General features: G+C 64.8%; 54 protein-coding genes (2 of these 54 only partly in view). 23 read left to right on the top strand and 31 right to left on the bottom strand.

Annotated elements, in window-relative coordinates; translation table 11 throughout:
* From CIK75_RS11860 to CIK75_RS11845, 4 genes are all read right to left on the bottom strand, one after another.
* Window positions 1–284 carry the start of an ABC transporter ATP-binding protein gene (locus tag CIK75_RS11860; protein WP_086999454.1) on the bottom strand. It extends 1,285 nt beyond the left edge of the window, so the window shows 284 of its 1,569 coding nt (coding positions 1–284); its start codon is at window positions 282–284; its stop codon lies off the left edge, out of view.
* Window positions 285–492: 208 nt separating this feature from the next.
* Window positions 493–1,611 carry a BMP family ABC transporter substrate-binding protein gene (locus tag CIK75_RS11855; RefSeq protein WP_241895421.1) on the bottom strand — a complete coding sequence of 373 codons (1,119 nt, stop codon included), beginning with the start codon at window positions 1,609–1,611 and terminating at the stop codon, window positions 493–495.
* A 212-nt stretch (window positions 1,612–1,823) separates the two neighbouring features.
* Window positions 1,824–3,032, bottom strand: a complete 1,209-nt coding sequence (locus CIK75_RS11850; RefSeq protein WP_241895420.1) for an amidohydrolase — start codon at window positions 3,030–3,032, stop codon at window positions 1,824–1,826.
* A gap of 85 nt (window positions 3,033–3,117) precedes the next feature.
* Complete coding sequence (locus CIK75_RS11845; RefSeq protein ID WP_086999451.1) at window positions 3,118–4,230, bottom strand: mannose-1-phosphate guanylyltransferase; 1,113 nt, start codon at window positions 4,228–4,230, stop codon at window positions 3,118–3,120.
* Between the two features lie 263 nt (window positions 4,231–4,493).
* Here CIK75_RS11845 and sdhC point away from each other — a divergent pair, with 263 nt between their 5' ends.
* The 4 genes from sdhC to CIK75_RS11825 are packed head-to-tail and all read left to right on the top strand — an operon-like array spanning window position 4,494 to window position 7,948.
* The gene (sdhC, locus tag CIK75_RS11840) at window positions 4,494–4,874 is read left to right on the top strand and encodes a succinate dehydrogenase, cytochrome b556 subunit (RefSeq protein ID WP_086999449.1); all 381 of its coding nucleotides are present in this window, start codon (window positions 4,494–4,496) and stop codon (window positions 4,872–4,874) included.
* A gap of 3 nt (window positions 4,875–4,877) precedes the next feature.
* Window positions 4,878–5,327, top strand: a complete 450-nt coding sequence (locus CIK75_RS11835; protein WP_086999448.1) for a succinate dehydrogenase hydrophobic membrane anchor subunit — start codon at window positions 4,878–4,880, stop codon at window positions 5,325–5,327.
* A 51-nt stretch (window positions 5,328–5,378) separates the two neighbouring features.
* The gene (gene sdhA, locus CIK75_RS11830; protein ID WP_086999446.1) at window positions 5,379–7,166 is read left to right on the top strand and encodes a succinate dehydrogenase flavoprotein subunit; all 1,788 of its coding nucleotides are present in this window, start codon (window positions 5,379–5,381) and stop codon (window positions 7,164–7,166) included.
* Window positions 7,166–7,948: a succinate dehydrogenase iron-sulfur subunit gene (locus CIK75_RS11825; protein WP_086999444.1), complete on the top strand. Its 783-nt coding sequence runs from the start codon at window positions 7,166–7,168 to the stop codon at window positions 7,946–7,948. Before sdhA ends, CIK75_RS11825 begins: the two co-directional genes overlap by 1 nt.
* Window positions 7,949–8,007: 59 nt before the next feature.
* On the opposite strand, the gene CIK75_RS11820 is transcribed toward CIK75_RS11825, so the two are convergent.
* The 15 genes from CIK75_RS11820 to CIK75_RS11750 form a co-directional block, all read right to left on the bottom strand.
* The gene (locus tag CIK75_RS11820) at window positions 8,008–9,189 is read right to left on the bottom strand and encodes a YihY/virulence factor BrkB family protein (protein WP_086999442.1); all 1,182 of its coding nucleotides are present in this window, start codon (window positions 9,187–9,189) and stop codon (window positions 8,008–8,010) included.
* Window positions 9,155–9,742: a 2'-5' RNA ligase family protein gene (locus CIK75_RS11815; RefSeq protein ID WP_086999441.1), complete on the bottom strand. Its 588-nt coding sequence runs from the start codon at window positions 9,740–9,742 to the stop codon at window positions 9,155–9,157. Before CIK75_RS11815 ends, CIK75_RS11820 begins: the two co-directional genes overlap by 35 nt.
* Before the next feature lie 3 nt (window positions 9,743–9,745).
* Window positions 9,746–10,825, bottom strand: a complete 1,080-nt coding sequence (gene trpS / locus CIK75_RS11810; protein WP_086999439.1) for a tryptophan--tRNA ligase — start codon at window positions 10,823–10,825, stop codon at window positions 9,746–9,748.
* A gap of 12 nt (window positions 10,826–10,837) precedes the next feature.
* Entirely contained in the window at window positions 10,838–11,683 is an 846-nt protein-coding gene (locus CIK75_RS11805; RefSeq protein ID WP_086999437.1) for an exodeoxyribonuclease III, read from the bottom strand.
* A gap of 15 nt (window positions 11,684–11,698) precedes the next feature.
* Window positions 11,699–12,220, bottom strand: coding sequence for a hypothetical protein (locus tag CIK75_RS11800; RefSeq protein WP_086999435.1), 522 nt, complete (start codon window positions 12,218–12,220; stop codon window positions 11,699–11,701).
* Window positions 12,221–12,300: 80 nt separating this feature from the next.
* Window positions 12,301–13,365: an NAD-dependent epimerase/dehydratase family protein gene (locus tag CIK75_RS11795; protein ID WP_143269272.1), complete on the bottom strand. Its 1,065-nt coding sequence runs from the start codon at window positions 13,363–13,365 to the stop codon at window positions 12,301–12,303.
* Window positions 13,362–13,721 carry a VOC family protein gene (locus tag CIK75_RS11790; RefSeq protein WP_086999433.1) on the bottom strand — a complete coding sequence of 120 codons (360 nt, stop codon included), beginning with the start codon at window positions 13,719–13,721 and terminating at the stop codon, window positions 13,362–13,364. Before CIK75_RS11790 ends, CIK75_RS11795 begins: the two co-directional genes overlap by 4 nt.
* Before the next feature lie 60 nt (window positions 13,722–13,781).
* Window positions 13,782–14,612 carry an ABC transporter permease gene (locus CIK75_RS11785; protein WP_086999431.1) on the bottom strand — a complete coding sequence of 277 codons (831 nt, stop codon included), beginning with the start codon at window positions 14,610–14,612 and terminating at the stop codon, window positions 13,782–13,784.
* A gap of 1 nt (window position 14,613) precedes the next feature.
* Window positions 14,614–15,450 (bottom strand): ABC transporter permease, encoded by an 837-nt coding sequence (locus tag CIK75_RS11780; RefSeq protein WP_241895439.1) that lies wholly within the window; start codon window positions 15,448–15,450, stop codon window positions 14,614–14,616.
* Between the two features lie 40 nt (window positions 15,451–15,490).
* Window positions 15,491–16,432 (bottom strand): ATP-binding cassette domain-containing protein, encoded by a 942-nt coding sequence (locus CIK75_RS11775; protein WP_086999429.1) that lies wholly within the window; start codon window positions 16,430–16,432, stop codon window positions 15,491–15,493.
* A 59-nt stretch (window positions 16,433–16,491) separates the two neighbouring features.
* A complete protein-coding gene (locus CIK75_RS11770; protein WP_241895438.1) occupies window positions 16,492–17,487 on the bottom strand; it encodes an acyl-CoA desaturase in 996 nt (331 codons plus the stop codon).
* A gap of 317 nt (window positions 17,488–17,804) precedes the next feature.
* Complete coding sequence (locus CIK75_RS11765) at window positions 17,805–18,632, bottom strand: hypothetical protein (protein ID WP_096224349.1); 828 nt, start codon at window positions 18,630–18,632, stop codon at window positions 17,805–17,807.
* A gap of 187 nt (window positions 18,633–18,819) precedes the next feature.
* Complete coding sequence (locus tag CIK75_RS11760) at window positions 18,820–19,704, bottom strand: bifunctional methylenetetrahydrofolate dehydrogenase/methenyltetrahydrofolate cyclohydrolase (protein WP_086999999.1); 885 nt, start codon at window positions 19,702–19,704, stop codon at window positions 18,820–18,822.
* Window positions 19,705–19,706: 2 nt separating this feature from the next.
* Complete coding sequence (gene glyA / locus CIK75_RS11755; protein ID WP_096224439.1) at window positions 19,707–20,996, bottom strand: serine hydroxymethyltransferase; 1,290 nt, start codon at window positions 20,994–20,996, stop codon at window positions 19,707–19,709.
* A 158-nt stretch (window positions 20,997–21,154) separates the two neighbouring features.
* Window positions 21,155–23,038, bottom strand: a complete 1,884-nt coding sequence (locus CIK75_RS11750) for a heavy metal translocating P-type ATPase (protein ID WP_096224348.1) — start codon at window positions 23,036–23,038, stop codon at window positions 21,155–21,157.
* Between the two features lie 91 nt (window positions 23,039–23,129).
* On the opposite strand from CIK75_RS11750, the gene purU reads away from it, so the two are divergent.
* The 8 genes from purU to CIK75_RS11710 all read left to right on the top strand — a co-directional run bounded on the left by purU (window position 23,130) and on the right by CIK75_RS11710 (window position 32,610).
* Window positions 23,130–23,978, top strand: a complete 849-nt coding sequence (gene purU, locus CIK75_RS11745) for a formyltetrahydrofolate deformylase (protein WP_086999422.1) — start codon at window positions 23,130–23,132, stop codon at window positions 23,976–23,978.
* A 34-nt stretch (window positions 23,979–24,012) separates the two neighbouring features.
* Window positions 24,013–24,534 carry a gamma carbonic anhydrase family protein gene (locus CIK75_RS11740; RefSeq protein WP_086999420.1) on the top strand — a complete coding sequence of 174 codons (522 nt, stop codon included), beginning with the start codon at window positions 24,013–24,015 and terminating at the stop codon, window positions 24,532–24,534.
* 54 nt (window positions 24,535–24,588) lie between these two features.
* Window positions 24,589–25,662 carry a Gfo/Idh/MocA family oxidoreductase gene (locus CIK75_RS11735; RefSeq protein ID WP_096224347.1) on the top strand — a complete coding sequence of 358 codons (1,074 nt, stop codon included), beginning with the start codon at window positions 24,589–24,591 and terminating at the stop codon, window positions 25,660–25,662.
* A 54-nt stretch (window positions 25,663–25,716) separates the two neighbouring features.
* Complete coding sequence (locus tag CIK75_RS11730) at window positions 25,717–27,207, top strand: glutamate--cysteine ligase (RefSeq protein ID WP_342744383.1); 1,491 nt, start codon at window positions 25,717–25,719, stop codon at window positions 27,205–27,207.
* A 112-nt stretch (window positions 27,208–27,319) separates the two neighbouring features.
* On the top strand, window positions 27,320–28,510 hold the full coding sequence (locus tag CIK75_RS11725) for an ROK family transcriptional regulator (protein ID WP_096224346.1): 1,191 nt from the start codon (window positions 27,320–27,322) through the stop codon (window positions 28,508–28,510).
* Between the two features lie 73 nt (window positions 28,511–28,583).
* Window positions 28,584–30,143 carry a multiple monosaccharide ABC transporter ATP-binding protein gene (mmsA, locus tag CIK75_RS11720; RefSeq protein WP_086999416.1) on the top strand — a complete coding sequence of 520 codons (1,560 nt, stop codon included), beginning with the start codon at window positions 28,584–28,586 and terminating at the stop codon, window positions 30,141–30,143.
* A gap of 53 nt (window positions 30,144–30,196) precedes the next feature.
* Window positions 30,197–31,465, top strand: coding sequence for a multiple monosaccharide ABC transporter permease (mmsB, locus tag CIK75_RS11715; RefSeq protein WP_086999414.1), 1,269 nt, complete (start codon window positions 30,197–30,199; stop codon window positions 31,463–31,465).
* Between the two features lie 44 nt (window positions 31,466–31,509).
* Entirely contained in the window at window positions 31,510–32,610 is a 1,101-nt protein-coding gene (locus CIK75_RS11710; protein ID WP_086999412.1) for a sugar-binding protein, read from the top strand.
* A gap of 86 nt (window positions 32,611–32,696) precedes the next feature.
* Here CIK75_RS11710 and CIK75_RS11705 read toward each other — a convergent pair whose 3' ends face one another.
* Entirely contained in the window at window positions 32,697–33,707 is a 1,011-nt protein-coding gene (locus CIK75_RS11705) for a bile acid:sodium symporter family protein (protein WP_086999994.1), read from the bottom strand.
* Between the two features lie 192 nt (window positions 33,708–33,899).
* Here CIK75_RS11705 and CIK75_RS11700 point away from each other — a divergent pair, with 192 nt between their 5' ends.
* From CIK75_RS11700 to CIK75_RS11685, 4 genes are read left to right on the top strand one after another with little or no spacing between them, the layout of a single operon-like run.
* Complete coding sequence (locus CIK75_RS11700) at window positions 33,900–35,561, top strand: ABC transporter substrate-binding protein (protein ID WP_086999410.1); 1,662 nt, start codon at window positions 33,900–33,902, stop codon at window positions 35,559–35,561.
* Between the two features lie 27 nt (window positions 35,562–35,588).
* Complete coding sequence (locus CIK75_RS11695) at window positions 35,589–36,578, top strand: ABC transporter permease (protein ID WP_086999993.1); 990 nt, start codon at window positions 35,589–35,591, stop codon at window positions 36,576–36,578.
* 5 nt (window positions 36,579–36,583) lie between these two features.
* Window positions 36,584–37,435 (top strand): ABC transporter permease, encoded by an 852-nt coding sequence (locus CIK75_RS11690; protein WP_096224345.1) that lies wholly within the window; start codon window positions 36,584–36,586, stop codon window positions 37,433–37,435.
* Window positions 37,432–39,066, top strand: a complete 1,635-nt coding sequence (locus CIK75_RS11685) for an ABC transporter ATP-binding protein (RefSeq protein WP_096224344.1) — start codon at window positions 37,432–37,434, stop codon at window positions 39,064–39,066. Before CIK75_RS11690 ends, CIK75_RS11685 begins: the two co-directional genes overlap by 4 nt.
* A gap of 139 nt (window positions 39,067–39,205) precedes the next feature.
* Here CIK75_RS11685 and CIK75_RS11680 read toward each other — a convergent pair whose 3' ends face one another.
* Both CIK75_RS11680 and CIK75_RS11675 read right to left on the bottom strand, forming a co-directional pair.
* Entirely contained in the window at window positions 39,206–41,437 is a 2,232-nt protein-coding gene (locus tag CIK75_RS11680; RefSeq protein ID WP_096224343.1) for an NADP-dependent isocitrate dehydrogenase, read from the bottom strand.
* A 185-nt stretch (window positions 41,438–41,622) separates the two neighbouring features.
* Window positions 41,623–42,204 (bottom strand): DUF6318 family protein, encoded by a 582-nt coding sequence (locus tag CIK75_RS11675; protein ID WP_086999402.1) that lies wholly within the window; start codon window positions 42,202–42,204, stop codon window positions 41,623–41,625.
* A 213-nt stretch (window positions 42,205–42,417) separates the two neighbouring features.
* Between CIK75_RS11675 and CIK75_RS11670 the strand changes: the two genes are divergently transcribed.
* Window positions 42,418–43,353, top strand: a complete 936-nt coding sequence (locus tag CIK75_RS11670) for a BadF/BadG/BcrA/BcrD ATPase family protein (RefSeq protein ID WP_158225962.1) — start codon at window positions 42,418–42,420, stop codon at window positions 43,351–43,353.
* Here CIK75_RS11670 and CIK75_RS11665 read toward each other — a convergent pair.
* Complete coding sequence (locus CIK75_RS11665; RefSeq protein WP_086999398.1) at window positions 43,350–43,616, bottom strand: hypothetical protein; 267 nt, start codon at window positions 43,614–43,616, stop codon at window positions 43,350–43,352. The two genes, CIK75_RS11670 and CIK75_RS11665, sit on opposite strands and share 4 nt — an antisense overlap.
* 40 nt (window positions 43,617–43,656) lie before the next feature.
* Window positions 43,657–43,920 (bottom strand): hypothetical protein, encoded by a 264-nt coding sequence (locus CIK75_RS11660; RefSeq protein WP_096224341.1) that lies wholly within the window; start codon window positions 43,918–43,920, stop codon window positions 43,657–43,659.
* A gap of 276 nt (window positions 43,921–44,196) precedes the next feature.
* Between CIK75_RS11660 and CIK75_RS11655 the strand changes: the two genes are divergently transcribed.
* Window positions 44,197–45,396 (top strand): IS110 family transposase, encoded by a 1,200-nt coding sequence (locus tag CIK75_RS11655; protein ID WP_096224340.1) that lies wholly within the window; start codon window positions 44,197–44,199, stop codon window positions 45,394–45,396.
* 295 nt (window positions 45,397–45,691) lie between these two features.
* Here the strand turns inward: CIK75_RS11655 and purH are convergent, their stop codons facing one another.
* The 3 genes from purH to CIK75_RS11640 form a co-directional block, all read right to left on the bottom strand.
* Window positions 45,692–47,359, bottom strand: a complete 1,668-nt coding sequence (gene purH, locus CIK75_RS11650; RefSeq protein WP_096224339.1) for a bifunctional phosphoribosylaminoimidazolecarboxamide formyltransferase/IMP cyclohydrolase — start codon at window positions 47,357–47,359, stop codon at window positions 45,692–45,694.
* 61 nt (window positions 47,360–47,420) lie between these two features.
* Window positions 47,421–48,089 carry a DUF4303 domain-containing protein gene (locus CIK75_RS11645; protein WP_158225961.1) on the bottom strand — a complete coding sequence of 223 codons (669 nt, stop codon included), beginning with the start codon at window positions 48,087–48,089 and terminating at the stop codon, window positions 47,421–47,423.
* A 152-nt stretch (window positions 48,090–48,241) separates the two neighbouring features.
* Window positions 48,242–49,513 (bottom strand): Nramp family divalent metal transporter, encoded by a 1,272-nt coding sequence (locus CIK75_RS11640; protein ID WP_096224338.1) that lies wholly within the window; start codon window positions 49,511–49,513, stop codon window positions 48,242–48,244.
* A gap of 211 nt (window positions 49,514–49,724) precedes the next feature.
* On the opposite strand from CIK75_RS11640, the gene CIK75_RS11635 reads away from it, so the two are divergent.
* From CIK75_RS11635 to CIK75_RS11625, 3 genes are all read left to right on the top strand, one after another.
* On the top strand, window positions 49,725–51,074 hold the full coding sequence (locus CIK75_RS11635; RefSeq protein WP_096224337.1) for an MFS transporter: 1,350 nt from the start codon (window positions 49,725–49,727) through the stop codon (window positions 51,072–51,074).
* A 114-nt stretch (window positions 51,075–51,188) separates the two neighbouring features.
* Complete coding sequence (locus CIK75_RS11630) at window positions 51,189–52,523, top strand: S8 family serine peptidase (RefSeq protein ID WP_096224336.1); 1,335 nt, start codon at window positions 51,189–51,191, stop codon at window positions 52,521–52,523.
* The gene (locus CIK75_RS11625; protein ID WP_087000215.1) at window positions 52,520–52,756 is read left to right on the top strand and encodes a hypothetical protein; all 237 of its coding nucleotides are present in this window, start codon (window positions 52,520–52,522) and stop codon (window positions 52,754–52,756) included. Before CIK75_RS11630 ends, CIK75_RS11625 begins: the two co-directional genes overlap by 4 nt.
* A 77-nt stretch (window positions 52,757–52,833) precedes the next feature.
* Here CIK75_RS11625 and purN read toward each other — a convergent pair whose 3' ends face one another.
* Window positions 52,834–53,406, bottom strand: coding sequence for a phosphoribosylglycinamide formyltransferase (purN, locus tag CIK75_RS11620; RefSeq protein WP_096224335.1), 573 nt, complete (start codon window positions 53,404–53,406; stop codon window positions 52,834–52,836).
* Between the two features lie 44 nt (window positions 53,407–53,450).
* Here purN and CIK75_RS11615 point away from each other — a divergent pair, with 44 nt between their 5' ends.
* Both CIK75_RS11615 and CIK75_RS11610 read left to right on the top strand, forming a co-directional pair.
* Entirely contained in the window at window positions 53,451–53,855 is a 405-nt protein-coding gene (locus CIK75_RS11615; RefSeq protein ID WP_096224334.1) for a hypothetical protein, read from the top strand.
* Window positions 53,852–54,406, top strand: a complete 555-nt coding sequence (locus CIK75_RS11610; RefSeq protein WP_096224333.1) for a DinB family protein — start codon at window positions 53,852–53,854, stop codon at window positions 54,404–54,406. Before CIK75_RS11615 ends, CIK75_RS11610 begins: the two co-directional genes overlap by 4 nt.
* Before the next feature lie 14 nt (window positions 54,407–54,420).
* On the opposite strand, the gene CIK75_RS11605 is transcribed toward CIK75_RS11610, so the two are convergent.
* The 3 genes from CIK75_RS11605 to hpaH all read right to left on the bottom strand — a co-directional run.
* A complete protein-coding gene (locus tag CIK75_RS11605; protein WP_096224438.1) occupies window positions 54,421–55,707 on the bottom strand; it encodes a DUF6350 family protein in 1,287 nt (428 codons plus the stop codon).
* 167 nt (window positions 55,708–55,874) lie between these two features.
* Entirely contained in the window at window positions 55,875–56,684 is an 810-nt protein-coding gene (locus CIK75_RS11600) for an aldolase/citrate lyase family protein (RefSeq protein ID WP_096224332.1), read from the bottom strand.
* Window positions 56,669–56,985: the final stretch of a 2-oxo-hept-4-ene-1,7-dioate hydratase gene (gene hpaH / locus CIK75_RS11595; RefSeq protein ID WP_087000223.1), read on the bottom strand. Its footprint extends 469 nt past the window's final position; the window shows 317 of its 786 coding nt (coding positions 470–786); its start codon lies beyond the right edge, outside the window; the stop codon is at window positions 56,669–56,671. Before hpaH ends, CIK75_RS11600 begins: the two co-directional genes overlap by 16 nt.

Below are 56,985 nucleotides of genomic sequence, written 5' to 3'. Positions count from 1 at the left end.
GCCACGGTGAAGACGGGGACGAGCATGAAGTGTTGGTGGACCATCCCGATGCCTGCCTTCATGGCATCGCCCGGGCCGCTGAAGCTGACGGGCTGGTCATCGATGAGCACCTGGCCGGACGTTGCCTCGTACAGGCCGAAGAGGACATTCATCAGGGTGGACTTGCCCGCGCCGTTCTCCCCGAGCAGCGAGTGGACCTGCCCGTCCTCGACGACGACATCGATGTTGTCGTTGGCCGTGAATGAACCGAATTTCTTCGTGATTCCGCGAAGTTCCAATTTCACGTGCTGTACCGTGTTCCCTTCTCATCCGGCGCCGGGGCCATGGTGTGGCCATGGGACCCGTGCGCCGTCGACCCTAGCGTAGCCGCGAACGTGTGGTGGTGAGCGAGCACGCGCCGCCCGAGAACGGGGTGACCCCGAACTACGGACGGCGCGTGCCGTTCTTGGCGGTCCCTGCCGATCCTCTGGATGGCTCGGGACAGCCCGTGGGTTATTCCTTCGGGCTGGAAGGCGACTTGACCTTGATGTCACCCGAAACGATATCTGCCTTGATCTCGTCCAACTGCGACTTCATGTCATCGGAGACGTCGGCGTCGAAGTCGTGGAACGGCGCCAGACCGACACCCTTGTTTTCCAGCGTCCCGACATACGGGGCGTTGTCGAACTTCTCGTCGAGATCCTCGGTCACCACGTTCTCCACTGCCTCGCCCATCAGCTTCATGACCGAGGTGAGTACGAATTCCTTGCCCGAGGGAAGGGTCTTGTAGCCGTCGGAGTCGACCCAGACGACCTTGACATCCTTACCGTTGGAGTTGGCTTCCTTGACGGCGTCGATGGTGCCCAGTCCCACCGGGCCGGCGACGGGCATGACGATATCAGCGCCTTCGTTGATGAAGTTCGTCGTGGTGGTCTTGCCCTTGCCCTGGTTCTCGAAGTCTCCGGTGAACGTGCCGTTCTGCTTATCGGAGTTCCAGCCCAGAACCTTGACCTTCTTGTCGTTCTTCTCGTTGAAGTACTTCACGCCTTCATCGAAGCCGTCCATGAAGATCGAGACGGTGGGCAGGTTGATGCCGCCGTAGGTGGCGACCTTGCCCGTCTCCGTTGTCCCGGCGGCGAGGTAACCGGCCAGGAAGGCAGCCTGAGCCGTGTCATAGATGATCGGCTTGACGTTATCGGCCTTGATCGAATCATCATCGATGATCGCGAAGTGGGAGTCCGGGTTGGCTTCGGCCATCTTCTTCGTGGCGTCCGCCAGCAGGAAGCCGACGGTGACGGTGAGATTGCAGCCGCCCTTGACCATCGAGCTGAGGTTGGGCTCGAAGTCGGTGGCCGCCTGCGACTCGGCCTTCTTGGTCTTGATGCCCAAATCCTTCTTGGCCTTCATGAGCCCCTCGTAGGAGGACTGGTTGAACGACCGGTCATCGAAGCCACCGGAGTCGGAAACAATGCAGCCGGTGTAGTCGGCGGCGCCGGGGTGGCTCGAAGCGTTCGAGTCATCGCCACCGGAATCCGGTGCCGCCCCGCAGGCGGTCAGAACGAGGGCGGAAACGCCCAGGACGGCGGCAAGCTGGCCGGTAGAGCGCTTCAGGGTGCGCGGTGACTTCTTCAAGGTTCCTCCAGTGACGAGTGATGCTTCGGGGCCACCCCATAACAGAACAGGCCAGGTGACCTACCTGTCCCGTGTGGGTGCCGACCGCCTCCGACCTCCCATGGCAGGAAGACGTGACGGAGAATACAGTATGCCCCACGAAGACCGACCTGCCACCACAAATAGTTGACAAGACAATATCGTTGACCTTTTGTTACCTACTGGTAGAACGATCAGACACTTTGTCCAGGATTAATGGCTCGCAGGGCGGCAGCGGCCATGACCCGAATCCCGGTTTCGATCGCCGTCTCGTCAGGAATGTAGTCGCCACGGTGCAGATCGTAGGTTTCCCCTCCCGGGGTGCGCGTCCCCAGACGCATCATGGCTCCGGGAATGGTGTGGGTCATCCACGCAAAATCTTCCCCACCCATGGATTGCGGGATGAGCACGATGGACTTCGAACCGATCTCGGCGCGCGCCGCCCGCTCGATCAAATCCGTTTCCGCTTCGGCGTTAACCACCGGGGGGACGCCCCGGGTGTGTTCGAGCTTCACGTCGACACCGTAGGGAACGGCGACCTGACGGACCACCTCATCCAATAAGACACCCGCCGATTCCCAGGCCTCGCCGTCCAGGCAGCGCATGGTTCCGGCCAGATAGCCAGACGCCGGAATGGCATTCGGGGCCGAGCCCGCATGGATTTGACCCCAGACCACCGACACTGCGCTACGCACGTCGATCCGCCGGTTGAGTACCGCCGGGACGCCGACGGCGATCTCGGCGAGGGCGAAGACCAGATCCTCGGTCAGATGCGGCCGTGAGGTGTGCCCGCCGCGGCCCGATAATTCGATCTTGATGGTGTCGCTGGCACTGGTGATCGCGCCGATGCGGGTCCCGATCGTTCCGGCGTCGACGCGAGGTTCACAATGCAGGGCCAGGATGCGCGGAACCCCTTCGAGGACTCCCTGGGCAATGACCGATAGCGCCCCGCCGGGCATGGTCTCCTCGGCCGGCTGGAAGATGACCCGGATCCTTCCCCCCAGCTCGCCGGCTTCGTGCAGGCGCGCCAGCGTCAGGGCCACTCCGAGCATGACCGTGGTGTGAATGTCATGCCCGCAGGCATGGCAGACGCCTTCGCGGTTCGAGGCGTAGTCCAACCCGGTTTCTTCCAGGATCGGCAGGGCATCGATATCTGCACGTAGCCCCAGGGCAATTTCGCCCTCGCCGATGTCCACATAGAGCCCGGTCCCCTCGAGGGCCTTCGGCTCCAGTCCGGCATCCGTGAGTTCCTGCAGGATGCGTGCCGTCGTCCGCGTCTCCTCGAAGGACAGTTCGGGGTTCGCATGCAGGTCCCGGCGGAAGCCCACCAGTTGGGGCAGCAACGGCTCGGCCCAGGGACCGATCGCGGGGTAGGTCGTCTGCCTTGAGGAATCGTAAGTCACAGAAGCGACCTTACGACGAAGTCGGGGCAACCACCGAGTTTGCAACGCATCATTTCGCCCGCATTACCGGCGGCCACCGACCTGGCTAGAGCACGTCGAGGTCGCCCGAGGCCTTGAGGGCTTCAACGGCCTTCTTCACGGACTGGGCGTGGTCGCTGGTAGTGACCAGGAGGGCATCCCCGGTGTCGACGACGACCACGTCCTTGATTCCGATCAGGGCGATCATCCGTTTGGTGTCGGAGACGACGACACCGGAGGCATCGTCGGCGTAGACCCGGGCCCCATCCCCCAGCACGGTGAGGTTGGTGGCCTCGCTGGCGGGGTTCAAGCGGCCGATGGCCGCGAAGTCGCCCACGTCATCCCAGGTGAATTCGCCGGGGATCATCGCGACGTCGCCGTGCTCAGCTGCCGGTTCGGCCACCGCATAATCGATCGCGATCTTCGGCAAGGTCGGCCAAATACGCTTTTTCACGGCATCACGCTCATCGGTGTCCCAGGCATCGGCGATCTCCATCAACCCTGCGTGCAGTTCAGGTTCGTTGCGTTCAAGGTGCTCGAGCATCAGGGCCACGGGGGCAACGAACATCCCGGCATTCCACAGGTAGTCACCGCTAGCGACATAACGCTGGGCCACCTCCTCATCCGGTTTCTCCACGAATTCGAGCACCGACGTCGCACTGGGCGCCCCTTCAACAGCGAGGGCTTCGCCGGCACGGATGTAGCCAAAAGCCGTCGACGGCGAAGCAGGCTTGATGCCGATGGTGACGATTTTTCCCGTGGCCGCGGTCAGGATGGCTTCGCGGACCGCCTCCTGGAAGACCTCGACGGGCCCGATGACCTGGTCCGCGGCAAAGGAACCCATGATGATGTCCGGATTCCTGCGGTGCAGGATGGCTGCCGCCAGGCCGATCGCCGCCGCGGAATCCTTCGGCTCGGATTCGAGCACGAGGTTCGTTTCGCTCAATTCGGGCAACTGCGATTGGACGGCCTCGCGGTGGGCCTGCCCGGTGACCACCATGATGCGGTGGTCGGCCAGGGGAACGAGCCGCTCATAGGTCGCGCGGATCAACGTGGTTCCCGATCCGGTGAGGTCGTGCAGGAACTTGGGGGCGGCCGCTCGGGAGAGCGGCCACAACCGCGTTCCCACGCCGCCGGCGGGGATGACGCCGTGGAAGCGCGCGAGGAGGTCTTCATTCATGGATCCCACAGTAGGCGATCACCGAAGCGTTTCGCTGGAGGACGGGCTCGATTTAGGACACGAAAATGTCACGTATTTTCCGCGTGAATCCGCGTATTCCCCCTCGTCACGGCGGTCGCCGTGAGGCTCGCCACACAGGTAGGGTGGAGACGAAGCCTGACGGGCCCCGTGGTCTAGGATCAGGCTAGGAACGCTTACGCACCGGCGCCAATCTTTTGTGTGCACGCCACACGAACGCCCTTGCATGCATGGAGGTAAATTCAGTGTCGAAGACATCGTCAGGCACCCTCTACCGCGGCCACGAAGGCATGTGGTCCTGGGTAGGGCATCGGGTCACCGGTGTCGTCATTTTCTTGTTTCTTTTGGTGCACGTGCTTGATACGGCCCTGGTCCGGGTTGACCCCGGCGCCTACGACGCCGTGATCGGCACGTATAAGAACCCGCTGATGGCCGTCGGAGAGCTCGGTCTCGTCGCCGCGATCGTCTTCCACGCCTTCAACGGTCTGCGTCTGGTCCTGGTTGACTTCTGGAAGTCCGGACCCAAGTACCACCGTCAGCTGCTCTGGGGCGTGCTGATCGTCTGGGTCGTTGTCATGATCGGTTTCGCCATCCGTCACCTGTCGCTCGCCTTCGGAGGTTACTAAGCCATGGCTCCCACGGAATTCGTTGCACCGCGCTCGACTCGGATTGATCCGAAGTACATGCGTGGCAAGTCCAAAAACGGCAACTTCGAGATGCTCGCGTGGCTCTTCATGCGTATCTCCGGCGTCCTGCTGGTCATCCTGATCTTCGGCCACCTCTTCGTTAACCTGCTGGTCGGTGACGGCGTGCATGCCATCGACTTCGGCTTTGTCGCCGGCAAGTGGGCCAACCCGCTGTGGCAGTTCTGGGACCTGACCATGCTGTGGTTGGCCATGCTGCACGGCACCAACGGCGTTCGCACCATCATCAACGACTACGTCGAAAAGAACCGTCCGCGGTTCTGGCTCCAGCTGGTCCTGGTGTTGTGCTCGGCGGCCATCGTCATTCTCGGCACGCTGGTGATCTTCACCTTCGATCCGTGCATCCCGGGCTCCACGCTCGCGGTCTGCCAGTAGTTCCGGCACACGTCGCCGAAACCAAGATTCAAAGAAGAGGGAACATCCGGTATGCAGGTACATAAGTACGACGTCGTCATTGTCGGCGCCGGTGGCGCTGGCATGCGCGCTGCCATTGAATCCGGCCAGCAGGCCCATACGGCTGTGTTGACCAAGCTCTACCCCACCCGTTCACATACGGGAGCCGCGCAGGGCGGCATGTGTGCCGCCCTGGCCAACGTCGAGGAAGACAACTGGGAGTGGCACACCTTCGACACCGTCAAGGGTGGCGACTATCTGGTTGATCAGGATGCCGCCGAGGTCATGGCCAAGGAAGCCATCGAGGCGGTGCTGGACCTGGAAAAGATGGGTCTGCCGTTCAACCGCACCCCCGAAGGCAAGATCGACCAGCGTCGCTTCGGGGGCCACACCCGCGATCACGGCAAGGCCCCGGTTCGCCGGTCCTGCTACGCGGCGGACCGCACCGGCCACATGATCCTGCAGACGCTCTACCAGAACTGCGTGAAGCACAACGTCGAGTTCTACAACGAGTACTACGTCCTGGACCTGCTCACCGTCCAGGAGGAAGCCACCCGCGAGGATGGCACCACCTACCTGCAGACCCGTGTTGCCGGAGTCGTCTCCTACGACCTGGCCACCGGCGAGATCCATGTTTTCCAGGCCAAGTCGGTCATCTTCGCCACCGGCGGTGCCGGCAAGGTCTTCAAGACCACCTCCAACGCGCACACCCTGACCGGTGACGGCATGGGCATCGCCTTCCGCAAGGGCATCCCGCTGGAGGACATGGAGTTCGTGCAGTTCCACCCAACCGGCCTGGCCGGGTTGGGGATCCTCCTTTCCGAAGCCGCCCGCGGTGAAGGTGCCATCCTGCGCAACTCCGAGGGCGAGCGGTTCATGGAGCGCTACGCACCCACCATCAAGGATCTGGCCCCGCGCGATATTGTCGCCCGGTCGATGGCCAACGAGGTTCGTGAAGGCCGCGGTTGTGGGCCGAATAAGGACTACGTCCTGCTGGACCTGACGCACTTGGAGCCGGCACATATCGATGCCAAGCTGCCGGACATCACCGAGTTCGCCCGTACCTATCTCGGTGTGGAGCCCTACACGGAGCCGGTGCCGGTCTTCCCGACCGCGCACTACGTCATGGGTGGGGTCCCCACCAACATCAAGGGCGAAGTCTTCCAGGACAACGAGTTCACCATCCCCGGCCTCTACGCCGCCGGTGAGGTCGCCTGTGTCTCCGTCCACGGCTCAAACCGCCTGGGCACCAACTCGCTGCTGGACATCAACGTGTTCGGCAAGCGTGCGGGTATCGCAGCCGCCGAATACTCCAAGACGGCCGATTGGGTCGACTTGCCGGAGAACCCGGGCGCCGACACCGAGGCACTGCTCGACGTGGTCCGACAGGCATCCGGTACCGAACGGATCGCCGCCATCCGCAAGGACCTCCAAGACACGATGGACGCCAACATGCAGGTGTTCCGCACCAAGGACACCATCATGAAGGCCCTGGCCGACGTCAAGGGCTTCCGTGAGCGTTATGCAAACATCAGCATCCAGGACAAGGGCAAGCGCTTCAATCTGGATCTGCTCGAAGCCGTGGAACTGGGCTTCCTGCTGGACTTGGCCGAGGTCATGTCCGTTTCCGCACTCCACCGTCACGAATCCCGTGGCGGCCACTTCCGCGAGGACTTCCCGGACCGCGACGACGAGAACTTCATGAAGCACTCGATGGTCTACAAGGACGACACCGCGCAGATGGAGGGCATCGAGGGCATCCGGTTCGACACCAAGCCCGTCATCTTCACCCGTTACCAGCCGATGGAGCGTAAGTACTAATGAGCAGCGAGATTCCCGAACCAGCATCCAAGGTCGACCTGGCCCCCGGTGTCGGCGGCGGCGGGGAGATCCCGAAGTTCGACATCACCCTGCGGGTGCGCCGATACCAACCGGAATTCTCCGAAGACGTGACCTGGGAGGATTTCCAGTTGACGATGTTCGGCACCGACCGTGTGCTGGACGCCCTGCATAAGGTCAAATGGGAGATCGACGGCTCGCTGTCGTTCCGCCGTTCCTGCGCCCATGGCGTCTGCGGCTCCGATGCCATGCGCATCAACGGCCGTAACCGGCTGGCATGCAAGACCCTGTTGAAGGACTTGGACACCGAGAAGCCCATCACCGTGGAGGCCATCAAGGGGCTGCCGGTCGAGAAGGACCTCATCGTGGACATGGAACCCTTCTTCCAGTCCTACCGTGAAATCATGCCCTTCATGATCACCAAGGGACATTCCCCGACGGCTGAGCACTACCAGTCCCCCGAAGAGCGCGAACGCTACGACGACACCACCAAGTGCATCCTGTGCGCTGCGTGCACCTCCTCGTGCCCGGTCTTCTGGACCGATGGGCAGTATTTCGGCCCGGCGGCGATCGTGAACGCACACCGTTTCATCTTCGACTCACGTGACGAAGGTGGCGATATGCGCCTCGAGATCCTCAACGACAAGGAAGGCGTGTGGCGTTGCCGTACGACCTTCAACTGCACCGAAGCCTGCCCCCGTGGCATCCAGGTCACCAAGGCTATTTCCGAGGTCAAGCAGGCCATTCTGGCCCGCTCGGTCTAGAGTCGACCGCTCTCGAAGCACGAAGAAGGCGTCTCCCNNGGGAGACGCCTTCTTCGTGCCTAGGACCTGTCCTGCAGCCAGCTCACCGGTGCACTCTCGGTCGACGCCGGGGCACGCATCTGGGCGGATCGGGACCGCAAGCCCTTCGGGTTGCCCCGTCGTGCGGCGGCGACGATATCGGCGGTGGTCACCGCGCCCCAGGAGGTTGCCAGAAGGTAGATCTGGCTCAACAGGTAGAACCAGACAAACAGCCCCAGGATCACGGCGAAGGGCGCCAGGATCGGGTTACTGCTGGCGCTGCCGAGCAGTAGTGAAGAAAAGTAGCGCAGGGTCGTGGATCCTGCCCCGGCGATGAACGCGGATTCCAGCAAGGCCACACGGGGCATGGTGATCCCCGATGCGAGCCGAAAGAGGATCACCGCGACCACCGAATCCAGCAGGAGCATCACCACCAGACTCGCCACCCTGGTGAGCATCACCGAGAAGGTGGACTCCAGGTCAAGGAATTCAATAATGCTGTGGAGAGCCGTGCTGGCGATGACCCCCAGCCCCGTCGTGAGGATCAAGCTGATTCCCAGCAGAAGCAGCACGCCCAGGTCTTTGATCTTGGCCATCACGATATTGGATTGCATTTTGAGCAGGCCGAAGACCCCCCGCATGCCCTCTCGCAAGCCGGCGATCCAGCGGAGCGAGGTCAGGAGGGAGACGGCGGTGGAAATCACGAGTGCCCAGCCGAAGCTCCGGCTGTGGAAGAGCTGTTGAGGAGTTGCCAGTCCCCCGTCCCCGGTATTGATCAGCCCGGGGGTCGTTTTGGCGACGCCCTCAACCACAAGGTCTTGAAGTTGCTGATTTCCGCTGGCGAGGATGCCCAGGATAGAGAATCCGACGACCAGGATTGCTGCGATGGAGAAGAACATCTTATAGGCGGCCCCTGCCGCCATGACTGATCCATGTCGCTGCCCGTAGAGGCTGAAGACGCGCAGGGGTTTCCATGAATTCAGACGTGCCATGAGCGAACCGAAACCGGCGATGGCGATCTTGGGCAGTCCGGCCTTTTCCCGGCGGGCACGACCCAGGGCAGCACGCTGGTGCATGGCGTTGGTATGTAAGGCTGCCCGGTCTAGCGGGGAGGTGCGCGTGCCGAGATCCGTCTCGGAGCGGGCGGGGTCGCTATAGACGATGGCGCTGGCCGGAAGGCGGCCTTTCTTACGCTGGATCGGGATGCGCGCCGTCTTGGCCAAGTGTCAGTTCCTCCTGCAGAGCCCAGAGGCCTCCGGCATCGTATTCGAATAACCCGATTCTATCCACGGCGAAAGTGACATCGTAGTCTGCCAAGCCGGTCAACGCGCGCCCCATCTGTTCTTCCGTCAGGTCGTGGGCCAAGGTCAGATGTGGGTGGAAGGGGAATTCGGTGCGCGTTTCCAGCGGTCCGGACTGCAGTTCATGGTTCAGCGACACGCATTCCTCGAAGCCGGCGGCGACCTTTAGGAAGACCACCTGGGAGATGGGACGGAAGGTGGCGGTCCCGCGGAGTCTGAGGCGGAAGGGCTGCGTGTTCGCGGCGACACGCCGCACATGGGCAAGTGCTGCCATCCAGTCGGTGGCCCAGGCGCCGGTGATCAGCGTGATATGAGGCGGGATGCTGCGGGCTACGGGGTCCCCGAAGGACAACCGTTGCTGCCTCAACTCCGAGCGGTAGGGTTCGGGCAGTGGGATGACGATACCCACACTGACCCCCTCCTCCCCGGGGCCGGTGGCCCCGGGGATCTCGGTACCCGACTCAGGGAGGGTCATCGTTTATCGCAGGCTCTGACCATCGTCGGCTCCCGCGGCGTCGAACGGCGTCTCCGCGCGCGCCGGTAGGAACCCGATGTTCGAGTAGACAGCGTCCAGGGTGTTGGAAGCGACTTCGCGGGCCCGGGCCGCTCCGATGGCCAGCTGGCGATCCAGTTCGGCCGAATCATCCAACAGCTCCAGGGTCTTGCGGCGGATCGGCTCGACCCGGGAGACGACTGCCTCGGCCACGTCGACCTTCAAGTGTCCATACATTTTGCCGTCGTACTCTTCGACCAGTCCGTCCACCGATTTGCCGGTGATCGTCGAAAGGATTTCCAGCAGGTTGGATACCCCCGGCTTTTCCGCCCGGTCGAAGGCAATCACGGTGTCATTATCGGTGACCGCTGATTTGATCCGCTTGGTGATGAGCTTCGGGTCATCAAGGATATTGATCAGACCGTTGGGGCTCGACGCGGACTTGGACATCTTCGACGTCGGATCTTGCAGGTCGTAGATCCGGGCACCTTCCTTCTGGATCATGGCTTCGGGAACCCTGAACGTCTCCCCGAAGCGGTGGTTGAATCGCTGGGCCAGATCCCTGGCGAGTTCCACGTGCTGGCGCTGGTCGTCACCCACCGGGATGGCGTGCGGCTGGTAGAGCAGAATATCCGCTGCCATGAGCACCGGGTAGGTGAACAGGCCAACACTGACGGCATCCTGACCACCCTTGGCCGATTTGTCCTTGAATTGGGTCATCCGCGAGGCCTCGCCGAACCCGGTGATGCAGTTGAGCACCCAGGCCAGTTGGGCGTGTTCGGGAACGTGGGACTGGACGAACAAGGTGGCCGCGTCCTGATCGATGCCCCCGGCAATGTACTGGGCTGCGGTGGTCCGGGTTCGTTCACGCAGTGATGCCGGGTCGTGTCCGACGGTGATCGCATGCATGTCGGGGACGAAGAAAAAGGCGTCGTAGTCATCCAGTGCCTTGACCCAGTTGACGAGTGCCCCGAGGTAGTTGCCGAGGTGAAGTGAGTCGGCGGAGGGTTGCATCCCCGAAAGGACGCGCGGTCGGCGGTCGGCCGGTACAGCGTTGTCAGTCATGGTGAGGTCTTCCTAGAACTGGTAGTCGATGACCAGTGGTGCATGGTCGGAGAAGCGCGTGTCGTAGGTTGGCGCGCGGTCGACGACGGCGTTGGATGCCAGTGCGGCAAGGTCCGGGGTCGCCATCTGGTAGTCGATACGCCAACCGGTGTCGTTGTCGAAGGCCTTCCCGCGGTAGGACCACCAGGTGTACGGGCCGTCAACGTCGCCTGCCAGTTCACGGGCCACATCCTTAAACCCGATTTCTTCACCGAAGAAGCGGTCGAAGTAGGCGCGCTCCTCCGGCAGGAAACCAGAGTTCTTGACGTTGCCCTTCCAGTTCTTGATATCTCGTTCGGTGTGTCCGACGTTCAGGTCGCCGGTCACCAGCACATGCTTCGACGTCGCTTTCAGTTCCGGCAGCTTGGTGGTCATCACCTCAAGGAAACGGTATTTATCGTCCTGTTTGGGGCTGTTGACCTCCCCGGAGTGAACGTAAGCGCTCACGACGGTGACTTGCTCCCCGTTGATGTCGAAGTCGGCTTCGACCCAGCGGCCGGAGGTCTTGAAGTAGTCTTCGCCGATATGCTCGCGGGTGGCCTGGGGGGCCTGCCGTGAGGCGATGGCCACCCCGGCGCGGCCCTTGGCTTCTGCCTCGGCGTGCAGGATATGCCAGTCATCCCCCAGCAGTTCGCGCACGATCTCGTCCGGTGCACGCACTTCCTGCATGGTCAGGATGTCGATGTCCCGGTCCTTCAGCCAATCAGCCATCCCGCGCCGGTATGAGGCGCGGATGCCGTTGAGATTGACGGAGGCGACGCGAACGGCGCCCGGGTTCTTGGCCTGGTTTTGTTCCTCTGCTGTACTCACCTGATCCAGCTTACCGAAGAATTCCTAGTCGATGACCTCTCCGGAGAGTGGATCGCTTCCGCCTGCGGGCTTCATCATCTCGCGTGCATTATGCGCGGTGATTTCGATGGTTTCCACGGCCCGGTCCACCATGCCGCGGGCTTCGGCACCGCTGGCATCCAGGTGCTCCTTGATGACTCCCGCTTGGACCTGGACGATTTTGAACGAGTGCTCCAGTTTCAGGTCACGGGTTCGCGACCCCTCATCCACCACGACGGTTTCGGAGGCCTCCGGCTGGCGGGCGCGGGCTGCCATGGAGGCGGAGGCGTTTTGCAACTGGCTGCTGACCTTGCGGGCGCCACGGCGCAGGCCGAAAACGAGGAAGGCTGCCAAGAGCAACCAGCCCAGCGAGATCACCGCGACGATCCAACCGATCACATCGTTTTGGTTGGCGGCGAAGACGACCGCCACTAAAAAGACGGTGACCATGACGGCCAGCGACAGGGTGCTGGCCTTAAGGGTGATCTTCTTTTCCGAGCGGGGGCGGTCCGTGCCGATGGGTTCCATACCCCCAGTATCCCAAACCGGGGGCACTGTCCGGGACAGGTTTCCCGTGGGCGAACAGCACCGAAGGCGCCGACGACGGTTCAGCTGCGTCTCAGGAGCCCGGGGAACCGGTCCAGATACAGGTCTTCGGCGGCGTAGTCCTGCGCAAAGTTGCCGAAGTGAGGGTTGTCATCGAAACTCTCCCGCGGCAGTCCTGCCAGCCAGTCCAGTTCGGCGGCGACGGTTTGTGCATAGGTTCCCACCGGGGTGTAGCCCAGGTCCCGGGACGCGGTGGTGTCCAGCATGATGGCGGGCCGGCCGTCCCATGGGTGGGCACCCAGGCCCGGCGGGGCGTCCTCGTCCAGCAGGATCTCTTGCCAGTCATGACCGAAGTGCGCGGCGACGGTACGGGCGATCTCCAAGCCGTTCGGCGCGTCGGGGTCGGCACTGTTGAGCACCCGGGCGCCCGCGGGGGTATCGGCGACACATTCGATCAGGGCAGCCGTGTTTGCTGCGGCCGTCGTATGGTCACCCCCGGCCCCCCGTCCGGCCAGGAGCAGCACTCGGCGGTGGTCAAGGATCCGGCGAACGAACGCCCATTCACGGGGCGGTGCGGCACCGACACCGTGGACTTTTGAGGCACGGATGACCGTGGCGTCGGCACCGGAGTCCAGCAGGGTCTGCTCGGCGGCCACCTTATTGGGGCCGTACCCCTCGGCGGAGGCGAACGGCATGTTCCCGGGGGCCAAGGTCGGCTGGTGCTCGGTGATCGGGCCGGCGAAGTGCGGTGGCTCGACGGAATTCATATGGCGACCCTCAGCGTCGACATAGACGGCCTTGCTGGAGAGCATCACCATGCGTCCGACGTCCTGCCGCAGCGCGAGCAAGCTGCGCGCGTGGTCGGCGGTGTAGCTGAGCGTGTCCACGATCAGGTCGGCGCCCTGGCCGATGACCGCTGCCAGGGCCGACGCATCGTAGCGATCAGCGGCGAGGAACCGCACTCCCAGGTCGGTGAGTTCGGCCGGCAGGTGGTGCCGGTTGCGTCCGGTGACGTCCACCTGCCATCCGCCGGCAGCCAGGCGGGCGGCCGTGGCCCGTCCCAGCAGGCCGGTACCTCCGAGGACGACAGCACGGCGTCGTTGGCCCTGTTGTGGTGCCGGGGTCACCAGGACACGAGGCAGAAGGGGTGGCGCTGGGGGTCCAGGTAGACGCGGTAGTTCTGCCCGCCGGTGTTCATCGACGTGGCACCGAGTTTGAGCACGGCCTCCTCGGCCACGTCCAAATCGTCGACGCGGATATCGAGGTGGGCTTGCTGCGGGTGGGTCTGGCCCGGCCATTCGGGGGGCTGGTAGTTTTCCACCCGCTGAAAGGCGATAGCGGGCCGGTCGGGGGCATCCCCGATGGTGATCCATCCGTCGTCGTCGTGCTGCACTCGCACCATGCCGAGAGCTTTCTCGTAGAAATCTGCCATGATTTCCGTGTCTTCGCAGTCGATGACGACCGCATGCCAACTGCCGATCACGGCGCCTCCTTGGGTTCTGGTCCGCACTAGACTACCTGCACGACGCCCCTGAAACCCATCTCACTTCAGGAACAAGGCCTTCAGGCGGTTGGTGGTCAGTGCCATTCCGCCGGCAATCATGAGGACATAGTAAAGGACATGGACCACGGTCATGATCCCGAAGGCTCCCACCGAGAGCTGGCGCAGCAGCTCCACGCCGTGCCAGAGCGGCAAGATTTGAATCATCCACTGAATGGCTTGCGGGTAGACGTCCAAGGGGTAGAACGTTGCCGAGAACAAGAACATCGGCAACATGATGAACGTGACCCAGTCCAACTGTTGGAACGTGCGGATGTAGGAGGTGATCCCCATGCCGATCGAGGCGAAGCCGAAGGCGATCAGCACCGAAGCCGGAACCATCAGCAGGGCCCACCACGTGGTGATCAGGCCCATGGCAGCCATGACGATCGTGAAGCCGGTGGCATAGAGGAATCCACGGAGCAGGGCCAGGAAGATTTCACCCAGGGCAACGTCCAGCGGCCCGAGCGAAGTGTAGAGCATGTTCTGGTAGAGCTTGCCGTAGTTCATCTTGAAGAACACATTGATGGTTGAGTCGTAAAGCGCCCCGTTCATCGCCGACACCGTCAGCAGGGCCGGAGCAATGTAGGCGGCGTAACTAATCGGGGTGCCTGCGGGACCCTGAACGGTACCAATGAGGGCGCCGAGTCCGATCCCCATCGAGAGCAGGTACAGCACGGGTTCAACGAATCCGGAAATCATGATTGCTGCGTTGGAGGTCCTGGTGGCCATGAGACCGCGTTCGATCACGGCACGGATATTGCGCGAATAGAGTGCGGCGAACGGGCGACGGTCGGGCATCAAGACAAGGTCGGCATCACGGATCAGGCTCATATCAGCCGTCCAATCGTCGGGCGTAGACGCGACGGGCGAGCAGCAGTCCCCCGCAGACCAGAGCCAGCAGGTAAAGCACGTGCACGATGGAGAGCCAAAGTGGTTCGCTATACCCGTAGGAGAGGACCCTTCCGATTTCGGTGGCATGCCAGACCGGGGAGATCCACCCGATCCACTGCAGGAACCAGGGCAGCGTCGATAGCGGGAACAAGGTGCCGGAGAACAAAAAGAGCGGCATGACGATAAATCGCTCGACGAGCGCGAATTGGCCCTTATCGTCTTTGACCGAGGCCGAATACGCCATCAGCGGCAGCCCGAAGGCCAAACCGGCCAGCGAGGCCGTGAGGATCGACAGGACTGCCCATCCGCTGGTGGCAGCACCAAAGAAGAGCACGATCACCAGATAAACGATGCTTTGGCCCAGAATGCGGATGGCCACGGCCAACGCATGCCCCTGGCAGATCTGTTGCGGGGTGAGTGGGGTCGCCAGTGGCCCGTAATAGGTCTTCCACCATTTGAACCCGGACATCACCCCATAGGTGAACTCCCCCGATGCGGTCATCATCGCCGCGGAAGCCAGCAGTGCCGGGGCGATGAACTGCAGGTAGCTGGCACCATCGAAGGCCGCTCCCCCGGAGTTCGCATCAACCAGTGAGGCCAATCCGACCCCCATGGCGAACAGATAAACCAGCGGGTTGCCCACGGAGTAGGCGATGACGATATCGAGGTAGCCCTTCATCGCCCGCAGATACTGCTCAGCGACATACCAGGTGCCGAAGCTGCGCGCCTTGCGGGCGCTGGTGGCCGGCGGATGCGGAACCAGCGGCGACAACGACACCGCCCGGCGGCCGACGCGGGTCGCAGGTGGCGTTTCGTGGTTATTCAATGAGGCTCCGACCGGTCAGCCGGAGGAACACGTCCTCCAATGATGAACGGCGCACCAGCGAGGTCAGCGGGGTCAGGCCCCGGGCTGACACGGCGTCGAGCGCTGCTTCGCCGTCGTGGGCATAAATCAGCAACCGATCGGGCAGGACCTCGATCCGCTCCCCGATCCCCGCGACGGCATCGGCTGCCCCGGCATTGCGCTCGGCGCCGAAACGCAGTTCTAGAACTTCACGGGTGGAATATTCGCGGATGAGCGCCGACGGGGAGCCCTCGGCCATGATCCGGCCCTGGTCCACCACGATCAGCCGGTCGCAGAGCTGTTCGGCTTCGTCCATGTAGTGGGTGGTGAGGATGAGCGTGACGCCACGCTCCTTGAGCCGGAACAGCCGGTCCCAGAGGATATGGCGGGCCTGCGGGTCCAGCCCGGTCGTTGGCTCGTCCAACAGCAGGACGCGAGGATCGTTGATGAGCGATCGGGCGATGGTCAGCCGGCGTTTCATGCCTCCTGAGAGGTCATCGACGCGGGCCGAGGCCTTCTCGGTGAGTTGGGCGAAGTCCAGGAGTTCGTCGGCCTTGGGGCGCAGGTAGCTCAGCGGCAGACCGAAGTAGCGCCCATAGATGATCAGGTTGTCTCTGACCTTCAGTTCCTGGTCGAGGTTGTCCTCCTGCGGGACGACTCCCAAATGGGCCCTGACCTCGGGCCCCTGCTGCTCCGGGTCCAGTCCCATGATGCTCAGGGTCCCCCCGCTGCGCTGGGACACCCCGCCGATCATGCGCATGGTGGTGGATTTCCCGGCACCATTGGGCCCCAGCAATCCGAAGGACTCCCCGGCAGGGACCTCGAAGGAAATCGCGTCGACAGCGGTGAAGTCACCGTAGCGTTTGGTCAGCTGGTCGGCGACGATCACCGGAGGGCGTGATGAGTTCTGGGGCACAACCGCACTCTACTGTGAACGAGTGATTGGCACCAGCCAATCATCGAGATGATCTTTACTTAGTGTGGGCGGTATTCCTGCACCATCGGGCAGTCGAACGGGTCGCGGGCGTTGAGCCCCACCGTGTTCAGGTACTTCACGACCTGGCCGTAGGATTCACCGACCGAAGCGACCGTGTAGGGCACCTTCAGTTCCTGGCAGTATTCGCGGACCATGACGCTGACCTGGCGCAGGTGCGGGCGCGGCATGCTGGGGAACAGGTGGTGTTCAACCTGGTAATTCAGGCCACCGTAAACAGCGGTGAGAACGCGGGTCCCGAAGGACGTCCGTCCCACGATATTGCGCGAGGTCAGGACCTGGCGGCTGAAGAAGTCAATGGTGGAGGTCTTGGGGATGAGCGGCATGCCCTTGTGGTTCGGGGCGAATGAGGCACCCATGTAGACGCCGAAGACGGCCATCTGGACGCCCAGGAAAGCGCTGGCAATTCCCCAGGGCAGGAAAATGTACAGGACCGCCAGGTAGATCGACAGGCGCAGGGCGACCATGGAAATCTCCCGGGTGCGCTGTTTCACGGGCCGCCGCGAGAAGAGGTACCTGAACGAGTGGAAGTGCAGGTTGAACCCCTCCATCGTCAGAAGCGGGAAGAACAGGTATCCCTGCCGCCGGGTCAGCCAGGCCAAGAAGCCGGTGCGGGCCGCGGCGTCCTCGGGAAGGAACGAGACGGTGTCCTGCTCGATGTCAGGATCCTTGCCAATGGTGTTCGGCTTGGCGTGGTGACGGGTGTGCTTATTCATCCACCAGCCGTAGCTCATGCCCACGACGGCATTGGCCAGGATCCGACCGGCCCGGTCATTGGCCGGACCTGATTTCAGGACCTGCCCGTGGGAGGCCTCATGAGCCAGAAAAGCGAACTGCGTGAGGATGATTCCCAAGGCAGCGGCGACGAAGAGCTGGAACCAGCTGTCCCCCAGCAACGTGAACCCGGTGACTGCGGCGGCAAGCAGGAGCGACAGCAGCATCACGACGCCGAGATAATAACCTCGACGCCGGCGCATCAGCCCCGCGTCAAGAACCCGATTCTTGAGCAGGCTGAAGTTCCGGGCCCCGGCGTTGCGCCGTTTCGGGGCAACCGCCGGCGAATCTTTGGTCAGGATGGAGGGCGTCTGAGCGCTCATGGTCACTCCTTCGGAGTGTAGTTCCTGGCCTCTCGGCCGCAGGAACTGAAAACCTCATGATCCCTGAATCATCACTATACCCATGTGGGCTGTGTAACGGCTGAGCGGGCGCAACGAAACAGGCTCAAACGACGCCGCCCCGCCGCGCCTGAACGGCGGGGCGGGGCGGTGGGCGAGGAGGGCCGAGCTATTCAGCCCTAGTCGCGATGCTTGGGGACGTCCCCGTGACGCCCCGTCTGATCACGGTCCTTCGCGTCGAGGTCAGCAGCGTCGACATCGTCCAGGAAATCGTCGTCCTCTCCTGCGCCGCGGTCTTTTCGCTGCGCGGCGGCGTCACCATAGGCATCGGGACGGTCCGTGGCCAGCGGGTCGCCGACCACCGGAGTCCCATCCTGCCGACGCTCGGATTCCGCCGGATCCCCGACACGCTCCTGGCGGTTCCGACCGTGATGGGCGTCGCCTCCATCCTCGGCACGCGCTGCACCCGCCACCGGAGCAGCATCTTCGCGACGCTCGGAGTCCACCGGGTCCACAGGATCCCGACGATGCCCGGTCTCCGCCGGTCCTCCGGCTACGGCAGCATCGGCACGGCGCCCCGTGCCACCATTGCCGGCATCCCGTGGGACGTCCTTGGCGGCGTCCGGATCCAGCCGGTCGGCATGGCGCAACCGCGCTTCGGAGGCCTGCTGCTGCTCGTTCGCCGCTGCGGCCTGCTGATCGGCATCCATGCGCTTGCGTTCGGCGGCAATCTCGGCGTCCTTCGCCTCGGCCTGCAGCCGCTGGGCTTCGATTTCCCGTTCCTTCGACTTCAGTTCTGCGGCATCCGCGTCGGCCTTCGTCCGCTGTGCGGCGTTCGCCCGTTCACGTGCCTGCAGTTGGCTTTCCTGCTCTTCGGCACGAATCCGACCGGCTTCTTCCCGGTTACGCTCGGCCTTCTTCCGGCCGGCCACACGAGCGATGACGCCGATGATGATCAGCACCACGACAACGGCGACAACAATCCAAACGATCTGTGAGGTATCCATACGATCAAACCCCTTGGCTGGGTGGAAAACTTCGGGACCTTACACCGCATGTCTACCATCCCACTCGGCGTGATCAAAGCATGTTTGCCCCGAAATTTCAGCGCCGGAACTATCAGGACGCGCCCCGTTGAGCCACGCACAGGTACCCGGGCCCCCTCAGGTTCCCGGGTACCCGTTCGTTTCGGAATCAGTCGGTCTGGCGTTCGGCGCTATCCACGACATTATCGAGGAGCATGGCGCGGGTCATCGGCCCCACTCCCCCGGGATTCGGAGAGATCCAGGAAGCGACCTCGTAGGCTGCCGGTTCCACGTCTCCGGTGACGACTGCCTTGCCGTGACCGTCATCGACCCGGCTGACACCGACATCAAGAACGATGGCCCCGGGTTTGAGATCGGCGGCCTTGATCATATGTGCCTTCCCGGCTGCGGCGATGACGACGTCGGCGCGGGAGAGGTGCGCGGCAAGATCGGTGGTGCCCGTGTGGGCCAGAGTGACCGTGGCGTTGACCTGGCGCCGGGTCAACAGGAGGCCAATCGGTCGCCCGATGGTCACACCACGGCCCACGACGAGGACATTTTTGCCGTTCAGATCAATACCGTGCCGGGCCAGCAGCTCGACGCAGCCCTTGGGAGTGCAGGGCAACGGCGAAATCATCGGTCGGTTCACGTTGGCCACGAGCCGTCCCAAGTTCATCGGGTGCAGGCCATCGGCGTCCTTGGCCGGATCCATGGCTTCCAGAACGACATCCTGATCAATATGGTCAGGAAGGGGCAGCTGGACGATGTATCCGGTGCATTCGGGGTTGTCGTTCAGGTCGTGGACGGCGGCCAGCAGGTCCTCCTGGCTCGTGTCTGCGGGAAGGTCGACGCGGATCGAAGTAATCCCCACCTCGGCACAGTCCTTATGCTTGCCGCCGACATACCACGTCGATCCCGGGTCATCCCCCACCAGAATGGTTCCGAGTCCCGGGGTGATGCCCCGCTCCTTCAGGGCAGCAACCCGTTCGGTGAGTTCTGCCTTGATCGTTTTTGCTGTGGCTTTGCCATCCAGGATTTGTGCACGCTGTGTCATGGTCACCACTGCTCCAGTTCGGCGTAGAGGGGGAAGTCGGCTGCCAGTTTTTCCACCCGGGCGATCAGGCTGGCGGTCTCGGCCGCTTCCCCCTCGCGGAGTGCGGTGGCAATGATGTCTGCGACCTCGGTGAATTCGACTTTCCCGAAGCCGCGGGTGGCCAACGCGGGGGTACCGATGCGCAGCCCCGAGGTGGTCATGGGTGGCCGGGGGTCGAAGGGAACCGCGTTGCGGTTCACGGTGATCCCGATGGAGTGCAGCAGGTCCTCTGCCTGTTTACCGTCCAAGGCGGAGTCCCGCAGATCCACGAGGACCAGGTGGACGTCGGTTCCCCCGGTCAGCACCGAGATTCCTGCGGATGTGACGTCCTCTGCCGTGAGCCGTTCGGCGAGCAGGCGGGCCCCTTCGAGGGTGCGCTCCTGACGTTCGCGGAATTCCTCCCCCGCAGCGATCTTGAAGGCCACTGCCTTGCCGGCGATGGCATGCATCAGGGGTCCACCCTGTTGGCCGGGGAAGACGTTGGAGTTGATCTTCTTATACAGTTCCAGATCGTTGGTCAGGATCAATCCCGAGCGCGGCCCGGCCAGGGTCTTATGCACCGTGGAGGTCACGACGTCTGCGTATTCCACGGGGTTCGGGTGCAGGCCGGCGGCGACGAGTCCAGCGAAGTGGGCCATATCGACCCAAAGGAGCGCGCCGACCTCATCGGCGATGGAGCGGAAGGCTGCGAAGTCCAGCTGGCGCGGGTAGGCGGACCAGCCGGCGATGATCACCTGGGGCTTCTCGGCAATGGCTTGAGCACGCAGCTTGTCCATATCGATGGTGAAGGTCTCGGGCTCGACCTCATAGGCGGCGACCGCGTATAGCTTGCCGGAGAAATTCAGCTTCATCCCATGGGTCAGGTGTCCTCCGTGGGCCAGCGAGAGCCCCAGGATCTTGTCCCCTGGGTTGATCATGGCCGCCAGTGCCGCGGCGTTGGCCGTCGCCCCCGAATGCGGCTGGACATTGGCGTATTTCGCGCCGAACAGCGTCTTGACGCGGTCCCGCGCCAGGTTCTCGGCCACGTCGACGTGTTCGCAGCCGCCGTAGTAGCGGCGGCCCGGGTAGCCTTCGGCGTATTTATTGGTCAGCACCGAGCCCTGCGCCTGAAGGACCGCGCGGGGCGCGAAGTTCTCCGAGGCGATCATTTCCAGGGTGTTGCGTTGACGGCCGAGCTCGGCGGTCAGCACCGCGGCGATCTCCGGGTCCACTTCGGACAGCGGTTGGTTGGTGACGGGATGTGGTGTGCTCACGAAATCTTCTCCTGCTGCGGGAATGGTCTGCGAAAGGGCCACCCCGGCGACAGACGCCACTGCGGAGACCCCCGGGCCCAGGCGCGCGATCCGTTTGGTTCCTGCTGTTGCCGCTCCCTTGTGGTCATCCACCAGCGCCAGTCACGACGTCTTTCATGCTACTGGATGGAGTCTGCCTCCGCAGTTTTCCGGTCCCGCCGTGACGTGGCCGGACCACCCAGCGCCCGCAGGGCGTTGGCGATGGCCAACACGTCCACGACCTCCTGCGCCAGGGCCCCGAATAAGGCAGGAAGGGCACCGGTGGCGGCATAAAGCATCAGTCCCACGGAGAGCAGGATCCCGATCCAAATGGATTGCAGTGCCACCTTCACGGTGCGTTGGCCGATCTCCACCGCCGTGGCGGCGACCGAGACGTCATCAATCATGATGACGACGTCGGCGCTTTCGGAGGCAGCGGTGGCCCCGTTCACACCCATCGCGATCCCGACGTCGGCCGCAGCCAGGACGGGGGCGTCGTTGATTCCGTCGCCGACCATCATCACCGGTCGGTGCGGTAGCTGCCCGACAAGGTCGACTTTCTGTCCCGGGTGCAGTTCGGCCCGAACGTCGGTCAATCCCACGCGTCGTGCCACGTCCTGCGCTGTCGCGGCAACGTCGCCGGTGAGCATGACCCGCTCCGTGACTCCTGCCCGTTCCAGCCGCACCATCATCTGCGCTGCCTCCTGGCGCAACGGGTCGCTCATCACGAGCATCCCGGCGTGGACGCCGTCGACGGCCAGATAGACACCAGCTTCTCCCGCGTGGATGGCCCCGGGGGCGAATCCGGTGCTCTTTTCGGCGATCCACCGCGGTTTTCCCACCAGCACCCGGTGTCCGGCGACGGTGCCGCTGATGCCTTCGGTCGCCATTTCGGTGGCGTCCTGCACCGGGTGCAGGGCCATCCCCCGGTGGCGGGCGGCCTGCGTGATGGCCGGGGCGAAGGCGTGGGTGGAATAGGCCTCCAGCGAGGCCGCCAGTTCCAGCAACCGGTCGGCGTCGAGCCCCGATGCGAGATCCGGTACGACGGCGACGCGCACCAGGCGCGGAGTGCCGGTGGTCAGGGTCCCGGTCTTGTCGAATGCAGCGGTCTTCACCCGGGCGAGGCGTTCCAGGGTGCCGCCGTCCTTCACGATCGCCCCCTGGCGCGCCGCCTGGCTCATCCCGCCCATCAGGGCCACCGGGGCGGCGATCAACAGCGGACAGGGGGTGGCCACGACCAGGACCTCGGCGAAGCGCACCGGATCTCCGGAAAGCCACCAGGCCAGCCCGCCCACCAGGTAGGCAAAGAGTGTGAAGGGGACCGCATACCTGTCGGCCAGACGTACCAGGGGCGCCCGGGATTCCGCAGCCCCCTGGACGAGGGCAACGATCCGGGCGTATTGCGAGTCCGCGGCGGTGGCGGTGGCCCGCAGTGCAACCGCCACCGTGCCATTGACGGCACCCGAGGGCACCGGTTCACCCGCTGCCCGGGTCACCGGCAGGGATTCGCCGGTCACCGCGGATTCGTCGAAATCGGCGGCCCCCTCCACCAGGGTCCCGTCCACCGGAACGACGGTGGACGGGCGCAGCAGCACCACGTCTCCGGCGGCGATGTCCTCGAGGGGGACAGCGGAGACGGTCCCGTCGGGGGACAGTAGCTGGGCGGTGCGCGGTACCCGGTCCAGCAGACCGGTCAGTTCGCGTTGCGAGCGGTGCTGGGCGGCGTCCTCCAGCCCCTCTCCCCCGGTCAACATCAGGCAGATCACCAGTGCTGCGTGGTATTCACCGACGCTCACGGTGGCCACGATCGCCGTCAGGGCGAGCACATCGATCCCCCAGTGTCCACGCATCAGGTCCTTGACCATGTCCACGAAAACCGTTGCGGCCACGACCAGGGCGAACACGGACGCGACGAGGCGCGCCGGCCCATCGAGGCCTGTGATGTTCAGCCCGACGGTCAGCAATCCGAACCCGATGGTGGCCCCAGCTAGCGGGTACCGCCTCAACAAACGAAGAATCACCATGCCCTAGTCATAGCCTGTTGTCCTCGGGAGTTCCATGACGTCGATGGGACAACGTTTTCTTGGCGTCATCGGGCACCGATAAACTTCGGTGATGACCAGCCAGCAATACATCGTGACTCTCTCCTGCGCCGACCAGCCGGGCATCGTGCATGCCGTTTCCGGCGCCCTCTTGGAGGCCGGCTGCAACATCACCGAATCCCAGCAATTCGAAAGCCCCGAATCGGGGTCCTTCTTCATGCGCGTTGCCGTGTCCACCGGTGCCGGGCTGGACGAGGTCAAGGCGCCCCTGGCCGCCGTGGCCTCTCGTTTCGCCATGGAACTCTCCGTCCACCCCGAAGCCCAGCCGCTGCGCACCCTGATCATGTGTTCTACAGCGGGCCACGCCTTGAACGACTTGCTGTATCAGCAGCGCGCCGGCTCCCTGCCCATCGAGGTCCCCCTCATCGTCTCCAACCACCGGGAACTGGCCCCGATGGCGGAGTTCTACGGGGTGGGGTTCCTCCACCTGCCGGTCACCCCCGGCACCAAGGCCGAGGCCGAAGCCCGGTTGCTGGAGCTGGTGGCCGAACACGACATCGAATTGGTGGTTTTGGCCCGTTACATGCAGATCCTCTCCGATGACCTGTGCCGCGGGTTGGCCGGACGGGCGATCAACATCCACCATTCGTTCCTGCCCTCCTTCAAGGGGGCCAGGCCCTACCATCAGGCCCATGCCCGGGGCGTGAAGATGATCGGGGCCACGGCGCACTTCGTTACCGCCGACCTCGACGAGGGGCCGATCATCGAACAGCAGGTCATCCGGGTCAACCATTCCCAGACCCCCGGCCAATTCGTTGCCATGGGACGCAACGTCGAGGGAAGCACGCTGACGCAGGCCGTGCAGTGGGCCGCCCAACGGCGGATCCTGCTCGACGGGCGCCGAACCGTGGTCTTCAACTAGCGCGCGCCGGCCCCGGGCTTTGTAGACTCGGGCCATGACACACATCATCACGATTGATTCCAACACCCCCCAGGTCTCCGCGACGGCCTTCACCGCCCCCACGGCCACACTGAGCGGGGACGTGGTCCTCGGCGAGCGCGCCAGTGCCTTCTACGGCGTTTCGGTGCGCGGGGATTCAGCGCCGATCCGTATCGGAGACGACACCAATCTGCAGGACAACGTCGTCGTCCATGCCGACACGGGTTTCCCCACCACGGTGGGCACCGGGGTCTCCGTCGGCCACTCCGCCGTCATCCACGGCTGCACGATCGACAACGGATGTCTGGTCGGCATGAGTGCCACCGTCATGAACGGCGCCCACATCGGTGAACAGTCCCTCGTGGCTGCCGGCGCCCTGGTGCTCGAGGGCACCGTCGTTCCGCCGCGTTCTTTGGTGGCCGGAGTTCCGGCCAAGGTCCGCCGCGAACTCAGTGACGAAGAGGTCGACTCGCTGCGCACCAACGCCGAGCACTACCTGGTGCTGGCCGAGAAGCACCGTATTGCCAACGCCGGCTGATGCTGGTGGCATGAGCCGATTGCCGGGCCATGAGCATCATGCCAAGCTGGTGGCATGAGCCACCGTTTCCCCACCCCTCCCTGCGCAGAGCCCGACGCCGGATCACCGCTGCTGGCAACGGGCCGCCCCATTTCCTGGGGGGTGGTCTCGACGGGGCGGATCGCCGAGACGGTGGTCGCCGATTTGGCCCTGCTGGAGGACGCGACCTTGCAGGCGGTCAGTTCCCGTGATGGCGACCAGGCTGCCGCTTTCGCCACCCGGCACGGTTTCGTGGACGGCTATGGGCCCCACGACGGGCTCTCGGGCCACGAACGACTGTTCGCCGACCCTGCCGTTGAGGCCGTCTATATCGCCACCCCGCATGCCCAGCACTTCGCCATCGCCCGGGACGCCTTGCGGGCCGGCAAGCATGTGCTGTGCGAGAAGGCGCTGACCATCAACGCCTCGGAGGCCGCCGAGTTGGTGGCGTTGGCCAGGACCCGCGGCCTGTTCCTGATGGAAGCTGTGTGGACCCGCTTCCTGCCGTCCGTCCACCGGGCCCTGGACCTCATCGACGCCGGCGAGATCGGAGACATCGCCTGGATCCGCGCCGACCTCGGCTTCCCGGCGAACTACGACAAGACATGGCGCCTGTTCGACCCGGAAGCAGGTGGCGGTGCGCTGCTGGATCTGGCGGTCTATCCGCTGACCTGGGCGCTCGGAGCCCTGGGCTTCCCCCAGTCGGTCCAGGCGGTGGGGACGCTGAACGACGACGGGGTGGACACCCAGGAGTCGCTGACCCTCACCTATGGTTCGGGCGCCCAGGCCCAACTGCTCTGTTCGTTGAACGGCGCCGGTCCCCGCGAGGCGGTCATCTCGGGCAGCACGGGTTTCCTGCGCATTGCCGGCCCGCTGAACAACCCAGCCTCTTTCGAGGTCCACCCCCTCGACGCGGAGCCACGGACCGAGACTTTCGAAACGGTGGGCCGCAACTACGTCTATGAACTCCGTGAGGCCACGCGTTGCATCCAGCAGGGGCTGACCGAGAGCCCGACGATGTGCTGGGCGGATTCGGTGGACACCCTGCGCCTCTTCGACGGGGTGCGCAACCAGCTGGGGGTCAGCTACCTCAACGACCGTGGACGCTAGGCCAACCAGCAGTGGGTCCGTGCGGGCAGGCATGCATCCGTATACAGATGACCAATGCCCCAGTACGCTCAGGCCATGGGAGCAGAAGTCAGGAAGAAGACCTTCACCCGGGCGCAACGAACCCGGTACCGTGAACGCCTGAACGAAAACCTCGAGACCTTCGAGGACTTCCTCTCGAACGGGCATTTTGCCGCCTCGGGGACCATCGGCGTCGAACTGGAACTGAACCTCGCCAACGAGGATTTCACCCCGGCCATGCGCAACACGCAGGTGTTGGAATCGATTGCCGACGAGGCCTTCCAAACCGAGATCGGTGCCTTCAACATCGAACTGAACCATCCGGCCTTGGATGTGTCCGGACGTGGACTCCGCGAACTGGAGGAAGGCCTCCGAGCCCAGCTCAACCATGCCGACGCGAGGGCCGACGAGGTCGGGGCAGATTTGTTGATGACCGGCATCCTGCCCACCCTGCGTCCGGAGCAGTTGCAGGACCCCGACTGGATGAGTACCGGCAAACGGTACGCCGCCCTGAACACCTCGGTGCTGCAGGCCCGTGGTGAGGATGTCCTGATTGACATCTCCGGCCAAGAACGCCTCAGGTTCTATGCCCCCACGATCGCCCCGGAGGCCGCCTGCACCTCGGTCCAATTGCATGTCCAATTGAGCCCAGCCGAATTCGCTCCGGCGTGGAATGCCGCCCAGATTATTGCCGGACCGCAGATCGCCCTGGCCGCCAACTCCCCGGTGTTCCTGGAACGGGTGTTGTGGCATGAGACCCGTATCGAATTATTCAAGCAGTCGATCGACACCCGGGCCCCGGAAATGCGGGCCCAGGGCGTCCGGCCCCGCGTCTGGTTCGGCGATCGGTGGATCACCTCGATCTTCGACCTCTTCGAGGAAAATGTGCGCTATTTTCCGGCGCTGCTGCCCGAACTTGCTGGACGCCGTCCCCAAAAGACGAAGGCCGGGGCCCCCTATCTGCACGAGCTCAGACTGCATAATGGGACCGTTTACCGCTGGAACCGCCCCATCTACGACCCGGGTGTCGAGATCCCTAACCTCAGGTTGGAAAATCGGTTGCTCCCGGCAGGCCCTTCCGTCCTGGACACGGTGGCCAATGCCGCGTTCTTCTTCGGGTTGGTGCGCCGACTGCGCACCTCCCAACGCCCGTTATGGTCCCGGATGGCCTTTGGCACGGCAACGGAAAACTTCCTGGCCTGCGCCCGCGATGGGCTCCATGCCACCGTCTACTGGCCCGGGGTCGGGGAGATCCCGGTATCCGAACTCATCGTGCGCCACCTCATCCCGCTGGCCGCCGAGGGCTTGGCAGATCTGGGTGTCGAGGATGCCGTGGCGGCCCGCTATCTCGACGTGCTGCGTGAACGCGCCCGTACCGAGCAGAACGGCGCACTGTGGCAGATACAGAGCCTCGAACGACTCGAAGAGCGCGGACTGGATCGTCGCCATGCCCTGGTGGAGATGACCCGCCTGTATTGGGACCATATGCATCATTCGGGTCCGGTCCATGAATGGCCGTTGCCTTAAGGAAGGGTAGCCCCACCCTTCTTGACGTAACCCTCCGTACACAGATGATCTGTTTTCCATTTTTTGCGTTTACTTCTTGACGGCAACGATTCCGTATTGCAGACTTTTCTCCATGCAAGAAACGAGAGCTGGATCACAAGCGGGTCGAAGGAGTCCCGGGTCGCAGTCCGCGCTGCGCCATCTGAACCAGCAACGTCTGATCGATTGCCTGCTCGCCGGCCCCGCCACCCAGGCCGAACTCTCCCGGCAGACCGGGCTGTCCACGGCCACCGTCTCCAATATCGTGAAGTTCATGCAGGCCTCCGGCCTCGTCGACACCGAGCCCACCACCAGTTCGGGACGCCGAGCCCTGAACGTGCGACTCCTCAACGACGGGGCCATCGGGGTCGGCATCGACTTCGGCCGTCGCCACCTGCGCGTGGTCTTCGCCTCGCTGAATTACCACATCATCGCCGAGAGAACGATCATTCTCCCCCTCGGGCACCAGGGCGAAGAAGGCATCGCCGCAGCAGCTCGGCTCGTCACCGAACTGCTGGCCGAGAACAACCTCCACCGCAGCACCCTGATCGGTGCCGGCGTGGGCATCCCCGGCCCCATCGACCGCCGCAGCGGAACGGTCGCCCAGGGAGCCATCCTGCCCGAATGGGTGGGACTGAACCTGCAGGAACGTATCGAAGAAGTCCTCGACGTCCCCGTCATCGTCGATAACGACGCCAACCTCGGGGCCTTGGCCGAAGTGACCTGGGGTCCGCATAACGGGGTGGATAACCTCGTCTTCATCAAAATCGGTTCAGGCATCGGCGCCGGTTTGATCATCAACGGCTCCCCCTACTACGGAAATATCGGCATCACCGGGGAAATCGGCCATGCGACCGTGCAGCAACACGGCTCGATCTGCCGTTGCGGTAACCGCGGCTGCTTGGAAACCGTCGCCTCCACCACCATCATGTCGACCCTGCTGGCCGGGGCCGAACATCCCCCCCAGACGGCCGAAGACATCGTCGCGCAGGGACGCGGCGGCGGTTCGGCGGTTCTCCGCGTCCTGGACGACGCCGGCATGGCGGTCGGGCAGGAACTGGCCAATATCGCCAACCTGCTCAACCCCGAAGTCATCGTCGTGGGCGGCCCCTTGACCGGTCTGGGCGATCTCTTGCTGGAACCGATCAGACGCGGTCTGCACCGCCACGCCGTCCCGATCGTCGGAGACAGCACCACCGTCGTCATGTCATCACTGAGTGAACGGGCAGAATCCCTGGGAGCCGCGGCATTGGCCTTCCAGCATGTGGGGATCCGCGCCCCCTAGACTCCTCGGCGGTCAGCGACCGGCGAGCCTCAAAGAATCCTCTCGACTATCCACTGGAAGGCCCCTGGGCACCATGCACACACCACCTGCCGGGCAGCACGCCCCGAATCTGCTGGAAATGCGTTCGATCACCAAGGAGTTCCCGGGCGTCAAGGCCCTGGACGCCGTCAGTCTGAACGTGCGCGTCGGAGAGATCCACGCGGTCTGTGGGGAGAACGGCGCCGGGAAATCGACGCTGATGAAGGTCCTCTCCGGGGTCTACCCACACGGAACCTACACCGGGGACATCCACTATCAGGGAAAAGTCCAGGCCTTCCGCACCATCAATGCCAGCGAAGAGGCCGGCATCGTGATCATCCACCAGGAACTCGCCCTGATCCCCGAGCTGAGCATCATGGAGAACATTTTCCTGGGTAACGAGCCCACCCGTTTCGGGATGATCGACTGGTCCGCGGCGCGTCTGCGGTCGATGGATCTGCTGGCCAGGGTGGGATTGAGCGATGATCCCGACACCCCCATCAAGGAGATCGGCGTCGGCAAACAACAACTGGTGGAGATCGCGAAGGCACTGAATAAATCGGTGAAACTGCTCATCCTTGATGAGCCGACGGCCGCGTTGAACGAATCCGACTCCCAGCACCTGCTGGATCTGATCCGCGGGCTCAAGGGCAGGGGCATCACCTCGATCATCATTTCGCATAAGCTCAACGAGATCGAACAGGTGGCTGATTCCATCACGATCATTCGTGATGGACGCACCATCGAAACCCTGGACGTCCAGGCCGACGGGGTCAACGAGGACCGCATCATCAAGGGGATGGTCGGTCGGACCCTGGAATCACGGTTCCCCGAGCACAGTGCAGAAGTCGGGGAGACCTTCTTTGAGGTCTCCCACTGGAACGTCGGCCACCCCCAGATCCAGGACCGGATGGTCTGCAAGGACTCCAGCTTCTTCGTCAAGCGGGGTGAGATCGTCGGTTTCGCCGGGCTCATGGGTGCCGGGCGCACCGAACTGGCCCGCTCGATCTTCGGTCGTTCCTACGGACGCTACCAATCCGGGACCCTGACGATGAACGGCCAACACCTTGAATTGCGCACTGTCGCCCAGGCCATCCGTGCGGGCCTCGGCTATGTGACCGAGGACCGCAAGAGCCTCGGGTTGAACCTGCTGGACGACATCCAGGAAACCACCGTCTCGGCGAACCTGGCCAAGATCAGCAAGCACCAGGTGGTGGACCGGGACCGGGAATTCGAGGTCGCCGAGTACTACCGCAAGGCCCTGCGCATCAAGACCCCCTCGGTGCAGGAAGGCGTCAGCAAGCTCTCCGGCGGCAACCAACAAAAGGTCGTCCTGGCCAAATGGATGTTCACCGAGCCCGACCTGCTCATCCTCGACGAACCCACCCGTGGCATCGATGTGGGAGCCAAATTCGAGATCTACGGGATCATCCAACAACTGGCGAAGGCCGGCAAGGGAGTCATCGTGATCTCCTCCGAACTGCCCGAACTACTCGGTCTCTCCGACAGGATCTACACGATCTTCGAAGGAGCCATCACCGGGGTGGTGGACCGCGAGGAAGCCACCCCCGAGAACCTGATGCGCCTGATGACCTCGGCCCGTCAACCGGCCTGATCCCTCCGCCCCTTCTCCTCACTTACCCGCACCCGCGAACCAAGGAACACAACATGAACGCGATCAAGCAGCTCTTTGGCGGAAACACCCGCCAATTCGGCATGATCTTTGCCCTGGTGGCCCTGGTGGTCTTCTTCCAGATCATGACCGAAGGCGTGACCCTGACCTCCGGCAACCTGATGAACCTACTCAACGGCAACGCCTATATCCTCATCCTGGCCATTGGCATGGTGCTGGTCATCATCGCCGGGCACATCGACCTCTCGGTGGGTTCGATCGCCGCCTTCGTGGGCGTCACCGTCGCCATAGCGATCCGCGACTGGGGGCTTCCCGCCTGGGCAGGGATCCTGTTGGGCCTGGCCCTGGGCGTGGTGATCGGGGCGTGGCAGGGCTTCTGGGTCGCCTATGTCGGGATCCCCGCTTTCATCGTGACCCTGGCGGGCATGATGCTCTTCCGCGGGCTGAACCAGTTCGTGGGCAAATCCAACACGATCCCTGTCCCCGAAGACTTCCAGTACATCGGTGCCGGCTACCTCAAGGAGATCGGGCCCAACACCGGCTATAACAACCTCACCCTCCTCCTCGGCCTGTCCACCGTCGCCCTGGTCGTCATCATGTCGCTACGTGGTCGTGCCAAGGCCCTCCGACTCGGCGCCCTGGTGCCGCCCTTGTGGGTGCAGGTCACCAAGCTGACCCTGATCAGCGCCGCCATCCTCTACGCCACGTATCTCTTTGCCACCGGCAGGCCGGGGACCTCGTTGCCGATTCCGGGCATCATCCTGATCGGCCTGGTGATCATCTACGGCTTCATCTCCTCACGCACGGTCTTCGGCCGCCATATCTACGCCGTCGGCGGCAACCGCCATGCAGCCGAGCTCTCCGGCGTCCGCTCCAAGAAGGTCAACTTCCTGGTCATGATGAACATGGCGGTCCTCGCCGGTCTGGCCGGCATGATCTTCGTCGCCCGCTCCACCGCTTCGGGTCCCTCGGATGGCAACATGTGGGAGCTGGACGCGATCGCCGCGGTCTTCATCGGCGGTGCGGCAGTGACCGGCGGTGTCGGGACCGTGGTCGGTTCGATCATCGGCGGCCTGGTCATGGCCGTGCTGAACAACGGCCTGCAGCTGCTCGGTGTCGGCGCCGATGCCACCCAGATCATCAAGGGTCTGGTGCTGCTGGCGGCCGTCGCCTTCGATGTCTACAACAAATCCCAGGGCAAGCCCTCCATCACGGGTCTGCTGACCCGGGGGCTGTCCTCCCGCAACCGTCCCGCGGACGATGAGCTCCCCTCCACTCCGGAGAAGGTCTCGACCTCTGCCTGACACCTTCCATCCGGCTCCACCCGCACCATCAGAAAGAGAAACCAATGAAGATCATGGGCAAAGCAACCAAGTTCGCCGCGGTGACGGCGATCGCCGCGCTGGCATTGACCGGTTGCGGCCGGCAGGATGCCGGGGCCGACGCCGCCGGGGAATCCGCCTCCGGCTTCGACGAGGGAGCCACCATCGGTGTCGCCCTGCCGCAGAAGACCAGTGAGAACTGGGTCCTGGCCGAGAACCTGTTCAATAAGGACCTCAAGGACAAGGGCTTCAAGCCCGACGTACAGTTCGCCAACAGCGGCGTCGCCGAACAGCAGAACCAGATCAACGCCATGATCTCCAAGGGCGCGAAGGTCATCATCGTCGGTGCCATCGACGGAGCCCAGCTGGGCAACCAGCTCAAGGCCGCCAAGGAAGCCGGGGCCACCATCATCGCCTACGACCGGTTGCTGCTGAACACCCAGGACGTCGACTACTACGTCGCCTACGACAACTTCAAGGTCGGCCAGCTGCAGGGCCAGGCCCTGTTGGACGGGTTGAAGGAGAAGAAGGGCAAGGCCCCCTACAACATCGAGCTGCTCGCCGGCTCCCCCGACGATGCCAACGCCCAGGTCTTCTTCGACGGTGCCATGGACGTGCTGAAGCCGGCCATCAAGGACAAGACGGTCACCGTGGCCTCGGGGCAGCAGAAGTTCGAGCAGGCAGTGACCCAGGGCTGGAAAGCGGAAAACGCACAGAAGCGCATGGACACCCTGCTCACCGGCACCTACACCGGCTCCAAGACCCTCGACGGGGTCCTCTCCCCCAATGACACCCTGGCCCGCGCCGCCCTGACCTCGGTCAAGGCGGCCGGCAAGGACGTTCCCGTGGTGACCGGGCAGGACTCCGAGGTCGAATCGGTGAAGTCCATCATGAAGGGCGTGCAGTACTCCACCATCAACAAGGACACCCGTGCCCTGGTGGAGCATTCGGTCACCATGGTCCAGGACCTGCAGCAGGGCAAGGAGGTCGAGGTCAACGACCCCGACTCCTACGACAACGGGACCAAGGTCGTCCCGGCGTACCTGCTCAAGCCGCAGATCGTCACCCAGAAGAACGTCAAGGAAGCCTACGTGAACGATCCGGTGCTGGGCCCGCTCACGAAGTAGCGGACCCCCGCTGAAACACAGGGAGGACGACGACGGCACCCGTCGTCGTCCTCCCTTCCCCTGTTGAAGGGGTGCTGGGGCGATCTCTAGTGCGAACGGGAGCTGCTGCGCCGCCAGATCGCCGCCAAGATCGCTCCCGAGACGTTATGCCAGACGGAGAACACGGCGCCGGGCAGGGCTGCTTCGGGCGCGAAATAGGTCTTGGCCAGGCCGGCGGCCAGCCCCGAGTTCTGCATCCCCACCTCGATGGCCATGGTTCGGCGGGAAGGGATCGGCAACCCGAAGAGCCGTGCGGCGCCGTAGCCGACCAGGTAGCCCAGCCCGTTGTGCAGGATGACAGCCGCCAGGATGAGCAGCCCGGCGCTGAAGATGGCCTCCGCGCTACCGGCGACGACGGCGATGACCACAAAGGTGATCGCCAAGACCGAGACCCAGGGCAGTGCCGGCAGGATGGCGGCCACCCACCGCGGGGCGAAGGTGCGCACGATCAGGCCCAGCACCACCGGGATCAAAACGATCTGCACGATCGAGACGGCCATCGACCCGGCGGCGACGGGAAGGTACTGTCCGGCCAGCCAGAGGGTCAGCAGCGGGGTGAAGATCGGGGCGATCAGCGTCGACACGCTGGTCATCGTCACCGATAGGGCAACATCGCCCTTGGCGAGATAGGTGACCACGTTCGACGAGGTCCCTCCCGGGGCGCAACCCACCAGGATGACCCCCGCCGCGAGCGCCGGCGGCAGCCCCAGCAGCGTGGCGACCCCCAGCCCGAGTAGCGGCATGATCACGTATTGGGCGATCACCCCCAACAGCACCGGCAACGGTTGGCGCACCACCAGGGAGAAGTCGGGCAGGGTCAGGGTCAGGCCCATTCCGAACATGATGAGCATCAGCCCCGGGTTGATCAGCGGAGCCAGCCCGGTGAAGGGGGCCGGGAAGAACAGGGCCACCGCCCCACCCGCGAGAATCAACAGGGGGAACAGGGTGACCGCGATCCGGGCACTGCGTTCTTCGGCGGGGTTCGCCGTCCCCGCAGGCTCGATCGTCGTCGTTGACCGTGCATGCGGCCCGTGGGGTCCTTCAGGTGTGCTTGACATGGAAACCATCGTTCCAAACCTCCTCCCGAGCCCGATAATTATGACTTGGGGTGGCCAGTGTGTCCCACGCCACCGCAGGGCAGGGCTCCCCTGCTTTAGGCTGGTGGGGCATCCCGCGCATCAGCGTGGTCCGCCGCGCTCCCGCCATCACCGGGTGCCGGTGCCCCAGCACCTGTCGAGGAAGTCCCACCCATGCCCGTAGTCCCCCGTCCCGCACGGCCGGCATCGATCGCCGCGTCCCTGCTCGCCACCCTTCTCGTCCTGACCGGTTGCGCCGGTTCGGGTGATCCCGGAGGTTCGGCCGCCGATGACACCCCGGTCGAGGGTGGGACCTTGGTGTATGCCTCGGGCGACGCCGAACCAACCTGCCTGGACCCGCATGTGGGTGGGAACTATCCGCAGGCCTTATTGGCCGGCCAGTACCTCGAAACCCTCTACACCAAGGACGACGACGGAAAGATCGTCCCGTGGCTGGCCTCCGGGGCCGAACCTTCCCAGGACGGACTGACGTGGACTCTTTCACTGCGCGAGGGCATCAAATTCACCGACGGGACCGCACTGGACGCTGCCACGGTGAAGGCCAATATCGAACATCTGCAGGACCCCGACACCGCTTCCTCCACCGGTTATTTGGCGGTGGCGAAAATCAAGACCATGGACGTCGTGGATGACTCAACCCTGAAGTTGCACCTTTCAGCCCCGGATTCGGCCCTGTTGGAATCGTTCTCCATGCCCTGGGTCGCCATCGAATCCGGGAAGGCGCTGAAGCGCAGCCAGGCCGATAATTGTGCCTCCCCCGTGGGCACCGGTCCCTTCACCGTGAAGAAGTGGACCAAGCAGGACTCCGTCGAGCTGACCCGCAACGAGGACTACCAGGTCCCGGTGGATACCGCCGAGCATGCGGGGCCAGCCCATCTGGAGGCCATCACCTGGAAGTTCATCCCCGAGGCCGCCACCCGTTATGCCGCCCTCCAATCGGGCACGGTGGACATGATCGACAATGCCCAGCCCGATACCATCAAGGCCGCCGAGGACGCCGATACCATCGGTCACCTCGATGCCCCGCGCCCGGGCGCCTCGAACCGCATCGAGCTGAACTCTTCCCGGGCCCCGTTCAACGACGAGAAGGTTCGCGAGGCCTTCATCCGCGCGGTGGACGTCGAGGACGGGCTCTCCTCGTTGTTCTTTGACACGGCAGAGCGCTCCTTTTCGGCGCTGTCCAGCGTCGAACCGATGGGCTACTCGGATGAATCCGCCTTCACGCAGGATCCCGAACACGCCAACCGGCTGCTCGATGAGGCCGGCTGGACCGACCGCGACGGGCAGGGGTACCGCAGCAAGGATGGCCAACGCCTGTCACTGACTTTCCCGGTGAGCACCAACCAGTCGGTTCCGGCCGAACAGTCACTTTTCCAGCAATTGCAGGCCACGGCGAAGGAGGTCGGCTTCGAGGTCAAACTCGACCTGCTGGACCTCTCCAGCTGGTACGACGTCCTGGGCGAAAATCACTACGACCTGGTCAGCGCCCCGTATACGAAGGTCGGCCCCGACGTGCTGTCCATCCTCTTCCATTCCTCCAATACGGTCCCTGCCCCGTCGGGCTATTTCGCCAACCATGCCCAGATCAAGGACCAGCAGCTCGATGCCCTGTTGGAGGAGGCCAGCGCCACCACCGACGCCGACCAGCGCCAGGCCAAGTACACCGAAGCGCAAAAGATCGTCCTGGAAGGCCACTACATCCTGCCCCTGTATGACCAGCAGAACCACTTCCTGTACAGCACGGATCTGCACGACGTCGGGGCGATGACCGCGGTGGCTTCCCCGACGTTCCACGACGCCTGGTTAGCGAACTAGGAACGACGCCGGAGGATGGCCGGGCAGATGATAGCGGACTCCACATTCGCCGGACGCCCCAGCCGGGGCGCCGCGACCTGGTGGCGCCCCGCTGGTCTCTGGCTGGCTCGCCGTGCCGGTTCAGCGGTCTTCGTGCTCTGGGCGGTGGCCACACTGATCTTCGTCGCCATCCGCCTCATCCCCGGCGACTCGGCGGAGGCGATCATGGGTGGGCCGGGTTCGCAGGCCTCCGCCGAAGCCCTCGAAGCAGCCCGCACCGAATACGGACTCGACCGGCCCGTGGGGGTTCAATACCTGACCCTCTTGGGGCATCTGGCCACCGGGAACCTGGGGACCTCGTATTCGCTGAAGGTCCCGGTCATCGACGTTTTGACCGCCCAACTGCCCGGAACGCTGGGCTTGGCCGCCGGCGCCTGGATCGTGGCGTGGCTCATCGCGTTGGGGCTCGCCCTCTATTCGGGGTTGGGCGGCCGGGGCGCGGCCGCCGTCGGCTCGGCCCTGGAAATCGCTGCGGCCTCGGTACCTCACTTCTGGCTCGGATCGGTCCTGGTGCTGCTCCTCTCCAGCGCGTGGCGGTGGCTGCCACCGGTCAGCAACGGTACGGCCGCCGGGCTCATCATGCCGATCGTCACCCTGGCGCTGCCCCTGGCGGGTTTTTTGGGCCAAGTCATGCGTGAGTCGATGGCGACCGCGCTGAACTCCCCCTTCGCGCTCTCGGCCCGCGCCCGCGGAGAGTCCGAGGCCGGCGTCGTCCTCCGTCATGCCCTGCGCCATGCCGCGCTGCCCGGGGTGGCGCTCTCCGGCTGGGCGTTGGGGTCCCTGGTCTCCGGAGCCGTCGTGGTGGAATCGATCTTCGCCCGCCCCGGGTTGGGGCGCACCCTGCTCGAGGCGGTCACCTTGCGCGATGTCCCGCTGGTCACCGGGGTCGCCTTGGTTTCGGCACTGGCCTACGTGGTGGTCATGGCCCTATCGGATCTGGCCGAACGGGCCATCGACCCGCGGATCCGGACGAGGTGAGCGCCATGCCGTCCTCCACCACGACCCCGCGGGGTGCTGCCCTGCGCCGCGGGCTGCGCCCGGCTCTCCTGCTGCCGGTCATCGCCGCGGCCACCGCGTTCTTCCTGGTCCTCGCCGCGCTCGTGCCCTGGTGGTTGGCTCCCACCGACCCGTTGGCCATCGACCCTGGTGCCGCCTTCTCCAGCCCCTCCCTCTCCCACTGGTTGGGTACCGACGAATCGGGTCGGGACATTTATTCGCGCATCGTGCACGGGGCCAGGCCCTCGCTCCTCATCGGGGCCGCAGCCACCGGTTTGGGCTTGGGGTTGGCGCTGGTGCTGGGTCTGGCCTCGGGTCTGGGCGGACGCTGGCTCGACGCAGGAATCGGGCGCATCGTCGAGGTGATGCTCGCCCTGCCCGGACTGCTCCTGGCCCTGGTGTTCATCGCCCTCGCCGGGCCGGGAGTGTCCACCACGATCATCGCCGTCGGACTGACCACGGCTCCCGGCTATGCCCGCATCATCCGCTCCCAAGCCAGATCCCTGCGCGGTTCGGCCATGATCGAGGCGGCCCGGGTGCTGGGCCACCATCCGGCCCGGATCCTGGTGCGGCATCTGCTGCCCAACGCGCTCGGGCCTGTTCTGGTGCTGGCCACCTTGGGCGTCGGCCAAGCGGTGATCTGGGCTTCGGCCTTGAGCTTCCTCGGCCTCGGTGAGGCACCGCCTGCCCCCGAATGGGGGGCCATGCTCGCCGCCGGACGCACCTACCTGGGCTCTGCCTGGTGGATGACCTTCTTCCCGGGCCTGGCCATTGTCGCCACGGCGGCGGCCAGCACCGTCCTGGGCAGATCCCTTCAACGCCGGACGGTGGGCGCATGAGCGCGCCACCAGTCCTGCGGGTCCAGGGACTCCAGGTCGGTTTCGGCGGCACACAGGTGGTGCACGACGTCGATCTGGAGGTGCTGCGGGGCGAATGCCTGGCCCTGGTGGGAGAATCCGGTTCGGGGAAATCCGTGACCGCCCGGGCCCTGCTGGGCCTGACGGGCGGCTCCTCCCGGGTGAGAGCCCACCGGATGGAGTTCGACGGCACGGCACTGCCCGCCGCCACCAGCCGGCAGTGGCGCCGCCTACGCGGACCCCGGATCGGGCTGGTCCTGCAGGATGCGCTGGTCTCGCTGGACCCCTTGCGGACGATCGGCCGGGAAATCGACGACTCCCTGCGCCTCCACACTTCCTTGTCGGTCGCGGCCCGGGGCCGTCGGGTCGCCGAATTATTGGAATCGATGGGGCTGCACACCGACGATGCCGGGCGGCGGGCCGGGGAACTCTCCGGCGGCATGCGCCAGCGCGCGCTCATGGCCTCAGCCATGGCGTTGGATCCGGATCTGCTCATCGCCGACGAACCCACCACCGCCCTCGACGCCGAATCCCAGACCCAGGTCCTTGAGGTGTTGGGCGGATTACGGGCCGGGGGTTCGTCGCTGCTGCTGATCAGCCACGATCTGGCGGTGGTCTCCTCGGTGGCTGACCGGGTGGCCGTCATGCGTCAGGGCAGGATTGTCGAGCAGGGGCCCACCTCCAAGGTCCTCTCCCAGCCGGAGCACGAGTACACCAAAATGCTCCTGCGCGCCGTCCCCGCAGGTCGTCCCCGCGGCACCCGGCTTTCGGCGGCGGTACAGGAACCGGCCGCCACCACCGCGTCAACGAAGCTGTCGACGCCGAAGGTGCCGGCAGTGTTGCCACCGGTGTTGGAGGCACGGAACCTTTCAAAATCCTTCACCCTGAAGGGCGGCGAAAAGTTCAGGGCCGTCGACGATATCAGTCTGCGGGTGGAGCCCGGGCGGACGCTGGGGCTGGTGGGCGCCTCCGGTTCGGGCAAGAGTACGACGGCGAGGATCCTCTTGGGGTTGGAGGAGCCCGAGGACGGGAGTGTCGAGCTTTTCGGTGAGCCCTGGGTGCCGGGGAAGGAAGCCGGCCGCAGGCCCCGTCGACCGCTGCTCGGGGCCGTGTACCAGGACCCGTTGAGTTCCTTTGATCCACGCCGCAAGGTCGGTGCCATCTTGGCCGATGCCCTCTCCGCCAGGTCCGCCGATGTCGGTTGGGGCGCCGAGGATCCGGCCTCCTTGCTGGAGCTGGTCGGGCTTGAGCCGGCACTGGCCCGAAGGCATCCGGGAACGCTTTCCGGCGGGCAACGCCAACGCGTCGCGATCGCCAGGGCCTTGGCTCCGGGGCCGCGGGTACTGATCTGCGATGAGCCGGTGTCTTCCTTGGACGTCTCGGTGCAGGCCAGGATCCTTGACCTGCTCGATGACCTGCAGGCCAGGTTCGGGCTGGCGTATCTGTTCATCTCCCACGATTTGGCCGTCGTCAGGCATGTCAGCGACCGGTTGGCGGTGATGCATCACGGCAGCGTCGTCGAAGCCGGGGGCACCGAGGAGATCTTCGCCAACCCGCAGGACCCCTATACGCGGGCCCTTTTGGCGGCCTCGCCCACGTTGCGCACCAGCTAGGCCACCGCTGCCCGGCCGGCCTCGGCAGCAGTCGCGGAGCCCCCGGCACCACAAACGGCGCGTGGCCCGATGATGTGCATCGGGCCACGCGCCGTCGTGGTCTTGCCGGGGGCCATCGGCAGGGCCGGTGGCGACCGCGTCAGCCGAGCTTGGAGACCAGTGACTCCAGGACCCGGTTCAGCGTGGCCGAGGGGCGCATGGCCGTCCGGGCCTTCTCATCGGAAGGACGGTAGTAGCCGCCCAGTTCCACGGGCGAGCCCTGGACGCCGAGCAGTTCGGCGTTGATGTCATCCTCGTGGGTCACGAAGTCCTTCGCGATCTCGGCGAAGGCGGCCGCCAGCTCGGCGTCCTCTTCCTGACGGGCCAGCTCCTGGGCCCAGTACATGGCCAGGTAGAAGTGGCTGCCCCGGTTGTCGAGTTCCCCGACCTTGCGCTTGGGCGACTTGTCCTGGAGCAGGAACGTCCCGGTGGCCGCGTCCAGGGTGTCGGCCAGCACCTGGGCGCGGGCGTTGGACGTGGAGGTGGAGAGGTGGGCGAAGGATTCGGCCAGGGCCAGGAATTCTCCGAGCGAATCCCAGCGCAGGTGGTTTTCCTGCAGCAGCTGCACCACGTGCTTGGGTGCCGAACCGCCGGCGCCGGTTTCGAACAGGCCGCCACCGTTGATGAGCGGGACCACCGACAGCATCTTCGCGCTGGTGCCCAGCTCGAGGATCGGGAACAGGTCGGTCAGGTAGTCACGCAACACGTTGCCCGACACCGAAATGGTGTCCTCGCCCCGACGCAAACGTTCCAGGGTGTAGGCGGTGGCCTCGATCGGGGCCATGATCTTCAGCGTCAGACCCTCGGTGTCATGATCGGCCAGGTAGTCGTTGACCTTGGCGATGAGGTTGAGGTCGTGGGCACGGGTCTCGTCGAGCCAGAAGATCGCCGGAGTCTCGGAGGCGCGGGCGCGCGTGACGGCCAGCTTGACCCAGTCGCGGATCGGGATGTCCTTGGTCTGGCAGGCGCGCCAGATATCGCCCTGTTCGACCTGGTGCTCGATGATGACCCGGCCTGCGGAGTTCACGACCTGCACGGTGCCGGCCCCGGTGATTTCGAAGGTCTTGTCGTGGCTGCCGTATTCTTCGGCCGCCTGGGCCATGAGCCCGACGTTGGGGACCGTGCCCATGGTGGTCGGATCGTAGGCGCCGTTGGCACGGCAATCCTCGACAACCGCCTGGTAGACGCCGGCGTAGGAGCTGTCCGGGAGCACTGCCAGGGTGTCGTGTTCGCCGTCGTCCGCTCCCCACATATGGCCCGAGGTGCGGATCATGGCCGGCATGGAGGCGTCGACGATGACGTCCGAGGGGACGTGCAGGTTGGTGATGCCCTGGGTCGAATCGACCATGGCGATTCCCGGACCGTTGGCCAGCCCGTCCTCGATGGCGGCCTTGACGCCGTCGCGCACCGTCTCGGAGAGGTCGTCGAGTCCGCCGAGGATCGCTGCCAGGCCGTTGTTGGGGCTCAGGCCTGCCGCTTCGAGGTCCTCACCGTAGGTGGCGAAGAGGTCGGGGAAGAACGCCTTGACGACGTGGCCGAAGATGATGGGGTCGGAGACCTTCATCATGGTGGCCTTCAGGTGGGCTGAGAAGAGCACGCCTTCTTCCTTGGCGCGGGCTACCTGCTCGGCCAGGAAGGTATCGAGTTGCGCTGCCGACATGAAGGTTCCGTCGATGACCTCGCCCTTGAGGACTCCGAAGGCCTTCTTCAGGACCTTCACGGTTCCGTCTTCGGCGGTGAAGCGGATCTCGATCTGGTCGTCGGCCTCCATGACCACCGATTTCTCGTTGGCCCGGAAGTCCCCGCCGTCCATGGTGGCGACGTTGGTCTTCGAATCCGCGGACCAGGCGCCCATGGAGTGCGGGTATTTACGGGCGTAGTTCTTCACCGACAGCGGGGCCCTGCGGTCCGAGTTTCCCTCACGCAGTACCGGGTTCACCGCGGAACCCTTGATGCGGTCGTAGCGTGAACGGATATCGGTTTCCTCATCGGAGGACGGGTTGTTCGGGTAGTCGGGCAGGGCGTAGCCCTGCGACTGCAGTTCGGCGATGGCCGCCTTGAGCTGCGGCATGGAGGCGCTGATATTGGGCAGCTTGATGATGTTCGCCTCGGGCGTCTGGGCCAAGGCACCGAGTTCGGCCAACGCATCACTTTGGCGCTGGTCCTCGGTCAGGAAGTCACCGAAGAGGGCGATGATGCGGCCGGCCAGCGAAATATCGCGGGTCTCGATTTCGACGCCGGCGGTCGAGGCGAAGGCTTCGACGACGGGCAGGAAGGAATAGGTGGCCAGCATCGGCGCTTCGTCGGTGTGGGTGTAGATAATCTTTGCCATGGGTGAGGCATCTCCCTGAAGGTCAACGGTTTGGGGAGATCAACGTGATGATCTCAACGTATCCAACTTACCCGAGAGGGCCCGTGAGCCCATATTCCTCGGAGGCGAACGACGGCGCCGGCATCCCGCTCCAACCGGGGTAGCGACGCCGTTCCCGGTCCGGGAAGGACCGGACCGCCCGGGTACTACTCTTCCTCTGGTGCACTCGCGTCAGGGGTGTGCTTCAGCGAGGTGATCTTCCAGGCACCGTCGTCGTATGTGCCGGTCACCGTGTAGGTGGTGCCTTCGGCATCCCATTCGGTTTCTTCGACGACCTCGCCGTCCTTGTCCAGGACCTTTTTGGCGTCTTCCATATAGGGCACCACGGCGCTGAGCTGGCCGTCCTGGTCGGCCTTGCCCACGGCGACCACGTCCTGCGGCTTGGGCTGCCCGCCCTCGATCGTGCCTTCGTCGTCGTAGACGTGGGCGATGGCCCCGGCGGCCTTCTCGCATTCGGCGCAGTCCTGCGTGACCGCGAGCATGTCATCGGTTTTGCCGGTCTGCAGGGCGTAGGACATGGCCTCGTAGTAGTAGTACGTCGTCGCCGAGAGTCCGTCGGCGCCTTCGGCCTTCATCTGCTCGTTGGTCTCCGGCGCCGGGATCGCCGCCTCGGTCGAGGAGGCGGCGGAGGACGAATCGGCTGCCGGTTCACCGGCGGCGCAGCCGGCCAAGGCCAGGGAAGCTGCAGCGACGGCGATACCGGCGCCCAGGACGTGGGGGAACTTCATATGCGATGACTCCAGAAGTGGTGATGGTCGTTGCCGACGGCCGCCGTGGCGTCCGTCACCGCCACCATATCCCGTTGCCTCAGGCCACCAGTTGTGGGATGTGCCACATTCCGCGGTTTCCGCGGCTCCTCCGTGTCCGAGCTCACAGCAGTCGGTATGATGTTCCAGTCCTCGGGTCTTCTTCGAGGCACCAACGAACGAAGGACGGCATACATGCCCGAGGCGGCATTGGCGATTGATGGCGGACAAACGGGCATCCGTGCCCAAATAGTCCAGGCAGATGGCATGGCCCGTCCCGACCACCAGGTTCTGGAATTCAGGGGCATCCTCACCGACCGGTCGTTGGCCCCCCAAATCGCCGATGTGGTCGCCCGGGCCCATGAAGCCTCGGGCCACGATTTCCTGACGGTCTCCGCAGGTTTATCGGGGCTCACCGATGGCGAAGGCTTGGCTCCGGCCCTGCTCGCGGCCACCACCGGCTACGGAGTGACCTCGGTACACATCGCCCACGACTCGGTCAGTTCCTACCTCGGCGCGTTGGGGGACTCCCCCGGCGCCGTCATCGCCGCAGGCACCGGCGCGGTGACCCTAGCCGTGGGGGCCACCCAGGTGGTGCGCATCGATGGTTGGGGCTACATCATGGGTGACGCCGGAAGCGGGTATTGGATGGGCCGAGCGGCCTTCGACGCGGTGATGCGTGATTTCGACGGCCGTGGCCCCGCCACGGCACTCACCGAGGTGATGCGTGCCGACTTCCCTGATCTGCCCCAGGCCTACGTTGAACTCCAACGCGACCCTGACCGCGTCAGCCGCACCGCCTCCTACGCCGCCGCGGTGGCCCGGCTGGCCGAGACCGACGCGATGGCCCGCCGTATTTGTGATGATGCGGCCCAGGAATTGGCCTTGGCGGTGGCCACCGGGTTGCGCCGGGTGGGCGAGGACCAGGCCGAGTCCCCTGCCGTCTGCTTTTTGGGTGGGGTCCTTCGGGGGGAACGGGTCCGCAGCCAACTCATTTCCCGGCTGGCCGGGCTGTGGCCGCATCTGCAGGTGCGCGAGCCGGCGGCTACCTCACTCCAGGGGGCCGCACTGTTGCCGTTCCTCACCCCGGATTCGGCGCTGGCGCACCAGGTGTTGACGGCCCGGAGCTAGAATCCGCTCCGGCGCAGGCGTACCCGGGGGCGCTCCCGCTGGACGGCTCTTTGCTCCGGCCGCACCGCGTTGATTTCACGCAGCATCTCGTGCTCGGCACGACTGGCCGCAGGACGCCGTGCTGCCCGGAAACGGTGCACGACCCACCAGATGCCGCCGACCAGACCCACAGCACCAATGAGCAGGCCCAGGGCCAAGTTCGCTGACTCTTCTCCGGTGGTTTCTGCAGCAGCCAGCAGGCCACTGGCAATAGTGATGAACATCTTCCCCCAGCTGTTGTTGCGCTGGCCCTTCCGGACCTGGCTAGATGCCCCCGCGGCGGACCGGCCGCACGGTCGTCTGGTCGTTGACGACCTTCTGTTCGGGGCGGACCCCGTTCATTTCACGGAGCCTCTCGTGTTCTTCACGGCTGGCTGCCGGGCGGCGTGCCACCAGGTAGCGTCGCAGAAACCATCCGGCGGCGCACAGGACGATGATGGCCCCGACCACTAGTCCGACGACGAGATTGCCCGTGTCGTTTCCGTTCGCTTCTGCTGCTGCTAATCCTGCTGCAGTGATGCTGAACATGATGCCCCGTTACCTTTTTAGTAGCCCCTAAATGAGCAAGTATTGGGGTTGCTGGCCTGTCGGCCCCGGCATTGATTCCTGCCCCCAGTCTTCAATGGTCCGGGGGGTGTTGTCACCGGGGTCCGATAGGCACCTGGGAAATCGCTAATAGGGGCCGGATGCAGACGGGGAACCACCGCCAATATCGGCCGTAACGTGGATGCCGAGCCTTGGAGCCGAAGGACAAGCCAGCACCGTCCCACCCGTTGGAAACCATGCTCCAAGGAAGGCAAGACGATGATCCCCGAACACGAAACAGTCGATGTTTTCATCGGCGTCGACGTCGGAAAATCCAACCACCACGCCGTCGCTCTGGATCGGTCAGGCAAGAAACTCCTGGACAAGGCCCTCCCCCAGGACGAGGCCAAGCTCAAGGCCATCATCACCTCACTGTCCCGCCATGGCCGGGCACTGTTAGTCGTGGACCAGCCCGCGACCATCGGTGCCCTGCCCGTCGCGGTGGCCCAGGCCGCCGGGATCATGGTGGGTTACCTGCCCGGACTGGCGATGCGCCGCATCGCGGACTTACATCCCGGGGAAGCCAAAACCGATGCGCGCGACGCGTACATCATCGCCGAAGCCGCCCGCACCATGCCGCACACGCTGCGCTCGATCCAGGTCGCAGACGAAGAGGTCGCCGAGCTGGCGATGCTCTGCGGTTTTGATGACGACCTGGCCAAGCAGGCCACCGCGACCAGCAACCGAATCCGCGGCCTGTTGACCCAGATCCACCCCGCCTTGGAACGGGTTATCGGCGTACATCTGGACCACCAGGCGATGCCCGAGCTGTTGGCGAAATACCCGAATCCTGCAGCCTTGCGCAAGGCCGGTAAGACCAGGGTCGAGGCCCTGTTGCGCAAGCACGCCCCACGGGCCGGGAAGCGCTGGGCCGCCGAGGTGTTCGCCGCCTTGGACGAGCAGACCGTCGTGGTCTCGGGTACCAACGCGGCCGGCATCGTGCTGCCCCAGCTGGCCCGTTCGCTGGTCCAGACCCGGACTGCCCGCACCGAGGTCCTGGCCCAGGTCGAGCTACTCGTGGAGGCCCACCCTCTTCACATCCTCCTGACGTCCCTACCGGCGGTCGGCGTCAGGACCGAGGCCAGGATCCTCACCGAGGTCGTTGGCAAAGACTTCCAGACCGCCGGACACCTCGCCTCCTACGCCGGGCTGGCCCCGGTCACGTGGCGCTCGGGCACCTCGATCCGCGGGGACCACCCCTCGCGCAAGGGCAACAAGGTCCTCAAACGGGCCCTGTTTCTATCCGCGTTCGCCTCGCTGCACGACCCGATATCGAGGACCTACTACGACCGCAAACGCGCCGAGGGAAAGAAACACAACCAGGCCCTCATCGCCCTGGCCAGACGACGCTGCAACGTCCTGTTCGCAATGCTCCGCGACGGAACCATCTACCAGAAACACGTGGCCTTGGCAGCCTGAAACCCGCAATCCACCGCCGCGCACCAGGAGCATCCGTCCCAATCACCCGGCCGGCATCGCCATGCCCGAAAATTCTCGCAACGATTATTCAGGTCTTTCCGGCTCGACCCTTGACGAAGCAGATAGGGGCACCCCCCTCGGGTCTGCGTTCATTTCAGCGTACGTCTCAGGAGCGAACGGGGCATCCCCATCGAGGATGATTTCGGGCGGGATACCTCCCCGGATACGGCAGCGGCCGGTCCCCTGGCTCGAGGGGCCGGCCGCTGGCGATCTGCTGACGGTGTTGCTGCGGTTCCTAGTGGAAGAAGTGCCTGGCCCCGGTGAAGTACATGGTGATCCCCGCGGCATTGGCCGCAGCGACGACTTCCTCGTCACGGATTGAACCGCCGGGATGAACGACTGCCTTGACCCCGGCGTCGAGCAGGATCTGCAACCCATCGGCGAAGGGGAAGAAGGCGTCGGAGGCGGCCACGGCCCCGCGAGCCCGTTCGGGTGACAGGGCGCCGGCGGCGGTTCCCGAGGCACCTCCGGCGGCATCGACATCCGATTCGACGGCTACCCCCAGGGTGTTCGCGCGTTCCACGGCCAACTTGCAGGAGTCCACCCGGTTGACCTGGCCCATGCCGACGCCGACGGTGGCCCCGCCACTGGCGAGCAGGATGGCGTTGGACTTCGCGGCGCGGATGGCTCTCCAGGCGAAGTTCAGATCGGCCAGCGTGGCCGCGTCGGCTGCGGGGCCGGCAGCCAGTGTCCAGTTCGCCGGGTCGTCGCCGGCGGCGTCGATCCGGTCCGAGGCCTGCAGGAGCATGCCGCCCGAAATCTGCTGGTACTCGACGTCGTCCCGTTCGTACCCGGCCGGCAATTGCAGCAGCCGGATGTTCTTCTTGGCGCTGAGGATCTCCAACGCTTCGGGCTCGAAGCCGGGGGCAATCACGACCTCGGTGAAAATGGACTTGATGGTGTGGGCCATCCCCGCCGTGACGGTTCGGTTCGCGGCGATGACTCCCCCGTACGCGGAGACCGGGTCGCAGGAGTGGGCCTTGCGGTGCGCATCGGCGATCGGGTCGGCGGCGTTGGCGGAGGCCACGGCGACGCCGCAGGGGTTGGCGTGCTTGACCACTGCCACCGCCGGCTCGGCGAAGTCGAAGGCCGCCCGCAGGGCAGCGTCGGCGTCAGTGAAGTTGTTGTAGCTCATGGCCTTGCCGTGCAGCTGTTCTGCCTGGGCGATGCCGGCCGGCGCTGCCGGGTCGACATAGAGGGCAGCAGCCTGGTGGGGGTTCTCCCCGTAACGCAGGCTCTCCGCCCGTTCCAGGGCGACTCCGGCGTAGGGAGGGAATTTGGCCGGGGCTTCGTCATCGCCAAATTGGGCTGCCGTCCAGCTGGCGACGGCGTTATCGTAGGCGGCAGTATGGGCGAAGGCCAGTGCGGCCAGGCGCCGGCGGGTTTTCAGGTCGAAGCCTCCTCCTTGGGCTGCCGAGACGACGTCTCCGTAGCTCGAAGGATCCACGACGACGGCGACGGAGGGGTGGTTCTTCGCTGCGGCACGGACCATGGAGGGGCCACCGATGTCGATCTGTTCCACGACGTCGTCCTGACCGGCACCGGAGGCGACGGTGTCCACGAACGGGTAGAGGTTCACCACGACCAGGTCGAAGGGTTCGATGCCCATATCGGTCAGCTGATCCATATGCTCGGGCAGACGGCGGTCGGCCAGGATGCCTGCGTGCACCCGTGGGTGCAGGGTCTTCACCCGCCCGTCCAAGCATTCCTGGAATCCGGTGACCTCAGATACCTCCGTCACCGGGACACCGGCGGCAGCGATCTTCTTCGCGGTCGAGCCGGTGGACACGAGGGAAACGCCCGCGGCATGGAGGCCACGGGCGAGGTCTTCGAGTCCCGTCTTGTCGTAGACGGAAATCAGTGCACGGCGAAGAGGAACACGGTCAAGGACGGTCTGGCTCACAAGGAACTCCCGGGAATCATGGGTTGGGGCGCTTCCAACCCTACCGGCCCGCGGCCTGGCTTTAGGAGACGAGGTCGGGGAAATGACGCGAAAGCTGCTCGGGCGTCAGGCTTCTGCGCAGCAGCGCGTCAGCATGATCGTCATCGGCGACGTAGGCGACGATATCGGCGTTGGGTCCGTGGGCCAGTTCCACCCGCAGGTCGTCGATGACCGCGAGCAGCAGCTCGTAATACCGTCGGATCGTCTCTTCCCAGCCGTTTGATTCGGCGACCCGGGTCAGCGCCTCGCGCCATAGCTCGGCAGCTGACTCGTCAAAGAGTTCCATCGAGCACCAGTGCCATTCGGGCGGATTCCACCGTGCCGAGTAGTAGCTGGCCCCGGATTCGGCGGCTTCGCCCTCCGCCTCAAGCTGGGCTAGTTCCCCGTCGACGTCGAACCCGTCGGCATCGTCGTCGTTCTCGGTATCCTCTTCCGAGTCGTCGGTGGAATCCTGCGCGTCGTCGGAAGGGTCATCGCCGATGTTGAGGGGGTCAGGACCGTCCCCGTCCTCTTCCACTTCCTCGGGCTCGTCGCCGCCACCGAAGTCCTCCTCGACGGAGTCGCCGTCGCGGTCCAACGCCTGTTCGGAGTTCAGGGCCAGCACCGGCAGCTCGATGGGCTCGGCAGGATCGGTGGAGACCCCCGAAAGCGCTAGGGCATAGAACACGTGGTCCGGGTGATGCTCGATCACGTCCCGTGCCTGTCGCAATGCCGATCGCCGGATTGCCTCTTCCAAAGCCGTCCAATCCACTCCCATGACCAGAGCCTACCCCCGTGAGGCGCGGCTGATAAGGCCTTGCTTTTTTGGCTGGGATGGCCTGGGGAAGACCCGCCGGTTGGGCCCTAGAAGAAATCCATGATCGTGGTGACCAATTTGTAGACTCCGAGCCAGATGAACAGCACGGCACAAATCACCAAGGCGGTGTTGGTGTGCCAGCGGTTCCGCCATTCCTTGGGCACCCGGTGGGTGTTCAGCAGCGGCAACAAGGTGATGGCCAGGAAAGGCATGAACATCGCGCCCAGGACGCCGTACGCCAAGACCAGGGCGATCGGTTTGCCGATCAGCAGCAGGAGCATCGGCGGGAAGGTCAGCCACAACAGGTAGAAACGGAAGTACTTTCCGTGGGCTTGGGAATCGGGGTGGTCGGATCCCTTCCCGCGGATATTGCCCCAGAAATCGGCGAACATCAGTGAGACGCCGTTCCAGACACCCATGACCGAGGAGAAGGCCGCTGCGAAAAAGCCCACCAAGAAGGCGGCGCCGATGAAATCCCCGTACTTGTCCTTGAGCACATCGCTCAGGTCCAGCAGGCCCTTGTCATTGGCATCGAGGGTCACTCCTGCAGCAGCAACGACCTCGGCGCCGACGATCATCATGGCGATCACGAAAGTCCCGGTGATGACATAGGCCATGGTGTTATCCAGCCGCATCACCCGCATCCATCCGGGCTTGACCCAGCCCTTCTCACGCAACCAGTAACCGTAGGCCGCCAAGGTGATCGTGCCACCGACTCCACCGGCGAGCGCGAGCGTGTAGAGCACCGACCCCGGGGGCAGACGCGGAACCAGCCCGGCGAGCATGGCCGGAACGTCTGGAACCGCGATGATGGCCAGCCCGACGATCGTGACGAACATCAGTCCGACCAGGACGGCAGTGATCTTCTCGAAGACCGAATACCTGTTGAACCACACCAAGAGCAAACCTGCCAGGCCGGTGCCGATGGCGAAGACGATTTGTGGCACTCCGGGGAACAGCGCGGCCAACGGCAGCGCCGTTGAGGCCATGGCCGAGGCGCCATAGATGAATCCCCAAATGATGATGTAGGGACCGAAATACCAGACGGGCCACCGCCCCAGTGAACGCCAGCCCTCGAAGATCGTCTTGCCCGAGGCCAAGGAATAACGTCCGGCCCCCTCCACCAGGACGATCTTCAGGATGACGCCGACGACCAGCGCCCACAACAGCCCATAACCGAATTTGGAACCGGCCACCAGGGTGGCGACCATATCGGCGGCCCCCACGCCGGTGGCGGCCACGATCAGCCCCGGTCCGATGACCTTCCACTTCTTGGGTGATGCGAGCTCGTTTTCATGGCCCGTCGTATCTTCTGCCATGGCGGCGCCGTCCCTTCGGGCGCCCCGTCCGGAGCGCCTGTCGTGCTGCAGTTCACACCTACTGTAGGGCCAGCACTGCAAAGGTGATAGCCATGTCGTCCAGCCCGTCCGCGGCGCACCGGCTAATCTAGGATCCGGGTGGTCCGGCCGGAGGCTGGAGTACATCCACCCCCCATCTGACCGGCCCCATCCCCCGAGGACCCGCCCACCCATGAACGAGTACCGCACCCTGGCCTCCGGCGACGAAATCGTCCAACGACTCCCCTGGCGGTGGGGTGTCCAAGGCAAGATCTTCATCATCGGCGGGCTCGGCTTCATGTTCGATGCCTGGGATGTCACCCTCAATGGCGCCCTCATCCCTTTGGTCATGCAGGAATGGGGGCTGGAACGCACGACGGCGGCCTGGCTGGGTACCGCCAATTTGATCGGCATGGCCCTGGGCGCCTTCCTCTGGGGCACCATTGCGGACCGGGTCGGTCGGCGCAAAGCCTTCACCTGGACCCTGCTGATCTTTTCCATCTTCACGGTGGCCGGGGCGCTGTCCCCGAACTTCGTCTTCTTTGCCGCCTGCAGGTTCCTCGCAGGTCTGGGCCTGGGTGGCTGCATCCCCGTGGACTATGCCCTCGTCGGCGAATTCACCCCTGCCCGGCACCGCGGGAGGGTCTTGACCGCCATGGACGGGTGGTGGCCGGTCGGTGCCGCCGCGGCCTTCTTCGTTTCGGCGGTCATCCAGGCCGGTACAGGGAACTGGCGGTTGATCCTCTTGGTCATGGTCCTGCCGGCCTTGTTGGTCTTCTGGATCCGTCGTTCGGTCCCTGAATCCCCGCTCTTCCTGGTCCGGGCGGGCCGCCAGCGTGAGGCCTCCCGGGTGATTGACGGCCTGGTCCGCCGCACCGGGGCGATCGTCGAGCCCTATACGCTGCCCTCGGCGAGTTCGGTGCCACGGTTATCCGCCGGAGCATGGTTCGACCAGCTACGCCGGGTCTGGGCCTTCAACTGGCACATCACGGCCATCGCGTGGTCGCTCTTCCTCTCCGTCTTGCTCGTCTACTATCTGGCGCTGACCTGGATGCCCTCGATTCTCCTCGAGGCAGGTATGGGTGAATCGGCTGCCCTGTTCAGCACCGCTGGCATGGCAGCCGTCGGCCTGGCCGGCGTGGTGCTGGCTGCTGTGCTCGTCGAACGGGTCGGCCGCAAATGGCTGCTCGGAATCACCGGGCCCTTGGCCGCCCTCGTCTTGGTCCTCGTTGCCCTCTCCCTGTCCCAACCGCATCTGGCCGTGGCCTGGCTGCTGGTCTTCGGGTTCATCATCCAGATCGCCATCCCGGTGCTGTACACCTATGTCTCCGAGCTCTACCCGACCGAACTGCGCGGATCCGGATTCGGCTGGGCCTCTTCCTTCAGCCGACTCGGTGCCGGTTTCGGACCACTGCTCTTTGCCTGGTTGTGGCCGGTCGTCGGGCTGGCCAATTCCTTCCTCGTGGCCGGCGGGCTGGTCCTCCTGGCTGTCATCTGGATGGCGCTGCGCGCCCCGGAAACCCGGGGCGCCGTCCTGCGCTGAAGCCCTGCCCCACAGACCATTCCCACCCCAGCAGGGCGCAGCTACACTGACCGTAATGGGGCCATGCCCCGATGAACGGGGCGGGTCCCCGGTCGCGATCAGTGGAGGCAACAGATGTTGGATCCGGATTTTTCCGGCCAGTCCGGGCAGCACACCGGCCGATTCATCGTGGTGTTCGACGAGGATGATCCGGACCCCATGGACCTGCTGGCCACCGGAGGCATGACCCGGGTGGCGGACACCCGTGACCTGGCGGCACTGTCCACCTCCGCGGAGCGGGCGGAAGCTGCCCGGCAAGGGCAAGGAACGTACTTCGCCGAACTGGGCATGGCCGTCGTCGCCGCGGAGGACGCCCAGCTGGAGAGCTTGCGGGTCAGTTCGGCCGCAACCCAGCGGGGCATGCACTACTACCCGGAGCTGATCCACCACATCCTCGAACCGGGCCCGAGCGGACGGCACCGCTCCGAGACGGCAGCTGGGGACCTTTCCCCCACAGCCCCCGGTTCCGCCCGCCAGGCACCGGCCGACGGCTTCGCTGATACCGCCGAATTCACGTGGGGTTTGCAGGCCACCGGCGCCGCGACCTCCGAAGCCTCAGGGGAGGGCATCAAGGTCGCCGTCTTGGACACCGGCTTCGATGCCGGCCATCCAGATTTCGCGGGGCGGGCCGTCGTCGTTGAATCCTTTGTCGACGGCGAGGATGCCCAGGACGGGCACGGACATGGCACCCACTGCATCGGGACCTCCTGCGGGCCGCGCACCCCCGATACCGGCCCCGGATACGGGGTGGCCTACGCCGCGGAGATCTATGCCGGAAAGGTCTTGGGCGCTTCGGGCTCTGGTGGCGATGCGGGAATCCTGGCGGGGATCGATTGGGCCATCTCCCAGGGCTGCGCCGTGATCTCCCTGTCGCTGGGCGCCGATGTCGCCGAGGTCCATCCGCCCTATGTGGCCGCAGGAAAGCGGGCGCTGGCCCGGGGCACACTGATCATCGCTGCTGCCGGCAATAATGCCGAACGCTCCGCCGGAAACCCCGGATTCGTGGGGACCCCCGCCAACAGCCCCTACATCATGGCCGTGGGCGCCGTCGATCAGCAGCTGGCCATCGCCGATTTCTCGGCCCGCTCCGGGGCCAATGAGGGTGGGCAGGTCGACGTCGCCGGTCCCGGTGTCGAGGTGTATTCCTCGTGGCCCATGCCCCAGCGGTACAACACGATCAGCGGAACCAGCATGGCTACCCCTCATGCTGCCGGCGTCGCCGCAGTTCTGGCAGCCTCCACCGGTCTGCGGGGCCGGGAGCTCTGGGCCGAACTGGTGCAGGGTTGCGAACGTTTGGACGCGGCGTCCGCGGATGTCGGGGCCGGGCTGGTCCGGGCCCCGCAGCCGGAAGCCCCCGTAGACGAGGACGAGGCAGGGACCCCGGCCTCATCGGAAACCCTCCCCCGATGAGCCAACGCGTGACCGTGACACTGACCGAACCCTATGCCGAGAGGTCGGCCGAAGTCGCCGAGCAATTGGCCACCGCGGGGATGACCGTCGAACGGGTGCTCCCGACCTTGGCGATGGTCACCGGCACCATAGCGCCGGAGCGTTTGGCCGGGCTGGAAGCCATCGGTGGCGTCGCCTCCGTCACCGCCGAACAGATCTACCACCTACCTGACCCGGACTCCGGCCTCCAGTAGCCGGTCAACACGTGGTCCCGCCACCGGGGAAGGTGGCGGGGCCGCTCCTTCACCCCACTGCCGCCCCGGGGAAGGTCTCAGCTTCCTGGGCGGGCTGCCAAGGACGCCAGCGTTTCGATGAGGAGGGTGCGTTCGGCGACCTTGATCCGCTCGTGCAGGGTGTCCTCGGTGTCCTCTGCGCGGACCTCCACGGCGCGTTGGGCCAGAATGGGACCGGTATCGACTCCGGTATCGGCGATATGCACCGTACACCCGGTGACCTTCACCCCGTAGGCCAGGGCGTCACGGACCCCGTGGGCGCCGGGGAAGGCTGGCAGCAGGGCAGGATGGGTGTTGAGGTAGGTCCCCTCAAAGGCGTTGATGAACTCTTCCCCGACGATGCGCATGAACCCCGAGGACACCACATAGTCCGGGGCGTAGGACCGGCATTTCACCGTGAGGTCGTGGTTCCAGGCGGCACGGTCGGTGTAGTCCTTGAACGGCACTTCGAAGGTGTCGATCCCTGCGGCGGCGGAACGCTGAACTCCCCCGGTTCCGCTACGGTCCGCACCGACAGCGGCGATCTCCACGTCCAGCTGCCCGCTCTGGACCGCGTCGATCACTGCTTGGAGGTTGGAGCCGGTACCGGATACGAGGATCACAATGCGCATGCCACCAGTTTAGGTGCTTCGGCGGACCGGACTAGGCTATTGGCATGCCCGCACCAGAAGAGGACGTTGCACAGCGTCTTGCCGCCGTGAGCGGATGGATCCGAGCCGTCGTGCTCTTTGTTTTGTTCTCCTACCTTCTCTCCTCTGTGGTCCTGCCCTGGAAGATTGCTTCGGTGGCCTTCGGGGTGGCCGGCATCGTGGCCGGCATCGTCGCTTCGGTGAAGGTCTTCCGACGCAAGCTGCCCGGCGTACTCCGGATCACGCTGCCGTTGGCCACCGTGGCTTGCCTGCTGTTCACGGTTTCGACCTCAACCCAGGTCATCTTTTACCAGCCAACAGCCGACTATGAGCAGTGCATGGCCGATACGGTCACCGAGCGTTCCCAGGCCCAGTGCAAACACGATTACGACCAGAAACTGTCCACCCTCCAAGGAGTGATCGGATCATGACCAGCCAGTCCTCACCCACACCGGATCACCACAGCCAACCAGCCCCCGACACCAAGGACTGGACCTGGACGATCGAGCGGGCCTGCCCCGAATGCGGGACAGACGTTTCGGCGCTAAGCCCCCAGGACATCGCCATCGCCTTGCGGACCTGTCTGCCCCGGTGGGCGACGGTTCTGCACCGTGAAGACGTTGCCGTGCGCCCCGAGCCGGCCGTCTGGAGCCCGCTGGAATATGCTGCGCATGTGCGCGACGTGTTCAAGGTGATGCATTACCGGCTGGATCTGATGCATGCCCAGGATGGTCCGACGTTCCCCGACTGGGATCAGGATGCTACCGCCCTGGAGGACGGCTATGCCCATCAGTCAGCCCAGGTCATCTCCACCCAGCTCGCTGCTGCGGGCCGTGGCCTCGCCGATGCCTTTGATTCGGTCCTGAAACGGGATCTGAACCGCACCGGCCTGCGCGGCAACGGTGCCGCGTTCACGGTCGAGACCCTGGCCCGGTACACCTGGCATGATATTGCCCATCATCTGCATGATGTGAACGGCTGAGGACCGCTGAAGGGTTAGTCCTCCAACACCGGATCACGTTCTAGCAGCGGGGCCACCAGATAGCCGATGATGACTCCGAGGCCTACCTCTCCGGCCAGCAGCACGGCGGTCATCCACAGGTTGGGGCCCAACTCGGTCAGGCGGCCGATGCCCAGCGAACCGCCGGCCAGCCAGCTTCCGGCCAGGGAGACCACACCGGTCGTGACGCCGATGAACAGCCCCAACAGCACGGTGGACAGGGCCAAGGACAGCCAGCGGGCGTTCAGCCGCATCGAGAGCCAGTCTTCGAAGTGGTTCTCCCCTTCGCGGAGGAACCACCAGCCGGCCAGGATGCCGGCCACAACGGGTAGCAGCATAAACGCCCACGCCGGTCCGAGGTCCCCCGCCGGCAAGGCCCCGAGGAACGGTATCGCCGGTAGCGGTCCGACGGCGGTGCTCAGGGGTCCCAGGGTGCTTCCGACGCCCAGGGTGATGCCGCCGCCGCTGATCCAGGCCAGGGCCCAGAGGGCCAGGTTGGGCATCATGCCCAGCTGGGCGATGGTCAGCACCGAACCGCCGACCGGTCCCGGCTGGAGTTGCTGGTAGATATTGGAGATGTCGAGCCAGTGCATCCCCAAAGTCACGGTCAAGGCCAGCGCCGCCAGGGCGAAGGCCGCCACATAGCCGAGCAGTCCGGCCCGAATAACCGACCAGAGGTAGGAACCGGCCCACCGTGAATGCTGGCTGGTGGCGGCGATCCATTCGACGAAGTCCACGCCGATGAGCCGCCCCCACGACCCGGCTTCGCGCCGCGCCCCGATCACGACGCCGAGCCCGGCGGGGAGCAACGGGATCAGTGCCGCGGCCCCCAGGTTCACCTCGACCTCTTCGGTGGGCACCGCGAAACCGGTGATCAGTCCCACCAGCAGGTAGGCACCCAACGCCCCGGCGATGCCTTGCCAGAGCTGGTCGGTATAGGAGGCCCTGGCGATGCGCCGGCCCGAACGCCAGGCCAGGAAGAACGGGATGAGGGTCAAGCCCAAGGGGATGATGGTGAGCATCCCCGTGGAGACGATCGGGGATGCGTCCCCCGCCAGCGACAGCTGCAAGGGAACACCGTGGATCAGCAACCAGACTTGGCCGCACATCCTGAACACGGAGTCCAAGGTCCGTTCGGCGAAGCCGCCAGCAAACCAGACGCCCACCAACGGCACCACCACCAGCACTGCCGAGAGGAAGGCGCACTGGATAAACTCGAGGGCTCCTTGAAGCCACAGCGGCATCGGCAGGCCTTCGCTGAACGACTCCCGCCAAGAGGCCATGGCTTCCCGACCACGCGCCTCCCGTGGAACCCGCGCCTTCTCCGGGCCGTCCCCGGACTGCTGGTCTTTTTTCATCGTCTCAATCGTGCCACTTGGCGCCCCCGATCCGGGCGAGCGACGCGACCCGGGCTGAAGAGTGCGACGACGCCAGGGTGCCGGAACCCGAATCAGTAGCTGTCCGGGGCGGAGGCTTTCGACTCCGGAACGAACTTCCCGGCCAGCGCCTCGGTCCCGCGGGCAAGCACCGCCACATCGGCTCCGACCCCCACAAAGTCGGCCCCGGTATCCATATAGCGCAGCGCCGCTTTCTCCCCGAAGGCGTTGACCCCCACGAATTTTCCGGCGGCCTTCACCCGGGCCATCGTGGCATCAACGGCCTCCACGACCCGGCGGTGACCTTGTTGGCCGATCAGGCCCATCGACGCTGCCAGGTCGGAGGGTCCGATGAAGATCCCGTCGACGCCTTCGACCTCAGCGATCTGCGCCGCATTGGCCACCGCTTCGGCAGATTCGATTTGGACGATCAGCGTGATCGTATCCGAGGCGCGCTCGAGATAGCCGGGGATCCGGTTCCACCGCGCCGAACGGGCCAGCGCGGATCCGACACCACGAACCCCTCGGGGCGGATACCTCACGGCTGCCACGGCTGCCTGGGCCTCTTCAACGGTATGCACCATCGGGATGATCAGTGTCTGGGCTCCGATGTCGAGGTACTGCTTGATCAGCACCGTGTCGTTCACCGCCGGACGGACCACCGGGATGACGGGGTAGCCGCGCACCGCCTGGAGCTGGGCCAACACCGTTTCGGGCGAATTCGGTGAATGTTCGGCGTCGATGAACACCCAATCGAATCCGGCGCCGGCGCAGATCTCTGCCACCACGGGCGATGCCGAACAGATCCATATGCCGGCCAGCGGACGGTCGGCCGTGGCCAGCACGTCCTTGAAGGACGGATCGGGCTCTACGCGAAATGACATGTAATCGTTCCCAGCTCTCCATAGTCGGCGAAGACGGTGTCTCCCTCATTGACCCACATCGGGCGGGTGAAGGAACCGGCCAGGATGATTTCACCCGCCTTGAGGCCGTCACCGTGCGGGGCAATCTTATTGGCCAGCCAATGCACCCCGGAAGCCGGGTGGTTCAGCACCCCGGCGGCGACGCCAGTCTCCTCGACGACGTGGTTCTTGTACAGGATCGCCGCAACCCAGCGCAGATCCACTGCGTCGGGGGCGACGGGGCGTCCGCCCAGAACCATGGCGCCCATAGCGGCGTTATCGC

It is taken from the genome of Glutamicibacter sp. BW78 (assembly GCF_002332245.1).
GTDB classification, from domain to species: Bacteria; Actinomycetota; Actinomycetes; order Actinomycetales; family Micrococcaceae; genus Arthrobacter_H; species Arthrobacter_H rhombi_A.
Note: the sequence above shows the minus strand (reverse complement) of the source record. Positions and strands in the feature narration are given on the sequence as shown.

Excerpts from the sequence above, each read along its gene's own strand:
- CIK75_RS11600 (WP_096224332.1), bottom strand. The coding sequence starts at position 56,684 with ATGTCATTTCGCGTAGAGCCCGATCCGTCCTTCAAGGACGTGCTGGCC.
- CIK75_RS11705 (WP_086999994.1), bottom strand. The coding sequence starts at position 33,707 with ATGTCAAGCACACCTGAAGGACCCCACGGGCCGCATGCACGGTCAACG.
- purU (WP_086999422.1), top strand. The coding sequence starts at position 23,130 with ATGACCAGCCAGCAATACATCGTGACTCTCTCCTGCGCCGACCAGCCG.
- CIK75_RS11835 (WP_086999448.1), top strand. The coding sequence starts at position 4,878 with ATGGCTCCCACGGAATTCGTTGCACCGCGCTCGACTCGGATTGATCCG.
- CIK75_RS11660 (WP_096224341.1), bottom strand. The coding sequence starts at position 43,920 with ATGTTCAGCATCACTGCAGCAGGATTAGCAGCAGCAGAAGCGAACGGA.
- CIK75_RS11630 (WP_096224336.1), top strand. The coding sequence starts at position 51,189 with ATGTTGGATCCGGATTTTTCCGGCCAGTCCGGGCAGCACACCGGCCGA.
- CIK75_RS11765 (WP_096224349.1), bottom strand. The coding sequence starts at position 18,632 with ATGGATACCTCACAGATCGTTTGGATTGTTGTCGCCGTTGTCGTGGTG.
- CIK75_RS11725 (WP_096224346.1), top strand. The coding sequence starts at position 27,320 with ATGCAAGAAACGAGAGCTGGATCACAAGCGGGTCGAAGGAGTCCCGGG.
- CIK75_RS11800 (WP_086999435.1), bottom strand. The coding sequence starts at position 12,220 with ATGGAACCCATCGGCACGGACCGCCCCCGCTCGGAAAAGAAGATCACC.
- sdhA (WP_086999446.1), top strand. The coding sequence starts at position 5,379 with ATGCAGGTACATAAGTACGACGTCGTCATTGTCGGCGCCGGTGGCGCT.
- CIK75_RS11665 (WP_086999398.1), bottom strand. The coding sequence starts at position 43,616 with ATGTTCATCACTATTGCCAGTGGCCTGCTGGCTGCTGCAGAAACCACC.
- CIK75_RS11640 (WP_096224338.1), bottom strand. The coding sequence starts at position 49,513 with ATGGCAGAAGATACGACGGGCCATGAAAACGAGCTCGCATCACCCAAG.
- purN (WP_096224335.1), bottom strand. The coding sequence starts at position 53,406 with ATGCGCATTGTGATCCTCGTATCCGGTACCGGCTCCAACCTCCAAGCA.
- CIK75_RS11770 (WP_241895438.1), bottom strand. The coding sequence starts at position 17,487 with ATGCGCCGGCGTCGAGGTTATTATCTCGGCGTCGTGATGCTGCTGTCG.
- CIK75_RS11605 (WP_096224438.1), bottom strand. The coding sequence starts at position 55,707 with ATGGCCTCTTGGCGGGAGTCGTTCAGCGAAGGCCTGCCGATGCCGCTG.
- CIK75_RS11635 (WP_096224337.1), top strand. The coding sequence starts at position 49,725 with ATGAACGAGTACCGCACCCTGGCCTCCGGCGACGAAATCGTCCAACGA.
- CIK75_RS11655 (WP_096224340.1), top strand. The coding sequence starts at position 44,197 with ATGATCCCCGAACACGAAACAGTCGATGTTTTCATCGGCGTCGACGTC.
- CIK75_RS11685 (WP_096224344.1), top strand. The coding sequence starts at position 37,432 with ATGAGCGCGCCACCAGTCCTGCGGGTCCAGGGACTCCAGGTCGGTTTC.
- CIK75_RS11740 (WP_086999420.1), top strand. The coding sequence starts at position 24,013 with ATGACACACATCATCACGATTGATTCCAACACCCCCCAGGTCTCCGCG.
- CIK75_RS11680 (WP_096224343.1), bottom strand. The coding sequence starts at position 41,437 with ATGGCAAAGATTATCTACACCCACACCGACGAAGCGCCGATGCTGGCC.
- CIK75_RS11785 (WP_086999431.1), bottom strand. The coding sequence starts at position 14,612 with ATGAGCCTGATCCGTGATGCCGACCTTGTCTTGATGCCCGACCGTCGC.
- CIK75_RS11700 (WP_086999410.1), top strand. The coding sequence starts at position 33,900 with ATGCCCGTAGTCCCCCGTCCCGCACGGCCGGCATCGATCGCCGCGTCC.
- CIK75_RS11730 (WP_342744383.1), top strand. The coding sequence starts at position 25,717 with ATGCCCCAGTACGCTCAGGCCATGGGAGCAGAAGTCAGGAAGAAGACC.
- CIK75_RS11825 (WP_086999444.1), top strand. The coding sequence starts at position 7,166 with ATGAGCAGCGAGATTCCCGAACCAGCATCCAAGGTCGACCTGGCCCCC.
- CIK75_RS11670 (WP_158225962.1), top strand. The coding sequence starts at position 42,418 with ATGCCCGAGGCGGCATTGGCGATTGATGGCGGACAAACGGGCATCCGT.
- CIK75_RS11675 (WP_086999402.1), bottom strand. The coding sequence starts at position 42,204 with ATGAAGTTCCCCCACGTCCTGGGCGCCGGTATCGCCGTCGCTGCAGCT.
- CIK75_RS11710 (WP_086999412.1), top strand. The coding sequence starts at position 31,510 with ATGAAGATCATGGGCAAAGCAACCAAGTTCGCCGCGGTGACGGCGATC.
- trpS (WP_086999439.1), bottom strand. The coding sequence starts at position 10,825 with ATGACTGACAACGCTGTACCGGCCGACCGCCGACCGCGCGTCCTTTCG.
- CIK75_RS11760 (WP_086999999.1), bottom strand. The coding sequence starts at position 19,704 with ATGACACAGCGTGCACAAATCCTGGATGGCAAAGCCACAGCAAAAACG.
- CIK75_RS11750 (WP_096224348.1), bottom strand. The coding sequence starts at position 23,038 with ATGGTGATTCTTCGTTTGTTGAGGCGGTACCCGCTAGCTGGGGCCACC.
- mmsB (WP_086999414.1), top strand. The coding sequence starts at position 30,197 with ATGAACGCGATCAAGCAGCTCTTTGGCGGAAACACCCGCCAATTCGGC.
- CIK75_RS11610 (WP_096224333.1), top strand. The coding sequence starts at position 53,852 with ATGACCAGCCAGTCCTCACCCACACCGGATCACCACAGCCAACCAGCC.
- CIK75_RS11815 (WP_086999441.1), bottom strand. The coding sequence starts at position 9,742 with ATGACCCTCCCTGAGTCGGGTACCGAGATCCCCGGGGCCACCGGCCCC.
- CIK75_RS11615 (WP_096224334.1), top strand. The coding sequence starts at position 53,451 with ATGCCCGCACCAGAAGAGGACGTTGCACAGCGTCTTGCCGCCGTGAGC.
- CIK75_RS11625 (WP_087000215.1), top strand. The coding sequence starts at position 52,520 with ATGAGCCAACGCGTGACCGTGACACTGACCGAACCCTATGCCGAGAGG.
- CIK75_RS11735 (WP_096224347.1), top strand. The coding sequence starts at position 24,589 with ATGAGCCACCGTTTCCCCACCCCTCCCTGCGCAGAGCCCGACGCCGGA.
- mmsA (WP_086999416.1), top strand. The coding sequence starts at position 28,584 with ATGCACACACCACCTGCCGGGCAGCACGCCCCGAATCTGCTGGAAATG.
- CIK75_RS11695 (WP_086999993.1), top strand. The coding sequence starts at position 35,589 with ATGATAGCGGACTCCACATTCGCCGGACGCCCCAGCCGGGGCGCCGCG.
- CIK75_RS11845 (WP_086999451.1), bottom strand. The coding sequence starts at position 4,230 with ATGAATGAAGACCTCCTCGCGCGCTTCCACGGCGTCATCCCCGCCGGC.
- CIK75_RS11690 (WP_096224345.1), top strand. The coding sequence starts at position 36,584 with ATGCCGTCCTCCACCACGACCCCGCGGGGTGCTGCCCTGCGCCGCGGG.